We start from the raw sequence: 55569 nt of genomic DNA on the forward strand, positions 1-55569 counted from the left end.
GCAACCGCTCCCGAAGCTGGTCTTCGATCGTCATCGGCGTCGCTCCTCAAAAGCACGACGCCATCCCTCCGATCAGAGGTCAACTGCCCAGCCCCCGCCGTCCACAGCCGATCGGTGTGGCACGGCCGCACCGCTTACGAAAGAACCTGCGCTTGGCTGGGACGCTGTCGTCGCCTCGCCAAAGACTTCGAAGCCACAATCGCCAGCGCCGTTGCCTGGGTGCTCGTCGCCAACATCCGCACCCTCACCCGACGCATCGCAAGGGGTTGAGCCAAAACGTAAACATTTCGAGTCCGACTCTAAGGAGAAAAGATTACAACGTGAATTCAATTATATATGTGTTCAAAGTTTTATCCTGGCCGGCGCGCCAGATCGAAAATAAAAAATCCGCTGCCGTGTCCAGTCGCGCGAATTCGGTCTCAGAAATGCCAGAGCCGATCGCCGATTCTCATCAGCGCCGACAGGCTGAGCAAGCGTCCGAAGGTCAGGCAAAGCTCGGCCGCGGGTCTCACCCACGCTCTCGGAGCGCGTCTTTTCGGACCGATTTGGCGTTTGCGGGCGCGTCGCACACTTCTCGACAACATCTCGAACCCATCCGCGCCGAGGCAGGCTCGAATAGCGTCCGCCTGCGCCGCTATGCGCGTTTCGATATAGCGCGTGAGGCTCTCGGGCTGCCGAAAGTCGGGGTGCGCGACATAGGATTTCTGCAGGCAGACGAGCGCGCTGACATAGCGATCCACGCCGAGGCGCTCGGCCAGCGTATCGACATCGTCGACAATCTGATCCACGACGGCGCGCCAAGCGATATATTCCGCATTGAACGCCTTCTGCGGATCAGAGCTATGGACCCCGCAGAGCTCGGCGTGGCTCGCGAATCCATTTCCGCCGTGAATTCGATAGATGGTGAGGGGGGCGTCGATGAGCGCGACGCCGCTCAGCAGACGCACGCCTTTGTTGAGATAGGTGTCGCCGTGAAATCGCAGATCCATGCGAGGACGGTCGCCGAGGAACAGTGTCAGCGCATCTTTCCTGAAGCAATTTCCAGAGGTCGGCGCATAAATCCAATCCTCCCAAGCATGCGCGTCGACGAAATGAACACGGGATTCGACATTGCTCAGCGGCGCTCGTTCGAATGGCCAGAGGTCGGAGGAAAGGTCGATGGAGCGCAGGCGCTCCTTGCGCACTCCACGTCCCGACGCGATGTAGTCGCTGAAGGCGCTCCACGACGTTCTGACGACGCCGCCATTCGTGGATTGCAACATATCCGAAGAGGTGAAGCCGACCGCCGTCCGCAGCGAAAAATGAACGAAGATGTGCGTTTCGACGAATGTCGAAAGCAGCATGTCGTCGGCGTCGAGAAAGACGATGTATTCACCGGAGCTCGCGGCGAAGCCGGTCCCGAAGGCGGCGGTCTGCCCCAAATTTTCTTCATGGCGGACTATTTTGACTTGCGGTGTCCTGCGTCGAATCGATTCGAGCACGACGTCGCTGTCATCGTTCGACGCATCATCGACGATGATGCATTCGATACGCGGATAAGTCTGAGCGAATACTGAATTGAGCGCGTCGAGCAGGAAGCGGCCATAGTTGTAATTGGTGATGACGATGCTCACCAATGGCAGGTCGCAGGCGGGCCTCTTGCCGGTCGCGCGACCGATGTCCTCGCCCGCCGAAAAATTACCATCCTGAAATTGCGTGAAATTCTCTAGCATATTCAACTCTGTTTTTTACATTTCATGCGTCGCCCGGCGCGAATACAGGCGCAGTTTTGACCGCGCGCGCGGCAATCGAATGTCGAACGTTATATAGGTAATTTTCCGTATTGCAATGCGCGCAGCCTCGCCATGATGCGGTCGAGAGTCGGCGTCGCCGGGCCGCCGTTCGGCCCTGGGCCAATGCTAGAAAGCCCGCTCGAACAGCCAATAGGCGCCGAAACAGGCGATGACGGCAGAGCCGGCGCGCACCAGGCGCGGATCGCGCAGCCCATGGGTGAATAACCTGTCGAAGGCCAGAAGCAGCGGAAGGACGACCAGCACCACGCCGATCTGCCCGGCCTCGACGCCGAGATTGAAGCTCGCCAGCGCCGGAACCAGCGCGCGCTGTGGCACGCCGATCTCGATGAGGCCGCTCGCAAAGCCGAAACCATGAATGAAGCCGAAGACGAATGTGTCGCGCCAACGTCCTTCGATCTTGCAGGTGTAGAAATTCTCGATCGCGACATAGATGATCGACAGCGCGATCGCGATCTCCACCCAGCGGCTCGGCAGATCGACGAGCCCGAGCGCGGCCAATGACAGAGTGACCGAATGCGACACGGTGAAGGCCGTCACCAGCTTCACCACCGGCAAGACGCGCGTCGCCCACAGCATCACCGCTATGAGAAAGCACAAATGATCGTAGCCGGTCATGATGTGCTCGATCCCAGCCGCGAAAAACTTCGGCGCGAGCTCCCAGGGCGTCAGCAGGGGCTTGGAGAGATCGACCATCGCGTCGCCGGGAAAGATCATCACCTCGCCCGGCGCCGGCTCCAGCCCCTGGAGCTGCGCCTCGGTCAGGCGCTCCCCGGCGTCGCGCTCGCCGATGCTGACGAGATGCTTGGCGCGCTTTCCCTGCGCCTCGAGCAGCTTGAAGGGATTGTAGACGATCTGGCCCGCGACGGCGCTGCAATCCATGCGCAGCACGACTTTCGAATCGCGCGGATTGGCAGGGTCCGCGCCCACCGAGACAACCTCGCTCGGGCAGGTCGCGCCGTCCTCGTTCTGCATCGCGACGCGGCCCTGAATGAATTTGCCGATCATCGCCTCGATCACGCCGGGCTCGGTGAGATCGACATCCGCCTGGCTCGGCTTGCTCTCGGTGAACATGCGCTCGATGTCGGCGCCCAGGAAGCCGACATCGACGCGATAATGGCCGTTCCCTTCGGGCACGATGCGGCTGCTGGAAATATCGGCGGTATGGGCGCTCGCCCCCGCGCCGCCGAAACACAGGAGAACGACGATGAGCAGAGCGATCGGCGAAGGCGCCATTCCTGTCGACTCCCATTCCTGTCGACTCCCTTGACGGCTGGCGACAAGGAGACGTATGCACGAAAAGGCGATAGTGCATATCGCATCGGCGTTGACAAGGTCGCGGGCGGCTTTGCCTGCCGGGCGGCCGTCGGGCGCTGCGCTGCACAATCGTAAGTGGGACGGGGCCCCTTGCTCGAGCTCGAGAGGCCGCTTAGCATCGATGGATGCAAGACAAACGGAAACCATGATCTCTCGCGCCGCGGCTCCCGATCGCAATCACTGTCGACCCGCAATCGCCCGGCCGAGCCTCGCGCGCGGCTGCGCGCTTTTTCTGCTCTGCTCGGCGATCGGAGGCGCGACGCCCACATCGGCGCGGGAAGGCGGCGCGGAGCCGCCTGCTGCGCGTATCCTGCCACACTTTGCGGGGCCGTCGGCGATCGGCCTGCTCGGGCCGTCGCAGCCGCCGCCGCGGGCCGAGCGACCCATTCTGCTCGCCCATGCGATCGTCGTGCGCACCTCTCCGGCGCAGGACGGCGTCGCCGTCGGAAATATCGGCAAGGTCGATGTCTGGTACGATGCGGGCATCAGGGACGCCTTCGCCGCATTGGCCGTGATCAGCGCCTCCGGCGAGCGTGTCGACAAGCGCGACGCGGCGATCGACCGTTCCGATCCCGCGCATGTCTCGGTGAGCGTCGATCCGCTGACCCCGGGCAAATATAAGGTTCGCTATCGCGCGCTGTCGGCCGACGGCCATCTCGTCAGCGGCGCCTGGGATTTCGACGTGCTGCCCTGAGAGGCGCGAAGGTGAGCGGCCGTCTTCACGCGACGAGAAAAGCCGCTCGACAATGGAAAAAGGAAACAGCGACGATGAGCCCGAACGGCCGGATGAATCTGATGTTGTTTCTCGCCGTCATTCTGATCGCCGGCGGCAATGTCGCCGCCTTCTCTTATTCTTTTTGGGGGCCGTCGTTCAAATTATATTGGAATGATTTTTTGGACGCGCATTTCTATCGGCCGGCCGTCAAGGCGGGTGATCGCACAATGGCGAATTGCCTCAAGGTGAGCGACTTCTACTCCGCGCGGCTGACGACCTATTTCCTCGCGGATTCGGAACAGAGCGCCGGAGGGCCGACGAACGACCTCAGCAAATATGCCGAATATTGTGATCGGCTCCCCGGAACGGGAAAGGTCATTTTCTCCGTCACGCTCATGGAGAAAGATGTGAGGAGCCAATCGGTCGCGCTCTCTTTTTTCAAGACCGACCCGAAGGGCGCCGCGGAGCTTTTGACCGCCGTGCCGTCCAAGCCGCGTCCGGCCGGCTTCGTGACGTTGGAATCCTCGGTCGACCACAGAGGGAACTATGTCCTCGAGCTCGCTTTCGGCGACGGCAAGGGCGAGGAGGATTTGATCAAAATGCCGATCTCCGTGGGCCAGTGACGCCGCTCGCGGCTCATATCGGCGTCGCCGGGCGGCGGCGCGCGCGGCGCTTGTGGCGCCAGCGCAGAAATCCGGTCACATAGAGCAGGAGGGGCGTGAGCCCCGTCAGCAGAACGAGCGAGCGGCCGAGCGCGCCGAAGGCCTCGCCGCAATGCAGCGGAAACAGCCATTCCAAGACTCGCTCGCCCGTGGTGAAATCGTCCCGGTCCTGCACCTGCAGCACGCGGCCGCTGTAGCGATCGACGCCGATATTGCGGAATGTCTTGGTCCGGTTGGGCTCGTCATCCGATTGCTTGCCGACGACATAGACGCTATCCTCGCCGCTCGGCAGGAGTATCCAATGCAGCCGCCCGGCGGGGAAGACTCGATCCGCGATCGCGACGGCGGCGTCCAGGCCGATCGGCGGCCGTCCGGCGATCGGAGTCGATTTTCCATAATCGGGCTCGGGACGCACAGGCGAGAGCAGCGTCGCCAGTGAATGCGTCGTCGGCTTGAAGATCATCGCGACCCCGGTGGCAAGCGTCGCGAGCAGGAGAAGCGCGAAATAGACGCCGACGCTTCTATGCGCGTCATAGGCGATCCTCTCCGGGCTCGCGCCCCATTTGATCGTCAAACCCAGCCGCCAATCGCCATAGCGCGGCCGCCAGAGACAAAGACCGATGAGAATCGAGAGGAAAAGCAGAAGGCCGATCGCGCCGACGAGATAGGCGTTGTTCACGCCGAGCAGCAGCGTCCAGTGAAACGCCATGACGATCTGCACCAAGGGCTGCGAAAGCACATCGTCGCCATGCGAATATAAGCGGCTCCCGGTGACCTTCGCCGTATAGGGATCGACGAACAGCTGGTGGAAGTAAGTGTCGAGATCGTCGGTCTCGACCATGTAGCTCACGATCGCGGCCGCATGCGCATGACGCGGGAGCGTGAGGCGCTCCGGCCGTCCGTCCGCCGGCATCGCCGCTGTGGCCGCGGCGAGAATCTCGTCGAGCGGGCGCAACGACGGCCGAGCCGGCGCTTCCACGCGCATGAGCGGCGCGTTCAGCCATTCGTCTATGTTTTCGCGAAAGGCGAGCACGCTGCCGCTGAGCCCGATGAGGACGAGGATCGCGCCCGCGAAAAGGCCGATAATGCGATGGGTCGCCAGAAATATTTTGCGGCCCCGCTCGTTTCGACCCATGATGGACGCCTCCGACTGTGATCTCGCCTCGCCCCATCGGAGCGCGGCGGGTATCGGTTCGGCTGCGTCGCGAGGCAAGCCGATGGGAGCGTCTTCCTGTCGGCCTGTCAACCGCGCCGATCGCCGGGAGCGATGCGAGATCGCTCGGGCTCGGACGGCGCCTGCGGAGAAGTCTCGATCTTGCGTGGCGGAGGTTTTTATCCTCGGACGTAAATGTGATATCGATTTATCGAGGGGCGGCCACGAGGTCGCGCGCCAAATCGGCGATCCATACTGCGCTGTTCCGTCGCATCGAGACTTATTGTATCTCTCTTGAACAGGCATAGGCTCGCCAAAATTGAAAAATAACGGCGGAGGACCGTATGGGGAGCGCCCAGGAAAGCAAGGAAACGGTGAGGCTCGTGGCGGTCGTCGCGATCGTCGCGGTGGTTTCGCTCGTCGTCGCGGTCGGCCTCAGAATGTGGAAATAGCGCCGCGCTTCGTGGCGCCGCTCACGCGATAATATCAGGCGTGAGCTCGTCTTCCAGAAAAGCGATGCGATCGCGCAGCAGCAGCTTTCGCTTTTTCAGCCGCTGAATTTGCAGCTGGTCCACGGCGCCGACCGATAGAAGGGCGTCGATCGCATCCTCGAGGTCCCGATGCTCGAGCCTCAGGCGCTCTACTTCGACCCGTATCGCGTTGCATTCGACTTCGTTGAGCTCATCGACCATTCGGCAACCTGCCCGAGCGCCGCGCTATGGCGAATCGTGACGCTGGATTATCGCCTCGCATCATGTTCATCTTCAAGTCCCAATGCGGATCGGCGCAATATTTCCGCCGACCTCAGTCGATCGCTATGGTTTGGTTCAGCTCCACACAGGCGGCGGGGTCGACGCGCTCGAGCCGGAACACCCGGCTTTGGCGCGCGAGCTCCAGTGTGGTCGGTTTTTTCTTCTGGTCCGGGCCGCGCCAGCCGCTCACGCCTTCATCCATGTAGAGCGTGACCGAGGCGCCATCATCGGCGAGGTCGATCGGAAAGTCCCCGCCGTCCTCGGCCGCGGCGCCGAGGCCGCCGCGCGCCATGCATCGAGCCGCGGCGTCCTTGCGGAAGGACTGAACGAGGCGGACGCCATGGACGTCGCGATTGGCCTCGTCGCTCCAGGCGCAGCCGCCGACGACATAGAAAGGCTTGGCGTGGCCCTTCTGACGAAATTCGATGCGCAGCTCGCGCGCGTCCTCGGGCGTGATGGAAAGCTCGCGACGAAGCGAGATCCGCGCAGAGACGACGGTCTGGCCGGGATGCTCGCGAAGATGCGCTTCGTCATAGCGGCGGAAGAAACAGGCGCCGCTCGGCGGAATTTTCTCGATCAGCAGATTTTTGGCGGCGGCGGCGCTCGTGAGAGCGAGAAACAGACAGGCGCAGATCGAGCGGCTCATCTTCCGGACGTCATCCTCCGGCGGGCGCCGGCGCATAGGCTTCGCGCATCGAGGCGATCTGCGTGATCTTGTCGTCGAGCGCGCTCCAGTCGTCGCGTTCGGCGATTTGCGCCCAGATCGATTCGACCTCTTCGATCAGCATAGTGCAGGGGATGGCGCGACGGAAATAGGCATGATCGAGATTGGCGGAGGGCGCCGTCTCATGCGCGGCGAGCGCGTCGCGCAGGCCGGCGAATTCCGGCGCGTCATAGGCCGCGGCCTGCGGGCTCGCGGCGGCGCGCTCGCGGCTCGCCAGCCCGCCGCGCCAGTCGAAGAAGGTCTGCTCGAAAGCCGCCTGCGTCTTGCCGAGAAATTCGAGCAGACTCTTGGCGAGCGCGGCGTCCTGCGCCGGATCGTCGGCCGGCAGCAGGCCGAGCCGGTCGAGCAGGGCGAGCTGGAACTCGCGCTGAATGACGGACTGATAGCCGCCGAGAACCTGGTCCGCCCGCTGCAGCCCGACATGCGTCAAAATGGTCTCGGCGAGCCGGGTGAGGTTCCAGCCCAGCGCGCCCACCTGACGGCCGAAGGCGTAGAGCCCGCTGTCGTCGAAATAGGCCGCCGTGAACTGCGGATCATAGCGCGGCGCGAATCGCCACGGGCCATAGTCAAAGCTCTCGCCGGTGATGTTGATATTGTCCGAGTTCAGCACGCCATGGACGAAGCCCGCCGCCATATAGCGCGCGCCGAGCCGCGCCACGCGCGCGGTGACGCGCTCCAGAAAGGCGCCAGCGCGGCTGTCCGCCGGCTCGTCGGCGAGCTCGGGGAAATAATGGGCGACGCAATGGTCGATGAGCCGACCGAGCGCGGCCTGATCGTCGAGATGGGCGAGGCGCTGGAACGTGCCGATGCGAATATGCGAATGCGAGAGCCGCGTCAGCACGCTTGAGCGCGTCGGCGAGGGCTCGTCGCCGCGATAGAGCGGCTCGCCGGTCTCGATCAGGCTGAAGCTCTTGGAGGTGTCGACGCCGAGCGCCTCCAGCATTTCCGTGGCGAGAATCTCGCGCACGCCGCCCTTGAGCGTGAGCTTTCCGTCGCCCTGGCGCGACCAGGGCGTGCGGCCCGAGCCCTTCGTGCCGAGATCGAGCAGCCGGCCGTCCCCTGCGTCGCGGAGCTGGGCGAGCAGAAAGCCGCGGCCGTCGCCGATGTCCGGATTGTAGGTGCGGAATTGATGCCCGTGGTAGCGCAGCGCCAGCGGCTTGGAAAAGCCGCCGGGCAGGGGCTCGAAACGCCCGAAATGGCCGATCCATTCCGGCTCGGTCAGCGTGTCGAGGCCGACGCGCTCGGCCCAGCGCTGGTTGCGATAGCGCAAAATATGCGCGGGAAAGCGCGCGGGCTCGACGAGGTCGAAAAAGCCGTCGCCGAGCGAGGCGTGGAGGGTTTCGGCGCGATAGCGCGGGGAAGGGGGCATGGGCGTCGTCGCTCTCGCGTTGAGAATTGATGCATCGGGCCTCGCGTCGAAGCAAGCCGGGCGCCCACGGGAGCGGAAAGGGCTCGGCGCATAAAAAAAGGCGGAGAATGCTCTCCGCCTCGACGCTAGACCTCTCGAAGGCTGTCAATGCAGGCTGACGCCTTGCCGCAGCTTGTTGATCTCGTCTTTGAGCTGAAGCTTTTTGCGCTTCAGCTCGTGGAGCTTCGAATCGTCGTTTCGGGGATGATGCTGCTTCTGCTCGATCTCTTTCTTGAGCGCCTGATGGCGGCGTTCGAGCTCGACGAGATGGGTCTGTAGCGACATACGGCGCCTCCTTTGGTTCATGACAGAAGGACGACGCCAGTGTGACACGAATTCATCGCCCTGCAAGAGGCGGCGCGGTCGCAGGGATGTGAAATATTTCGCCCAAAGGCCCTGTTCGCGGAAGGAAATCTTAAAATTTCCTCGGATTCGCCCGCCCGGCGGCGCCATGCGCGGAAAGGTTTCGAACGGCGCTTGCGCCTCGGCCCGACAGCCATTATACGAGCGTCACTCGCGCCGGACGAAGCATCCCGTCGGCGCCGGGGGCGCGTAGCTCAGCGGGAGAGCACTACGTTGACATCGTAGGGGTCACAGGTTCAATCCCTGTCGCGCCCACCATTCCGGGCCCCTGATTCCCCACGCTCGGTTCCCTCCATCGTCCCTCGAGCCGCCTCGAGCCATCCCACTGTCCATGACGAAGGGCGACCTCTGGCGGACGCCGTTCCGGCTCGCGCTGTCCGGGCGCGGCGCGGCCCGCGCGCATCGGGCCGACCCCGGCGCCGGTCGTTCTGCAATATTCAGACTCGACGCGCCGCCGACCTCTATCTCGAAAACGCGCGCGTTATTCGACGTGCGTCTCTTCGAGCTGGACGTCGCCTCGAGAGGGAAGTCGCCGATTGCAATCGACAACGATATCGGCTCCAATAGAAAAGATTCGAACGCCGAGGAAACCATCATGTCCGAAGCCGAAGACAAAGCGCTCGTCGCGCAGATACTCTCTTCTTATCTTTCGAATAATACTGTTGCTCCTATGGACCTTCCCTCTGTCATCGCGGCCGTGAAAAAGGCCTTCGGCGGCGACGATGTCGAGCCGGCGGAGGCCGGGGCCAAACAATGGCGGCCGTCGGTTCCGGTGAAGAAATCCGTCAGCCCCGACGCGATTACTTGCCTTTGTTGCGGAGAGCCGTTCAAATCCTTGAAGCGGCACCTGCAGGCCGAGCACAAGCTGACGCCTGAAGACTATCGCGCCGCCTTCGATCTGAAGAGCGACTATCCGATCGTCGCGCCCAATTACGCCGCGCAGCGCTCGGCCCTGGCGAAATCGCTCGGCCTCGGCCGCAAGCCCGCTGCTAAAATTCTGTCCGCGCCGAAAAAGCGCGGCGCGCCGGTCAGGAAGGCGGCCGCCCCGGCCTGACGCGTCTACTCGACGTGATAGGATTCGAAAGCGCCGCCGCCGTGATAGCGGGAATAGGCGTATTGACCGTATTTCCGGGCTTTCGCTTCGATCACGCGATTGAACACGACGCCTGGGATCTTGCCGCGATCCGGCAGACGTTCGATCGCATGCGCGACCCTCGCGCGCGGGGTCGCCGCCCAGCGAATGACGAGAACCGTCTTATCGACGAGCCCGGCGACGATGATCGGATCGACGACGAGGCCGATCGGCGGCGTGTCGACGACGACGAGATCGAACCGACGACGCAAAGCGGCGAGGAGACCGTTCATCTTCTCGGATGCGAGCAGATCGGCCGAGTTCTGTATTTCGCCGCCAGCCGGTAGAACCCATGTTCCGCGCTCTTCATCGAAGACGATCGTCTCGCTCGGCCCGGCGGAGCCGATGAGGAGATCGACGAGGCCGGGCTTTTCGTCGGCCGAGAAAAGGCGCGATGCGGTCCGATTGCGAAGATCGGCGTCGACCAGCAGCGTCCGCAGGCCCGATTGCGCGGCCGAGGCCGCGAGCGCTGCGGCGATCATCGTCGCGCCTTCTCCCGGGGCGGTCGCGGCGATCTGAATCAGTTTCGGCGGATCGTCGACATCGCTCATCGTGATCGCGCTGCGCAGCGTGCGGCAGGCTTCGCTCGCGCGCGAAAGTGGTTTCGCACGGATCTGGTCCGCGAGATTCGGCGCGGCGCGCGCACGCGTCTCGAGGATCGAGGCCAGAAGGGGAAGCGCGAGCGTCGCCTCGATCTGGGCGAGCGTCGTGAAGCCGGTGTCGGTCAAGTCACAGGCGTAGGCGCCGCCGAGGCCGACGAGCAAGCCGAGCGCGAGCGCGATCAGCATGGTCCGTCCATTGTCGGGCCAGGACGGAGCGCGCGGCGCGAGCGCCGGCGAAATGATCCTCGCTTCGCGCGGCTCATAGGTCGATTGCTCTCGAACCATTCGCGCGCGGCGCAGCGTGTCGTCGAGCAGCGTTCTGTCGGCGGCGGCGGCGCGCTCCAGCTCGTTTCGCGTGATCGCCTCCGACTTGCCGCGATCGTCGGCCGAGAAAATTTCGCGCAGCGTCGTCTCGGCGGCCTCGCGGCTTCCCTCGGCGAGCGCGAGCTCGTGGCGGACGCCGACGGAGAGCCGGCGAGCTTCCGCCGCGATGGCGCGATCGACCTCTGCGATCTGGGCGCGAAGCGCGACGACCGACGGGTGCGTTCTGTTGTAGCGCGAGCGAAGCTCCGCCTCCTGTCGGGAGAGACGCGCCGCGCGCAGGCGCAGCTCCGTGATCGCGCCGCCGACGCCGGGGAGATCGGCGGCGTTCCCGCCATTTGCCTCGATCCGTCGCAGCAGCGCGAGGCGCGCTTCTCGTTCGGCCGCCTCCACCCGCGCGCCCGCCGCTCGTCGCGCCAGACGCCCGCGCTGCTCGGGGTCGATATTGGCTCCATCGGCGGTCGCCGAGGCGTCCGTCGCAGCGCGAAACCGCGCCAGCGCCTCCTCGGATTCGCGCGACTGCCGCCGCAGCGCGACGAGCCGGTCGGAGAGCCAGGCGGAGGCGCGCCGCGCCGCCTCGAGCCGCGTGTCGAGCTTGTCGACGAGATAGGCGTCGGCCACGGCGTCGGCGAGCCGCGCCGCTTTCGCCGCATCGGCGGACGTGACGGCGATCTTGATCACCGGCGAGTTGCGCGGCACCGCGACGGCGAGGGCGTTCTTGAGGCGATCGATCGTCGCTGCGGTCGAGGCGGCGCCGAATTCGGCGTCGTCGTTCAACCGCTCTCGCTCGACGACGCGCCGCAGCAGCGCGGCGGATTTGATGACGGCGATCTCGCTCTTCATCGTCTGCCTGCCGATCTGCGCGTGGGTCAGTATCGCATCGGCGCCGATCGCGCGGTCGTGGCGCATTTCGATCAGCAATTGCGTCGAGGCGGTATAGAGCGGCGTCGCCGATGCGATGAAGAGCGCGCCGGCGAGGAGAGCGAGAAGCGTCGCGCCGACGAGCGGGGCCCAGCGCCGGCGGACGAATTGCGCCGCAGCGCGAAATTTGCGGCGGCGCGCGTCCAGCCAGGACGCCGTCTCGAGCCGCCCGAGCATGGGTCTCGGCGCGGTCAGGCGGGGCCCGCGAACAACATGCGGCGACTGTCTCCTTCGAGCACCAGAGCGGTGAGGATAGAGGTCGCGAAGGCGCCGGTATCGACATTGATGCGATTGGGCTGGATGTCGGGCTCGGAGACGGGCGTATGGCCGTGCACGATCATCTTTTCCCAGCTTCCACGGAAGCTCAGAAACTCCTCCCGGATCCAGAGCAGATCGTCGGCTTTCTGCTCGTCGAGCGGCACGCCCGGCTTCACCCCCGCATGGCAGAAGAAATAGTCGCCATAGCGCGCCGTCAGCGGCGTCTCCGCCATGAATCGCCGGTGGTGAGCCGGCAAGCGCGCGACCAGCGCGCGGCGCGCCTCCTCATAGCCTTTGCCGCGCATGACGGAGGAGACGTCCACGCCATAGGAATGGAGCGTCTCCATCCCCCCGAACTTGCGCCAGCTCTCGAGGACCGAATCATCCTCGAGGAAACGCAGCAAGACTTCTTCGTGATTGCCGCGCAGCGCCTGAAAGGGGGTCGGAAACTCGCCGCGGCTAAGCCATTCGACGACGGTCGCGGATTGGAGGCCGCGATCGATATAGTCGCCGAGAAAAATCGTCAGCGTCTCGCTCGGCGCCGAGGGCCGCTCGTCCTCGATCCGGCGCGCGAGCGTGTCGAGGAGGTCGGCGCGCCCATGAATATCGCCGACCGCATAGATGCGCAAATCGGGCGGAAGGACAGTCGGCAATCCAGTCTGCAACGTCTGAAATCGAGCCAATCGTGCAATCGTCATCTCGTCGACCCGGTGCAGCCGCGCCCGGGGCCCGGCCGCGACAGTCGGCCAGAAGTCTAGATCATATCGTCGACCGACGAAATCATCAGCCGCCGCGATCGTCCGGCTTTTATCCGCGATCGATCGACAACCGCCGCATTGTTGACATATTACCTCGGCTATGCTCAAGATGAGAAGCACTCAATTTGGCCCATAAAGCCCTGTTTGCAATGGGATATTTCCAATATGAGGGTGGCGTCGCCGGCATCGAGGGATAGGACGGCGCTCCGTCTCCAGCTGGCTGACCTCGGCTGGGCGACGGCGGCGCCCTTTATCGCGCTCGCGCTGCGCGATCCCGCGCTTCTCGATCCGAGCGATTTCTCACAGGACATGCCGGCTCCCTATCGCTACGCCTTCCTCTCGATTTCCTGCTCACTGCTGATTTTATGGGGCTTCCGGCTGAGCGACCGCATGGGGCAGTTTTTCTCGCTCCGCGACGCGGTCGATGTCTGCGCCGCCTCGGCTTGCGCTGTGGCGTCGAGCAGCGTGGTTCTCTTCACGCTCACGAGGCTCGAGGGCGTGCCGCGCTCGACTCCCGTTATCTATGGCCTCGTTCTGAGCGCCGGCCTGATCGTGATCCGGGCGGCGACGCGGCTGCACCACAAGGACATCTGGCGCAAGGAGCTGGAGACCGACGTCGCCGACCCTTCGGTCGCCTTGCGGCGCGTGATCCTGATCGGCGTGGACCGCTTCGCCTCGGTCGCCATCAAGCTGACCGATTATCAACGGCCGCGGACGACGCAGGTCGTCGCGGCCCTGGATGCGCGGCCGTCGTTCGTCGGGCGGAAGGTCGGCGGAGTCTCGATCGTCGGCCTCCCGCAGGATATAGGGGCCGTGCTCGACGAATATGCCGAGCATGGCGTCGAGATCGACGAGGTCTGGCTCGCCGACGACAAAGAGGCCTTGCCCGCCGGCTCGCTGGAGGACGTCGCCGCGCAATGCGACGCCCGCGGTCGGGACTGCCTCGGAATTTCGGAAGCACTCAATCTCGCGCCGCGGCAGGCGCGGCCGCAGGGGCCGTTCGAGACGCCGCCCGACCGGCGTTTCGACGCGCCCGATTATTTCGGCGCAAAGCGCATGATCGACCTGCTCGTCACGAGCCTGCTGCTCGTCGTCGCCTTGCCGACGGCGATGATCGTCGCTTGCGCCATTCTGATCGATGTCGGCGCGCCCATTGTTTTCTGGCAGCAGCGGGTCGGGCGCGATGGCGAGCGATTCTACGTCTATAAATTCCGCACGTTTCGGCCGCCCTTCGACCGCCTCGGCCGCCGCGTGCCGAAGGAGCGGCGCCTGTCGAGAATTGGCCGCGCGATCCGCTCCGTCCGGCTCGACGAGATTCCGCAGCTCTATAATGTGATCCTCGGCCATATGTCGCTGATCGGGCCGCGGCCGCTGCTGCCGGTCGATCAGCCGATCGATCCGCGGCGGCGGCTCAGCGTGCGGCCGGGCGTCACCGGATGGGCGCAGATCAAGGGCGGAACCCTGGTGTCGCCCGAGGAGAAAAATGCGCTCGACGTCTGGTATATTCGGCACGCCTGCATGCGGCTGGATCTGGCGATCGCGCTCGGCACGCTGGCGGTCGCTTTCACCGGCGAAAAATTGAATCGGGCGGCGGTCGATCATGCGACCGGCTGGTATCGGCGCGAATTCGAAGGCGCGCGCGGCAGGGTGGAGCGTCAGGAGTCCTCCTGCCTTCGCTCGCCGGCGCGGCAGAAAGCGCCGACGCTCGCCCGCGGACGACCGATTTGACGTCGGCGGGAGGACGATCGCTCGCAGGACTTTTGCTTGGAGGACTTTCGCTTGGAGGATTCGTAGCGTCGCGATGAAATTCATCTTCTTCAATCGCTTCTTTGCGCCCGATCTTTCGGCGACCAGCCAGCTGTTGTCCGATCTCGCCTTCCATCTCGCCGCGAAAGGGGAGGAGGTCGTCGTCGTGACCAGCCGCGGGCTCTATGACGACGCCGCCGCGGAGCTGCCGGCGCGGGAGACGTCGGACGGCGTCACGATCCATCGGGTCTATCGATCGCGCTTCGGGCGGCATTTCCTGTGGGGCCGGGCTCTCGACGCGCTCGCGCTCTATCTTCATTTCGCGGTCGCGGCGATGCGCCTCGCCACGCGCGGCGATTGTCTCGTCGTCATGACCGATCCGCCGCTGCTCTCTGTCGTGCTCGCGTCGGCGGCGTGGCTGAAATCCTGCCATCTCGTCAATTGGCTTCAGGATATCTATCCAGAGGTGGCGCTGGGGCTCGGCCTGCGCTTTCCGGCCCCCTTCGGCGCGCTGCTCGTCGGAGCGCGCGATCTCAGCCTGAAATTCGCCGCGTGCAATGTCGCCATCGCGGAGCGCATGGCGGCGCGTCTCCTGACGCTGGGCGCGCCGCCGGAGAGCATCGCCGTCATCCCCAATTGGTGCGACGACGAGGGCGTGCGTCCGCGCCCGATCGAAGACAATGCCTTGCGCGCCGAATGGGGATTGAGCGGCCGTTTCGTCGTCGCCTATTCCGGCAATCTCGGCCGCGCGCATGAATATCGCACGCTGCTCGACGCCGCCGAAAGGCTGCGCGGGGAGGCCGATCTGCTGTTTCTCTTCATCGGCGGCGGCTATCTCGCGAGCGGCCTTCGCGCCGAGGTCGAGAGGCGCGGTCTCGCGCCCATGTTCCAGTTTCATCCCTATCAGGACGCAAAGCTGCTGCCGCTCTCGCTCACCGCCGCGAATGTCCATTGGATTTCGCTCCAGCCGACCATGGAGGGGCTGATCTCGCCCAGCAAATTCTATGGGGTCGCCGCCGCCGGCCGCGGCGCGATCGTCATCGGCGACCCGAAAGGCGAGATCGCGTCGCTGGTCACGCGCCACGACTGCGGCGCCGCCATCGCCTGCGGCGACGCAGTCGGCCTCGCCGCGCTGCTGCGCCGATCGATGCGAGATCCCGAGACGATCGACCGTTGGGGTCGCAATGCGCGCGCTCTGCTGGACGGCGAATTCGGTCGCCGCCGGTCGCTGCTGCAATGGGAGACGCTGCTCGCGAGCCTCCAGCTGAGCAGCGTCGACGCGCATGAGCTCGATGCGACATGCGCCTCGGCCCGCCGCGCGGCCGAATGATCGCCGCGCGTCAATCGGCTCTATCGCGCTCGGCTTCTCGCGTCGAAGGCGCCGCCTCCAACGGAGGCGTCAGCCGTTTCTCCAGCGCCAGCAATGCGAGGATCGATTCTGCGACCAGCCGCTGCAGCGCGTAATAGAGACCGGCGCGGCCGTCGAGAAACAGGCCCTTGACGAAATAGGCGTAGACGAAGGCCGCGATCGGCGCCAACGGCGGATGGCTGCGCAGACGGCGCGCGAGCGAATGCGGCTCGGCGTCGAGCCGCTCGACCTCGCGCGACATATAGCCGATCTGCGACGCGACGAAGCGCGTCGACGATTTTCGGTCGTCGTGGACAATTCTGCCCGCGAGCCTCTCGACGCGGCCCTCGACGCGCCAGCCCTCCGTGTGTCCGCGATCGAGGATTGCGAAGCGCCCTCGGCGCAAAAGCACGGTTTTCGGCGGATAGAGGGAGCCGCGCAGCGGACGCCCGAAGATCGCGTAATCGAAGGCGATCTCATAGGCCGAGACGTCCGACGCCGGCGGCAGCGCGCGCAGCTCTTCGATGAGCGACTCGCTCACGTGATAATCGGCGTCGAGCCGCAATATCCAATCGGTGCCGACGCCGGTCTCCATGACGGCGAAACGCCATTGGTTCGCATGGGTGTCGAAAGGCCGCGTGAAGACGCGTATGCGCGCGTCGGCGCGCAGGACGGCGAGCGTTCCATCCGCGCTGCCGCTGTCGACGACGACGATCGTCTTCGCCCAGCGAAGGCGCGACAGCGTGCGGCGAATATTCGGCGCCTCGTCGCGTGTGAGCAGAACAGGGGTGATCCGATCGAGCAGGGAAGGGGCGGTCATCTATGCGGAGCCTCGCTCATCGGGTCGCAGCAGGACGCCTTCGTGCAGCAGGACGCCTTCGTAATGCGCGATCATCTCGGTTGCGGCGGCGCGCCAGCTCCATCGCTGCTCGACGACCCGGCGTCCGCGCGCGCCCATTTCATCCGCGGCGCGAGGATCCGATAGAAGCGTCGCGAGGCCGTGCGCGATCGACGCGACCTCGGGCGCGACGAGAACGCCCGCCGAAGCCGCGGCGACCACCTCCGCCGCGCCGGCGACGCTGGAGACGAGAACCGGCCGACCGTGCGACATGGCCTCGAGCACGACATTGCCGAAATTCTCGTTGAGCGAGACGAGAGCGAGGCATAGACAAGCGCGATAGAGCGCCGATCGATCGGGTTCGTCGATCTGCCGCGCGATGATGGTCATGCGGTCGGCGACGCCGAGCCGGTCGGCGAGACGCGCCAGTCCTGCGCCGCCGCCCTCGTCGTCATTGCCGGCGATGACGCATCGCAGATCGGGCGTGCGCGCGACCGCCTCGATGAGCGCTTCGATATTTTTCTTCCAGCTGATCCGTCCGAAGGCGAGGACGAAGGGCGATCCCGCGATCGCCGCGGCCACATCGGCGCCCACGTCCCGCGGCGTCTCCCCCTGCGGCGCAGCGTCGACGCCGAGGCTGATGATCGCGACGGGCGGCAGATCGAAGCGGAAGCTTTTCAGATCATTGGCCTCGCGCCATGAGGTGACGTGGACCGCCGCCGCTTCGCGGAGCGTGCGTCGCTCGAACAGCGCGATCCAGGCGGATTTGAGCATCGTGCTCTTGGCGCGCACGAGCGACGCGACCAGCATTCCGTGCGGCGACAGAACATAGGGCGCGCCGCGGCGCGTGGCGATGCGCGCCGCGGCCAATGTCGGCCAGAGGAAGACGGAATGGAGATGGAGAATGTCGAACTCCGCCGCGTGTCGCCGCAGCGCGTCGCCCATGGAAGGCGATCGATAGAGGCGTCGCCCGAGGCCGGTTTCGAAATAGGTTACGCCGACGCCGTCGAGATCGACGCGCGCGCCGATCGGCGTCGGCGTCACGCCGGGACCATCGACATTCGTCGTATAGGCCTCGACGTCATGGCCGAGCGCGGCCTGCGCTGCGGCGAGCCCATGCACGGCATGGATCGTGCCGCCATAGCGGACAGCCGGAAGATAGGTCGGGGTCACATGAAGAATGCGCATAGCGGCGTGTCTCCGTCAGGACCTTTCGGCGAGGCAGCGTTCGATCGCCTCGATCATCCGATCGCGTCCAGCCTCGACACGATCGTCGCGGCTGCGCGCGCGAGCAGCCGCGCCCATGGCGCGCAGCCGCGCGATCGGCGTGCGCGCGATCTCGCGCAATACCCTCTCCAGCGCGGCGGCGTCGCCGGCCGGGAGCAGCCATCCCGTCTCGGCGGTGACGCGCTCGACCGCGGCGCCGGTCCGATCGCTCGCCAGCACGGGCATGGCGGCGGCCATCCCCTCGATGACGACGAGCCCCCAGCCGTCGTGACGGGAGGGCGCGACGAGGACGTCGGCGCGGGCGTAGACGTCGGGCAGCGCGTCCATCTGCGTGAAGCCGACGTGAGCGACGCGGTCCGGATGACGGCGCGCCAGCCGCTCCACCAGCGGACGCAGCGGCCCGTCGCCGACGAAGGTCGCCGCGATGGCGACCCCGTCGGCGAGCGCCCGCTCGAGCGCGGCGACGAGGAGATCGACGCCTTTGCGCGCGATCAGCGAGCCGGAGAACAAGAGCCGGGGGAGGCGCGCTTCGGCGTCGTCCCGCGCGATCGACAGAAAGCCAGAGAGATCGGAGCTGTAGGGAATGTTTCGATAGCGGCGGCGCGGGCCGAACTCGCGTCGATAAGAGGCGACGGCCATTTCGCCTATGCCCCACATTTCCGATCGGGTCGCATGAAAGGCGCGCATGGCCCATCGCCGATAGATCGCCCCGACGACGAGCGGCGTCTGGTAGCCGAAGCGCTCGCCCCAGAACACGAAAGGGCGGCGAGCGGCGAAGCGCTGCGTCAGCAGCCGTCGCAAGCATGGATCGCGATAGCCGCCGAACACGCAGAAATCGCTGTCGCGCACCCATTGCTCGAGCTGCGCGAAGGGCGCGTCGCGGCAGCAGGCGTGCTCGTGAGCGAGCGTGGGCGCGCGCCAGTCGCGGTCGGCGTCCGTCATCCGCTCATAGATCACCCGCAGCGCGATCCGCCCATCCGCCGCGAGGAGATCGAACAGCCGCGCCTGATAGGGCGACGGCATGCGGGTCAGGATCACGACGGTTCGCACGGCTCCTCGCTATCGTTTCTGGCGGCGGGCGTCGCGGCGGCGGTCTTTTTGGAGGTGACGAGGCTGACGGCCGTCCAGGCGAGCACGGCATAGGTCATCAAGACGATTTCCTGCATCGAGCGCATGCCGACGAAAAAGACCATCAGGCCGAGGCAATAGAGAACGCGGGCGTTTTCATTGCGCTCGCGGAGCAGCGTCGTCCAGGAGGCCGCGGCCCAGCCGAGCAGCAGCGCGCCGATGGCGACCGCCGCGAGCCCATAGGAGGCGTGCAGCTCGCCGATGATCGAGCTCGACAGAGAGACATCGGATTTGCCGACCAGTCCGGGCAGGCTGAAGCCGGCGTCGATCGGCTTGTCCGGCCATAGCGCGCGCGGAATGGGGCGGACCAGCACGTAATAGATCTGCTTCCAGCCGACATATTCGACGACGTCGGGGAAATAATGGACGATCTGCGCGAGACGCAGAAAATTGTCGTCCACATGGAATTGGCCGGCGAATTCGTAATCGTCGAAATCCACGTCGCCGCTCAAAAATCCTTCGAGCCCGACATTGCGGATGAGCAGGATGAATTGCAGCAGGCTCAGCACGCCGATCGCGCCGCCCGCCACCACGGCGGCCCGCACGATGGAGAAGCGCTCTTTCAGGATCATCCACAACAGCAGGCCGGAGCCCAGCATCATGCCGATGATCCGACGGCCTCCGCTCTGTGCGAGAAAGGCGCAGACGATCGCCGTGAACAGGATGGATATCCAGACGCGCGGATCGGCCCAGCGCGCCTTGGCGCGCGTCGCCACCAGCACGGTGGCCGCCGGCAGCACATAGCCGAAATAGGCCAAATGATCGATGAAGGCCTCCCAGCCGCCGAGATCGCCGCGCGACCAGGGCGCGCCGAAGCGGGGCTGAAGCAGGCCCTCGATCATCCGCGCCGGATCGAAGCTCGTCGGTATGCCGAAGGATGAAATGCAGAGAACGAAGCAGATGCAGACCGCGATAAAGGCGTTCTGCGTCGGCAGATCGGCTCTCGCCGCGCGCGCGATCGGCTTCGGCGCGCCGAGCGTCGGCGCGAGCCGGCCGAGCGGGATGAACATGGCGAAGATCGCGACGGTCTCGAGCGCGGCGATCACATCGTCGCGACCGAGCTCGTCGAGCGGATAGGCGCCCTGCAGCAGATCGAGCAGCACCCAATAGATGATCGCGACGAGGAGAAGATTTTCGGCATGGAGCAATCCATGCAGCCCCTCGAGGACGCCGCGCATCAGTGGGATCGCCAGCAGGCTCGCCGACAAGACCGCCGCGGGCCAGAACATGGCGCCGGGCGGCGCATATTCGACCGGCGTCAGCGCGACCGCGAGGACGGCGCCGGCGCCGATGATCGCCGATCCGGCGAGCGCGACGCCGGCCTCGCCGGGAAGGGCGCGCATGCGCCGCTAGGCTCCTGCGCCGAGGTCGCGGCGGCGCCGACGCAGCGCCTCGCGCCCCATTTCGCGCAGCTGCTCGACCACTCTGGCGGGATCGAAATCTTCGGCGCGGGCGCGGGCGCGCTCCGACATGGCGCAAAGGCGCTCCGGATGGCGCAGCGCCCATAGGATCGCGTCGCGAAGCGCCGCGGCGCTCGGCTCCGGCAGCACGAGGCCGCTCGCGCCGTCGAGGACGACGTCTCCGCAGCGGCGAGAGACGATCGCCGGCAGACCGTGCGCCTGCGCTTCGAGCTGCGTGAGAGCGAATCCGTCGGAATGCGTCGGCAGGACGAACACATGCGCCTTTCGATAGAAGCTCGGCGTTTCGCCGCGCGGCGCCTCGCCGAAGAACCGCAGATTGGCATAGTCCTTTTGGACGGCGGCGCCCAGCTCGTCGCGGCCGACGATGTGGAATTCGACCGGCTGGTCGCGCAGCGCGGCGGCTGCCTCCAGCAGCGTGAGCGCGCCTTTGCGCAGCGAGACGGCGCCGAGAAACAGGACGACGAGCGGATGGTCCGCGTCGAAGCGCGTGGGATAGCGCCGCGTCACGCTCGGCCCCTCGGCGCGATACATCAGCGGAACGACGCCGAGCTTCTCGCGCGCAATGCCCTCGGCGACGAGACAATCGCGGCTCCAGGCGGAGTTGACGAGGATCATATCCGCGGTCTCGCATTCGTCGCGCCAGCGGCGCCAATAGTCCTCGGGGGGCGCATCCGCCGCTCTGCTTCCTTCGCCTTGGCCGGCGCCTTCGCCTGGGTTTTGGGCCAGCGCCGCGATCAGCCGCGCTTCCTGCGGGCCGCCGTCGATCTGGTTCAGAATGGTGGCGAAACCGCGGCTGCTCGCGGCGCGCAGCGTCTGCGACGCCGCATAGCCGTAGCAGAGCGCGACGCCGCCGTCGGGCGCCACGGGCATTCGCCGCAGCTGCGCGGCGGCGAAGCGGTCGAAGCGGAGATTGTCGGCGACGATCCTGGACCAATTCGCGCCTTTCGGCGCGAGCCGGGCGGCGCTGCGCGACAAAATGGACGGGAGCGTGTCGGCGAGAACGCGCGCCCCCGCGAGCTCCGCCGCATAACGGGAGGCGAGACGCGGGCTCGCGGCGCGCAGCGCGCGGCTCCACGGCCGATCCGGCGGCAGCCAGATATCGGTGACGAGCGCGCGCAGCAGGCCGCGCTGGCGCAGCGCGGCGGGCGACGCATAATGCTCGCGCGCGCCGATCTGGCAGACGATCCAGTCCGTGGCGTCTCGGTCAGAAATCAATCCAGGCTCCCTCGCGCAAGGCGCGCTTCTCGGCGACGGCGGCGGCGGATACGAGACGTCGATGCGCGCGCATCCGCCAGAGATGGCGCGGGATCATCCCCAGCCCGGAGGCGACGCCGCGCCACCGCCCCATCCGCAGGCAGAAGCGGACCCGATTGGCGAGCTGCAGCGCCGCGCGCGGATAGAAGCGCGGCGGATAGCGCAAGAAGGCGAGCAGCGCGATATTGGCGATGGTCGCCGCATTCACGCGCGGCTCGGCGTGATGCGCGCGATCGGTATCGTGAAACACGCGCAGAAAGGGCGTGAACGCCAGCCGCCGTCCGCGATCGATCAGGCGCAGAGCCATGTCTTCCTCCTCGACGCCATAGGCGATCGGCAGCGGCAGATAGCCGCCCGCCTCGAGCAGATGGCTGCGCCGAAACACGACGCCGCCGCCGTTGAAGCCGCCGGTCGCGCGGAAGACGCGCCGATCCGGCGCGAGCGCTTCGCCCGGATGGACGATCTGCGCCGTCGCCAGCGAAAGCTCCGGGAGAGAGTCGAAGAGCGCGGCGGCGCGCGCGAAGAAATCGGCGTCGATCGGATAGGAATCGTCGTCGAAAGCGGCGACCAGCGCATGGCTCGCGGCCTCCATCAGGCGATTGCGTCCGCCGCCCGGTCCGACGCCGGTCTCGCTGACGATGACGCGCGCCGCGGGAAAGGCCGCGCGCACGGCGGCGGCGCAATCATGGCGCGCGGCGTCCACATGCACGATGATCTCGGCCGGCGGCGGACGACAGGATTCGAGCCGGCGCACAGTGTCCAGCGTCTGCGCGATGCGCGCGAAGGCGGTCACTGTCGCGGTGATCTTCGGTCCGTCCGGCGCGGCGCGGCTCATCGATCGGCTCGGCCGGCGATGATGCGCCCGAGCCCTCTCGACCGCCCGCGCAAAATCTCGCGCGTCCCGACCCCGGCGGTGCCCGACAGGCGGCGCATCGAGCCGAGAGATTCCAGAACGGCGTAGACGACGATCAGAAAAAGCGCATGAGCGCGCGAGCGTCCGAGCGTGCGGCGCAGGATCATATAGCGGTTGAACAGATCGTCCTCGGCGGCGATCTCCGCCGTCACTCGGCCGGCCGGCGCATGGAAATGCGCGAGGCGCGCGCGCGGCGCGAAATAGAGCGCGCCGAAGCGACGCAGCTTCAAGGAGAGATCGATGTCCTCGTTCATCGTGCAGCGATGCAGGAAGAAATCCGAAAATCCCCCCGCCGCCACATAGGCCGATCGGCGGATCAAGGAATTGCAGGCGCTGATCCAGTCGATCGGCGTGATCTCCGCGGGCGCGGGCGAGAAGCCGAAGCGCAGCAGCGGGCCGATCACGCGCCCCTGCCATTCGCCCTCGCGCATGCCGAGCCCGCAGCGCAGCGCGAAACGCCAGACGCGGGTCGGCGGCGGCGATCCTTCATTGCTCAGATCCGCCATCACGCCGACGCTGTCGGCGCGCGCCGCTAGCGCCCGCGCGAGCTCGGCGACACAGTCCGCCTCGAGCGCGACGTCGTCGTCCAGCAGCAGCAGCAGATCGCCGCGCGAGGCCGCGATGGCGGCGCGCCGCTGCCGCACCGCATTGGGCGGCGAGATGGCGAGCAGGCGGATCGCGAGACCGCGCGCGCCCCAGGCGGGATCCTCGGCGACCGCGCGGGTCTCCGGGTCGTCGCCGCCGTCGGCGATGACGATCTCGGCGACCGGCCGCGTCTGCGCCGCCAGCGAATCCAGCAGACGCCGCAAGGATTGCGGGCGATCGAAGGTCGCGACGATCGCGCTGATCCGCGGCTCGCCCATCATGGCGCGGCGCCGCGGCCGAGCGCGGCCTCGAATGTCGCCAGCGCCGACCGATGCGCGAAATCGCGATCGCCGGCGACGCCGGCCGTCTCGCCGAGGCGCCGCCGCAGCTGCGGATCGCGCGCGAGCGCGCCCAACGCCGCGCCGAGCGCCGCCACATCCGGCGTCTCCACATGCAGCAGCGCGTCGCCATTGGCGCGCGACCAGGCCGCCGCCGAGCAATCGGGCGGTCCATAGAGCAGGATCGGCAGGCGCGTCAGCGTATAGTCGGCGAGCTTGCTCGGAAAGGAGAGGCGCATCGCGCGCTGCTCGTCCGGCCAGAGCGACATGGGAAGAAACAGCGCATCGGCGCGCGCCGCGATCTCGGCGAGGAAATCCGCCGCCGCGATCATGCCGCCGACGGTCACCGATGGGCCGCCGAGCCCCATCGACTCCGCCTGCGCCGCGGCGAGCGAGCCGAAGATCAGCAGCCGCCCGCCGATCGTCGCCACGGCCTCGGCGGCGTCGCGCAGCGCCGCGACATAGCCCGGCGAATAGACGCTTCCCGCGAAGGCGAGCGTGAAGGGGCGATCCGGTCGCACGGTGGGCGCCGGGACCGATGCGTCGCGACTGCGGAAGGGCGGCAGCACGCTGCCCTCGACGCCATAGCGCGCCGCATAATCCTCCGCCATTCTGGCGGAAATGCAGAGCCGCGACGCGGCGCGCCGATAGACGGCGCCGAATTGCCGATCGATCGCGCGTCGATGCGCCTCGCCGCGCAGCGACATGCGCGGCCAATCGTCATGGACGATCAAATGCAGCGGCAGTCCTCGCCGCGCGGCGAAGGCCGCCGCCGTGCGCCAGGAATTATATTGCCCCACGGTGACGACGGCGTCGACGCGCCAGTCGGCGACGCGGCGCGCCAGGCGATGCGCGTCGAAGGCGGCGACGCGCTCGAGAGCCGCCTCGAAGCAGGGCGCGAAGCGCGTGGTCTGGAGGCGCGGCGGCTTGCGCGTCAGCGCCGCATAGCGCACGCCCGGCAGACGATGAGCGGCGTCGGACGGCCCGAGATAGCCCTCGACGATCCGCAGACGTTCGGCCGGCCAGCTCTCCAGCAGACGATAGAGAAACAGCGAGCCGTGACGCGAGCGCTCGACCGGAAGGCAACCGCAATAGAGAAGATTCACGCCGCTCGTCTCCAGTCAGTCGGCGCGCTCGCCGAGCTTCGTCAGCCTCGGCGGGGCGATCGAGGGTAGGGCCACGAAGCCATAGCCGAAGGATTGCTTGAAGTCCCAGCTTCCTCCTCCGACATTGGAGAAGGGCGTTTCGAACTCGATCGCCTCATGGACCTGATGATCCCAATTGACCATCGTCACCGCCGTGGCGACGTCGACGCAATAATGCCCCGAGGCCAGGAAGATCGGCGCCGCCTCGATCGTGAGCTCATAGGAGCCGGGCTCGGTCGGCAGCGACATGGCGTCGAAATGATGCATGGACCAGAGCGCGATGCGCGCGCGCAGCGCATTGGTCAGGAACACGTCGACAGAGAGGCCGGGCGTTCCATCCGTGTCGAGCAGGATGCGCAGACGCAGCGGCGTTCCCGGCAGATAGATGCGCGTCGGGCCATCCGGTCCGATCATCTCGACCGAGCGGATGCGCGTATGCGCGCCCGCGCCCCAGTCGCGTTCCTCTGCGCCCGTCGCGCCATCCTGCTGGAGCCGGCCATAGGCCGCGATCGCCTCGTCGACGCCGCCCTGCAGCACGAGCCGCCCACGGTCCAAGACGAGGCCGCTGGTCGCCAGGCTCTTCACCGCAGCGAGATTATGGCTGACGAGCAGCACGGTGCGGCCGCCGCGGCGCGAGACCTCGTCGATCTTGCCGAGGCATTTTTGCTGGAAGCGCGCGTCGCCGACCGCCAGCACCTCGTCGACGACGAGAATGTCCGGCTCGAGATGGGCCGCCACCGCGAAGGCGAGGCGCATATGCATGCCGCTCGAATAATGTTTGACCGGCGTGTCGATGAAGCGCTCGATCTCGGCGAAATCGACGATGGCGTCGAAGCGCTTCGCTATATCGGCGCGGCGCATTCCGAGAATTGAGCCGTTGAGAAAGACATTCTCGCGGCCGGTGAGCTCCGAATGGAATCCGGTGCCCACCTCGAGCAGGCTGGCGACGCGGCCCTCTATGGTGACGCGGCCTTCCGTCGGATCGGTGATGCGCGAGAGAATTTTGAGCAGCGTCGACTTGCCGGCGCCATTGCGGCCGACGACGCCGACGATCTCGCCCTCTGCGATCTCGAAGGAGACGTCGCGCAGCGCCCAGAAGGCCGTGTCCCCCTGTGGCGCAGGGGGGCGGCCGCGCAGCCGCGCGAAGGGAGCGGCGGCGGCCGCGGCCAGCGCGTCGCGCAGCGTGTGATAGGCGGGCGCGGTCTTGCCGATGCGATAGCGCTTCGACACGCCTTCGGCGCGGATCGCCGTTCCGCCTCGTCGCGTCATTCTCATGCTATGTCCGCGAAGCGGCGTTCGACCCGCGCGAAATAGGCGAGGCCGACGCAGAAGATGACGAGAGCGGAGGTGCTGGAGAGCGCGACGCCCCATAAATCCAGCGGCGTTCCGATGAGCGCGTGACGGAAGCCGTCGATCATTCCCGCCATCGGATTGAGAAAATAGAGCCAGCGCCACTCCGCCGGCACGAGGGCGACCGGATAGGCGACCGGCGAGGCGAACATCCAGAATTGGATGAGAAACGGCACGATATGGCGAAAATCGCGATAGGCGACAGTGAGCGCCGACAGCAGCACGCCGACGCCGAGCGCTGTGATCATTGCGCCGAGCACGAAGAACGGCGCCGCGAGCTGGCTCCAATGAAAGCCGATATGGCTCCACGCCAGCATTGCGACGAGCAGCAGAGCGGAGATCGCGAAATCGACGAGCGGCGCGCCCGCGGTCGATAGGGGAATCAATAGGCGCGGGAAATACACTTTGGTGAGGATATGCGCCGAGACGACGAGCGAATTGCCCGCCGTCGGCGCGACATTGGCGAAGAAGGTCCATGGCAGAAGACCGGCGATGGCGAAGACCGGATAGGGCGCGCCGTCCGAGGGAACGCCGGCGAGACGTCCGAAGACGATGGAGAGCACGATCATCATCGTCAGCGGTTGCAGCAACGCCCATGCGGCGCCGAGCGCCGTCTGCTTGTAACGCACCTTGAGGTCGCGCGCCGCGAGGACATAGAGCAGCTCGCGATAGGCGAAAGCTTCGCGGAAATCGAGGGCGCGCCAGCCGGGACGCGCCTCGATGACAGTGATCGGCTTGCGCGCGCGGGGCGGCTGCATTTCCTCGCCGATAGGCGTCGCGGTCCGCTCGTCCATCTCGGCGCGTCCTCGTGGAAGGCGTCTCGATCTCATCGCGGCGGTCCGTTCGGCGCGGGTGGGAGGCCGATCTCGGCGACGACGCGCTCGCCCGCGGCGCCCGAGCGCAGAAGCGCCTCTCGCATTTCCGCCTTCGTCTCGTCCGGCGACAGATAGACGATCGCGACGAGCGCCTCGCGCTCGGCGCCGGGCGCTCGCTCCCATCCGCCGAGGAGATCGGCGACGAGATTGCGGCGCGCCGCGACGGAGAGCCGCGGCCATAGTGGAACGGCGAAAGCCGTGCGCCGGCTCATCAGCCAGCCTTCGTTGGGCGCGACGAGGCTCGACATGGCGAGGGCGCTCTCGACTTGCGCCATGGGCTCGTCGGTGTCGAAGCGCGCCTGCGCAAATGCGAGCCAGGCGCCGCCGGAGAGCGGATTGCGCGACAGGAGTCGGCTCAGCCGCTCGCGCCGCTCCGGATCGCCGGCGCTCGCGTCGAGCTCGAGCCGCCGCGCCTGCGCCATTGCGCCGACGAGCGCATCCTCGACGAAGGGCGCGAGCGTCCTCGCCGCATTCGTCGGCGCGGCGGCGAGATCGGCGAGGCCGAAGGCGAGGAGCCGGCCGGCCGCGAGCATGGCGACGCCGCCGATCGCGACGACGCCGACCGCGGTCCAGAGGCGCAATTCCAGCAGACGGCTCATTCCGTGTAGTATTTCTTGTAATAGCGGCCGCCGTAATAATAGGAGTAGGCGTATTTGCCGTATTTCTGCGCCTGGGAGTCGATCGTGTGATTGAACACGACGCCCGCCACTTTCTTGTGGCCGGACAGCCGCTCGATCGAATGCGCCACCATTTCGCGCGCCGTGGACGCCCAGCGCACGATGAACACCACCTTGTCGACGAGATTGGAGATGATGAGCGGATCGACGACCGGCCCCATCGGCGGCGTGTCGATGACGACGAGATCGAATTGCTCGCGCAGGCTCGCGACGAGCGTCTTCAGCCGCTCGGACAAGAGCAGGTCCGGCGGATTTTGCGTCTTGCCGCCGGCCGGGAGAAACCACAGCTTCAAGGTCTCGCTATAGATGATCACCGATTGCAGCTCCACGGCGCCGACCAGGCAGTCGACGAGGCCGAGGCTCTTGTCCGCGCCGAAATATCGCGAGGCGGAAGGACGCCGAAGATCGCCGTCGATGACGAGGACCTTTTGTCCCGCTTGCGCCGCCGAGCCGGCGAGCGCTATGGCGAGCGTGGATTTTCCTTCGCCGGGAATCGTCGAGGTGAATTGCAGCACCTTGGGCGGATTGTCGACGTCGCTCATCTGTATCGCGCTGCGCAGCGAGCGCAGCGCTTCGCTGAGGCGCGACAGCGGCTTGGCCAGCGGATATTCCGGAATGGACAGCACGACGCCGTTCACCGAGAGCTCGCGCTGGTCCATTCTCGAGATCGAGGCGAGCAGCGGCAGAGCGAGGAAATCCTCGATCTCGCGCGGCGTGGTGAAGCCGGCGTTGAACGTCTCCAGCGCATAGGCGCCGAGCGTTCCGGCCATCGCGCCGAGAATGAGGGCGGCGAGCATGGTCTGCATCGTCTTGGGCGAGGTCGGCGTGATCGGCGCCAGCGCCGGCGTGATGATGCGCGCGTCGCGCGCCTCGAAGGTCGACTGCTCCTGCGTGACGCGCTCGCGCTGCAGAAAGTCCTCGAAGAGGCTCTTGTTGACGGCCGCTGTGCGCTCCAATTCGCGCAGCGTGATGGCCTTCGTATTGTCGAGGTCATTGGCGCCGGTGACTTCGCGCAGTGTCCTCTCGACCGCCTCCTGTCGCGCTCTGGCGAGCTCGTATTCGTTGCGCATGTTGGCGGCGAGCCGCTGCGCCTCGGCGCCGATGGCGCGATTGACGTCGGTTATCTGGGCGCGAAGATTGACCACGGAAGGATGATTGGCGTTGTAGCGCGCCAGCAGCTCGGCCTCCTGGCGCGAGAGATCATTGGCCTGTCGGCGCAATTCCGCGATCGCGCCATTCGAGACGTCCGGCAGCTGCGTGATGTTGCCGCCGCGCGCCTCGATCTTCTGCAGCGTCTCGAGCCGGGCCTTCTTGTCCGCGGCCTCGGCGCGCGCCTGGACGAGACGGCCGTTGAGCTGGGAGAGCTGGTCCTGATTGAGCGTCGCGCCGGGCGTGGAGCCGGAGAGATTATTCTCGGCGCGAAAGCGCGCCACCGCCTCCTCCGACTCGCGCAGCTGCTGGCGCAGCTCGACGAGGCGGTCCGACAGCCAGGCGGAGGCGCGCCGCGCCGCCTCGAAGCGCGCGTCGAGCTTGTCGACGACATAGGCGTCGGCGACCGCATTGGCGAGGCGCGCGGCCTTCTCCCGATCCGAGGAGGTGAAGGAGACATTGATCACATAGGCTTGGCCGGCGCGCGCGACGGCGACCGCCAGCTTGACGTTCTCCACCGCGGCGGTGGTCTCCGCCGACGCTTCGGACGATGATTTCGGCGCGGAGCGATCGGGCGCGGATGGCGGCGGCGCATTGCGCGCGAGCAGGCCGCGCAGGCGATCGAGCAGCCCGTCGCTCGCGCCGACGCGCGCCCGCGCGCCGCCGAGCTCGGGATCGTCGACGAGCCGCTCCTTTTCCACGACGCGCCGCAGCAGGGCGCTCGATCGGATGATCGCGATCTGGCTCTCGATCGTCGGCAGATCGAGCGCCGCGTCTGTCATGATGGCGTCCTGCCCGCCGGCTTTCTCCTTGCGCGGATCGAGGAGCAGCTGCGCCGAGGCGGTGTAGAGCGGCGTCGTCCGGGCGATCTCGACCGCGGCGACGAGGAGGAACAGCGCCGTCACGCCGGCGATCAGCTTCCATTGCCGCCAGACGAAATTGACATAGCCCTGTAGGTCGAAGCCTCCGTCCGCTTCCGCCGGCGCAGCGTCCCTCTGTGTGTCGAGACGTTTCAGCATCGAATGTTTCTTTCTCGACCCCGGGGCCGATCGGAGAGGCAGCGGCGCGAGCTCTCGGCCTGGGCGACCCCGGCGCCGAGTATGGCCATGAAGGTGAGGGCCACGGCCTCGATCTGAACGCCGAAATCGACGAGAGCATGGACGCCGACGAGCAGCGAGCAGGCGGCCGCCGCCGCGGCCGGCGCGGGCGCCCTCCGGCGACTGGCGGCGCCGATGAAGCATTTCGCGGCGAGCCAGACCAGCGCGCCGACGAGCGCCGTCCCGAAGACGAGGCCGAGCCCCAGAAAGACCTCGAGATAGGCGTTATGCGCCTTGTCCCAAATATCCTCCGTCGGAATCGAGCGATCGCGATAGAGCGGAAAGACATCGGCGAAGACGCCGTAGCCATAGCCGAGCAGGGGCGTGTCGAGGATCGCCCGAAGCGTGATCGAAAACACCGCGAGCCGGCTGCCGTCGTCGAGGCCCGAGGCGAGCAGGCGTCCGACGATCAGATCGCCGAAGAAGAGGATCGTCGCGCCGAGCCCGGCGAGAACAAGAGCGATCGCTCCGGCGCTTTCGCCGCGGCGGCGTCGACCGCGCGCATGAGCGACGGCGAGAAGAGCACAGGCGCCGAGCATCGCCGCCAGTATGCCACCGCGTGACACCGTCCCGAGCAGCGCGACGAAAATCACGAAACCCGCCGCGAGCAGCAGCCAGCCGCGCAGCCCGGCTGCTTCGATGCGCTTCGCGAGGCGATAGGCGCGCGAGCCGGGTCGCGTCGGAGCATCGCGGTCGGCGAGCGGGACGATGAGCGCGAGCGTCGTCATCAGGCCGAGCCCCGCATAAGTGGCGAAATTATTGCGATTGACGAAGGTCGAGCGGACGAACAGCCCTTGGGCGGGCGCGTCGAAGAAGGGGATGGCGGCCGAGAAGAAGGCCGAGAGCACGAGCCCATAGGCGGCATAGGCGGCGACGATGACGGCGACGGCCTCCAGCAGCAGATGCGCGCGGAGCGCACGGCGCGACAATTGGAGCGCGAGCCAGAAGACGCTGGCCGCCGTCGTGAGGCGCAGCAGCGCGACCAGCGTCTGGCCGCGGTCGACGGACACGCCGCCCTCTAGCGTTTGCTCGAGCATCTCGCTCGCCATGCCCCAGATCGGATGGGCGAGCGCTCCCGAGGCGATGGGCGACGCCTGGAAGACGATCCACAGCAGGGTCGCGCCGAACAGCGCCGCCGGACCGGCGATGGTCGCGATCGACACCGGATGGCCGCGTCCCGCAAAGAGGACGCCGAGCTCGAAGAGAAGGACCAGCCCCGGGAAATAGAGTCCGTTGAGGCCCCAGGCCGGCAGCCGATTGCCGCCGAGCCAGAAGGGCGCCCAGGCCAGTCCGGCGATCAGGCCGAGAAGGAGCAGGGCGTCGAGCCCGCCTTCCGCCCAGAGCGCGGCGAAACGGCCGAGCGCCGGCTCCGCGCGGGATGCGGCGGGCTGGCGAGGGGCCTCCGGCGACCAGGGTGCGAATTCGGGCAAAAGGCGTTTTTCCATGCTGCCGCCATTCGGGTGAGATGCGGCGCTTTCACCCGTCGGCGCGATTGCGGAGCGACGCGCCGGAGCGCGCGGCCGATCATATCGCCGCGAGGGACGCCGGGTCGAGACCGCGGCCGATGTGGGCGAGGCTCCGATCGCCGGCGAGAGGAAGCCGAGCATGTCGGCGCGCGCGTCGTCTCCGCCGGACCGGACTTCCGCTCCCGCAACGCTCAATAGCGATAGGTCACGCCGGCCGACACGACATTTTGCGCAAAGCCCCAACGCGTGGAGACGGTCGGGGCGTTGAACAGGCCGCCGGCGTTGGAGCTGGTCTTCTGGAACTGATAGTCCAGCGTGATCGCCATATTGCGCCAGAATGTGTAGCTGAGGCCGACGCCGGCCGCCCAGGCGGCGTCGGTGCGCGGCGAGTGCGTCCAGCGCGTCTCGCCATAGGCTCCGCGCATATAGGCGGTCCAGAACGGCGAGAAGGCGTAATCGATCTGGAGCTTGGACTGCGTGTTCAGATTCGCCGGCGACCATTGGCCGAGCCGGGCGGCGACGGCGGTCGGCGCGGCGGCGGCGACGAGCGTCTGGTCGACGGTCGCGGTGAATGTCAGATAGGGCGTCGGAAAATAGCGCAGCCGCGCGCCATAGGCCGGCTTGGAGACCTCGCCGCCGGGGAAGTTCTGCTCGCTCGACTGGCTCTGAAAGCCGCCATAGACCTCGCCGCGGAACAGGCTGACGAGATCAGACCCGAAGCCGCCGATGATTCGATAGCCATTGGTGTCCGAGATCGCGCTCTCGTAGCGGCGCAGATCGAGCGCCGGCTCGACGAAGCCGTAGACCATCGGCGAGAGCCACAGGCCGCCGCGCAGCGCGGCCGTGTAGCTCAATCCGTTCTGCGCGTCGCCGCTGGCGGTCAGAAACGGGAAATTGCCGCTCGGCCGGCTGTCATAGGCGACATATTGCACGCCGGTCGAGGCGCGTACGAACCAGTCGGAAATCTTCTTCTCCACGGCGACCGAGCCGGAGAGCTGATTGGAAAACTGCTGCGAGGCCGACACTGTGTAGCCGACCGGAAAATAGACGGCTGGCGCGCTCGCCCCGAAATTGGAGCCGAACAAGCCGCTCTGCCGCGTGTAGTCGACCGTCAGATACACGTCGAGGTCGTTGAACGGCGACCAGATATGGTTCAGTCCGGCGCGGCCGGTCAGGTTTGTGGGGTCGACATCGGTCGTCGGCGTGGGCGACAGCCGAGATTGCGCGCCCAATCCCGGATAGAGCTGGGCGTCGGCGCTCAGATAGGCCGTGGTCTTGTGCAGGCCGTTGTCGACGCCCGCCTGGATCGACGGCCGCACGCGAACGCCGACGGCCGCGCGCCGATTATCGGCGGTCGAATAGATATTGTCGTTGAAGACGGAGCCGATGAAGAGGGACGGATAGACGATCCACCCTTCGAGCGCGAGGCCTTCGTCTGGATTGGGGCCCATGGCGGTGACGCCGGCCGGGACGTCCTCACCTCTGGCGACGGAGCCGAATATGAGGAGCGCGATCCCCGCCGCGACGCCATTCGGCAGCAAATTGCTCTTCATAACGCCCTCTCGAACCCGTTCAGCTTGTAAGTGAACCGTGCTCGCAGTCAAGTCTCGGCCCGGGCTCCGCGCAGCGTCGGCGCGCGCTCACCACGTGGAGGCCGTCGTCAAAAATAGCGTTCCGGCACGCGGATGAGATCGCCGGGCAGCACCGGAATCGTCGGAGCCAGCGGATATTCCTTGAACCCCTGCTCGCCCACATGCTGGATGAGAATGGTCGATCGGCTGGCCCGATAGGTCGAGCCGCCGGCCAGCGCGGTGGCGCTCATCACATTGAGTCCGCTCTTATAGGCATATTCGCCGGGCTTGCCGACCTCGCCGAGTATATAGAATGGGCGAAAGCTCGCGACATCGACGGTCACTTTGGGGTTGCGCAAATATTCGCCGCGGAATTTTTTGGCCAACTCCTGCTCGAGCTGCACCTTGCTGGAGCCCGCCGCCTTCACCGTGCCGGCCAGCGGCAGCGAAATATAGCCCGCCGGATCGATCTCATATTCCCCGGAAAGCCTGTCCTCGCCGAAGACGGTGACGCGAATTTTCTCGCCCGGCTGTAGATTCGGCGCGGTCGTCGCCGCGGTGCGAATCAGCGTCTCGCGCTCCTCCGCGGAGACCGGACCGAGATTGGAGCCGCCGTCGCATCCCGTCAGCAGGAGACAGAGCGAGAGGCAGAGGCCGGCGGAACGGAAAAACGACATCGGTCTCGAATGTCCTGGTCCTGGAATGGCGAGCAGCGGGGGTAGATAAGGTCCCCTTGCGCAGCGCGTCAATATCACGCTCGATCGCCTCGCGGCGAGCGGCGTCGGTGACTTTTCGGCTCCGCGACGCTACACGATCGGACGGCTTTGCGCCAAAGCCGCGCAAATCGACATCGCGCGCCGGCCGGGCGCGCAGGACGCGAAAGGGCGCCGCGCATGACGATCGCGAGACGAGCTTTCGCCGGGGCTCTGCTGCTGCTTTCGCTCGCGGCCCCGACATGCGGCGTCGCGGCGGAAACGGCGAGAGGGAGCTTCGTCTTCTCTTCCGCCCGCAACTGCGCCACGAGCGGGCGCTTTCCGGCGGAGCTCTGCGCTTTCGCCGAGATCAACGCCGTCGCCGAATTCGAGGAGAAAGCGCCTCGTTTTCCGCAGCGCGGCCTCTGCGAGCGCGCCTATGGGGCAGGGGGTTGCTCGCTCGGCTTTCTCGGCGCGGACGGATGGGCCGGGAAAAAGACCGCCATCTATTTCTCGCCGCGCCAGCGCGGGTTTCGCATCACGGCGCGGTCGGAGCGCGATGTGACCGTGACGCCATTGGCCGGCGATCTGCGATTTGCGACGCGGTCGGCGCTGCGACGCGACGCATCGATCAATCCGAGGGCCGCGCGGGCGCCGATGAGCGGCGCGCAGGGCGGGGCGGCGTCTGGCGGGGGTGGCGAATTCGGCGTGTCGAGCCCGGACGGGCCCGCGGGCCCGCCGCCGCCGCGCGCGCCGGTCGATCCCGATTTCGATTGCGCCGCTTTTCTGGAGCCGACCGACAAGGGCGATTCGGCGAGCGGCTGCGCGCCGATGCGGTCACGGCGATAGGCGCCGAATAGTTCCGCTCTGGTAACCGTTTCTTTGCCGGCTCCGGCGATCCTGCGGCGTCGAGCGAGGACGCGCATGCAGATGAACGAATCCGGCCGTCGTGCGACGCGCGAGGCGCCGCCGAAAAAAGCCTCCTCTCGCGGGCCGGCCCGCCCGAGCGGCGCGGGATTTCTCGCCTGTCGTCGCGGCGCGGCGATCGTCGAATTCGCCTTCATCGCGGCTCCGCTATTTGCGATTTTGATCGCGATCTGCCAGATCGGCGTCGTGTTTCTCGCGCAGCAGGAGCTCGAATCCGCCGTCGAGAAATCGGCGCGCAAGCTTCTGACCGGCGAGGTCCAGAAGGGCCGCCTCACTCAGGCGCAATTCAAGACCGAGGTCTGCGGCGGCCTGACGGCGCTCTTCAGCTGCACGCAGGTGATGATCGATCTGCAGAGCGCGAGCGCCTTCTCCACCGTCGACACATCGGCGCCGACGCTCACATATGATTCCAGCGGCAATGTCACCAATAGCTGGAAATTCGAGACCGGCGGCGTCGGCAGCGTTCTCGTGCTGCGCGTGATCTATCAGATCGGCGTCATCGGCGGGCCGCTCGGCTTCAATCTGGCCAATCTCGCCAATGGTAAACGTTTGTTGATGGCCACCGCCGTATTCCAGGTGGAGCCCTACTCGTAAAAATCGGAAGCGGACCTTTTGCGAATGCGTTGTCTCAGTCGCCTCTTCTCGATCTGCGGCCGGCACATGCGGCGCGGCGCGCGCATGCTTCGGCGCGACGAGCGCGGCATGATCGCGGTCGAATTCGCGCTGATGATCCCGATCGCGGTGCTGATCCTCGTCGGCGAGTTCACGCTCGGCGAGGCGATCAGCATCAGCCGCAAGGTCGCGATCACGGGGCGCACGCTGACCGATCTCGTCGCGCGGAGAGCGATCGTGTCGACGTCGGATCTCACGACCATATTGAACGCCTCGACGCAGATCATCGCGCCCTTTTCGACATCGAATTTGACGATCCTCCTCGCCGAGGTCTCGACCGATGCGAGCGGCACGAAGGTCGATTGGAGCGAGCCGTTCAATACGACGCCTCTCCTCAAAGGATCGCCGTTCGTCTTGCCGACAGGCATGGCGCAGGTGGGCACGTCGCTGATCTACGCCTATGTGCGTTACGATTACACGCCGCCTTTCGCCACGAGGATGATCCCCGCCGTGCCGATCCGCTACACCTTCTACATCAACCCACGAGTCACCTCATCCGTTCCGCGGGTTAACTGAGCGAACAGGCGACGCGACGCGCATGACGATTTTTTCCGATCTCGCGAAATTCTTCGCCCATCGCGGCGGCAATGTCGCGATCATATTCGCGCTTGCGGCGATTCCGCTGATGATCGCCGCCGGCGGCGCTGTCGATTATGCGAACGCCGGGCGCATCAAGACGCAGCTCTATGCGGCGGCCGACGCCGCCGCGCTCGCCGCGACGACGCCGGCGATGATGCTGAAAACATCGACTGTCGCCAAAGCGGCCGCGACGACGATGTTCGCCGCCCAGGTCGCGCAGATCACGCGGCAGACCTACAACGCCGCCAATCTCGTCATCGACGTCAGCGACGATCCCGGGGCGGGCTCGATGACGCGCAGCGTTTCCGTGACCTATGCGACGCAGGTCCAGAACTCTTTCGGCGCCTTTTATGGCCTGCCGAAATCCAACATAAGCATCAGCGCCGCCGCGAGCGCGACGACGGCGCGCAATATCGATTTTTATCTGCTGCTCGACAATTCGCCGTCGATGGAGCTGCCGGCGACGCAGGCCGGCGTCGATGCGATGAATCTGACCGGATGCGCCTTCGCCTGTCACGAGAAAAACGTGTCCGACGGCGAATATACGAGCAAATACACCGGCTGGGGAACCATAGACAGCTACGCCTATGCGAAGAACAGCGGCATCACGCTGCGCATCGACAATGTTCGCGACGCGGCCAGGAGTCTCGCCACGACGGCGCAGTCGCTCATGTCCTCCAATGGCGCGACCTATCGACTGGCGGCCTATAATTTCAATTATGCGGTGACGATGATGCAGAGCCTCGTCCCGACGACGAGCGCCAATGTGAGCGTCATTCAGTCCAACATCGGCGCGATGACGCCGCCTTTGATGGATTCGAACAATAATCTCGCGGCCAATTCGTCCTATACCTATCCGACCAGCGCCACGACCTACAATACGGTGACGACGGGCGGCGCGCTCAATACGAGCGACGCGATGACCGATCTCAATCAGGCGTTCACAAAATTGAACACGACCATGCCCGCCCCGGGCAATGGCACCACGGCCGCTGGCGACACGCCGCAGGAGGTGCTGATGCTGGTGACCGATGGCGTCATCGACGCGAGCTATTATTCCAGCACGACTTGCACGACATCGATCAATTCGAGCTATTCGAATTCCTACGGCGCTTTCTATCGCTGCCTTCAGCCGGTGGACACGTCCTTCTGCACGACGATCAAAAATCGCGGCATTCGCATCGCCGTGCTCTACACGACCTATTATCCGGTCCCGAGCAATGGCTTCTACAATGGCACGGTCGCGACCTTCTCCTCGCAGATCGCCGACAATCTGAAGAGCTGCGCCTCTTCGTCTGATCTCTTCTTCGAGGTCAATACAGGCGGCGACATCACCTCCGCCCTGGCGGTTCTGTTTCAGAAGGCGGTTTCCTCGGCCTCGCATCTCACGCAGTGATCGAAGCCCGCGTTGCATTCGCGCCTGTCGGCCCTTAACCTGCGCCGGCGCCGCGCTTTCGCGTCGGCGAGAAGAGTTTCGTCTCGACGCGGGCGTGCGAAAAAAGAGAATGGGAACGTTTCGTTTTATCCTCGGCCCCGGCGCAGCGCTCGCTGCGCTGCTCGCGGCCGGCGCGGCGCTCGGGCGCGGCGGCGATCACCATGATCCTGCGCCTGCGAGCGACAATCCGCCGACGATCGCGTCGAGCCTTCCCGAATCCCTGGCGCAGCCCGCCGAGGCGCGCGACGCGCTCGCCGAGCGCGGTTTCGAATTCGGCCTCAAATATATCGGCGAGACTTTCGCGGACGTCTCCGGCGGGTTGCGGCGCGGAACGATCTATGACGGCAAGCTGCGCGCCGCTCTGGACGCCGATCTCGACAAGGCTTTCGGGCTGACCGGCCTCGCCTTCCACGCCAACGCCTCGCAGCTGCATGGGCGCGGCATAGACCAATTCTACACGGGCGCGCTGATGCCCGTGAGCAATATAGAGGCGACGCCGACGACGCGCCTGTTCGAGGCCTGGCTCGAGCAGAACGTCGCCGAGGGCGCGTCCATCCGCCTCGGCCAGATGGGCGCGGATCAGGAGTTCATGACACGCGCCTCGGCGGAGATTTTCGTCAACAACAGCTTCGGATGGCCGGCGCTGGCGATCGCCGATCTGCCCGCCGGCGGCGCGGCCTTTCCGCTCTCCGATCTCGGCGCGCGCGTGAAGCTGGAGACCGAGCGCTTCGCTCTGCTCGCCGCGATCTTCGACGGCGATCCGGCCGGCCCGCAAGGGGCTTTCGAGTCGCCGGATCCGCAGCGCCGCAATGCGGACGGATTGCGCTTCCGATTGAAGGATGCGCCTTTCCTCATCGGCGAGGGGCAGTGGAAATATTCCATCGACGGGCTCGACGGCGTCGCCAAGATAGGCGGCTGGCGGCATTTCGGCGTTTTCGCCGACCAGCGCATGGGCGCGGACGGCCTCTCGCTCGCCGATCCGGCGAGCAGCGGCGTTCCGTTGCGTCGGCGTGGAAACTTCGGCCTCTATGCGCTCGTCGATCAGCAGATGTTTCGCTCCGGCGCGCGCAGCGCCGGCGCTTTCATCCGCGGCGAAGTCGCGCCCAACGACCGCAATCTGGTGAACTTCTACGCCGATGCCGGCGTCTCTTTCCGCGGCGCGCCGGCGCGGCCGGACGATCTCTTCGGCGTCGCCGTCGGCTACGCCAGAGTGTCGAGCGGCGCGCGCGGTCTCGATCGCGACGCAGCCGCTTTCGGCAATGGTTTCGCGCCGATCCGCTCCGGCGAAGCGCTCGTCGAGGCGACCTATATCGCGAGCGTCATTCCCGGCTGGACGTTGCAGCCGGATCTGCAATATATCCGCCGGCCCGGCGGCAATATCGCAGATCCGCGCGATCCGTCCGGCGTCCGCAGCCTGCGCAACGCGCTGGTCGTCGGCCTGCGCACGCTCATTCGCTATTGAACGTCAGACCGAGACTTTCAGACAGAGACCTTGCGGCACTCTTCCGCGCAAGCCTTGCAGGAGTCGCCGCAGGCCTTGCATTCGGAAATTTGCGGGAAGCGGTCGCATTCCTTCTTGCAGGCCATGCAGACGTCGCCGACCGCCTTGGCGAGAGTCGGCGTGAGCGGCGAATTGACCGCCGCCATGGACTCGAGCGCGGCGCAGGCGGACACGAGATCATAGGCGGCCTTGGTGCAGGCGACCATGCTCGTGTCGTTCATCGACAACATGCCGAAGCAATGACGCAGGCATTCATTGCCCGTCGAGACGCATTCGGCGCTGGTCTTCATCAGCGCGTGGAATTTCGGCCCATGCATCATGTGCTGGGCGTGCTGATCCTCGGCCAGAGCGCGGGTGGCGGAGAGAGCGGCGGCCGCGCCGACGGCGGCGGCGACGAATTCGCGGCGTTCCATGGAGAGCCTTCCTTTCGCCCGAGATAAGAGGCGCCTTGCCTCGCTCGAGAAAGCTTGCCTCGCTCGAGAAAGTTTTGCTCTAACTGGCGCGAGTGGTGGAGGCTTCAATCCTTTCTTCTCGGTCCCGCGCAGCCGCTTTGTTGCGCGCGCGTGTGGCGGACGCCATTTACGGTGAAACAGGAGGATGAGATGCAGCCGAACATCGTGCTCACGCTCGCGCGCAGCGACGCCGAAGCGCTCGTCGGCAGCCTGCGTCGTCGGTTCGAGCGGCTCTGCGACATTCGCAAGGAGCTCTGCGAGCCGGACCAATTCGACGAATTGGAGCGCGAGGAGCGCGCCTATTTCGACGCGGAGCACACGCTCGTCGAGCGCGTCATCGGCGAGCTGACGCGCGCTCTGGACGACGATCGACGCCACTGAGGCGAAAGCGCGGCCCGCGGCTCATGCGTCGCGAGGCGGGGAGGACGTCGCGTCCCAGGCCAGCAGCCGCGGCGCGCGGCGGCGCGTCTCCGGCCACCGGGCCAGCAGCATCCGCAACACGATCATGAGATCGGCTGCGGCGCGCGACTGGCCCAGATCGACGAAGGCGCGAATATCGGCGACCAGAATGTCGCGCACGGCGGCGGCCCCGCGGTGGCGGTTGAGGAGATAGCTGGCGAGGGTTCGCTCATGCGCCTCGGAGGGCGCGCCTTGGTCGAACGGCATGGGAACGAGGCCGCTCGGCGCCAGCATGTCGGCGATCTGCTTCATCGGTCGGCTCCACGACTCGCGTCTGACGCAGAGCGCTAAGCCGATGAAGATGACCTTTTGTGACAGACTCTATCAGTAAAACTACCTATTCAGCGCGGTCTCGGCGGCGTGGCCTTTGTCGCCGAGCAGACGCTCGGCGCTCTCGGCGACGCGCAACCAGACGCCATGGCCTTCGCTGTCGCCCACTCTCTGGAAATCGCCAGCCCGCGCGCGCGCATTGGACGGCGCCTCGCGTTGCAATCGGCGGGTCAGCGCGCGCGCGTGAATCTCGACGGCCTGGTCCAGAGAAACTTCCATGGTCGACTCCTCTGTCGGGCGGGCCGAGCCCATTAGGCCCCATGGGCGATTTGTGTCGCACATAAGGCGTTATTATGGCCCTGCGGCGCATCGTCGCGGCTCATGTCGAGCTCGAGACGAGCCCCGCCGCGGCGATCCGGCCGCCGAAGGAAGAACGCCGTCGCTCGACGGCGGTTGCGAGACGACGTAGCGCGTCGAGCGAGGTTGGCCAGTCGAGGCAGGCGTCGGTGACGCTCTGACCATGGACCAGCGGCTTGCCCGGGACGATATCCTGCCGCCCGGCGACGAGATGGCTCTCGATCATCAGCCCGATGATCCGCCGCTCGCCGGCCTCGATCTGGCGCGACACATCCTCGACGACGGCGGGCTGATTCTCCGGCTTCTTGCTGCTGTTGGCATGCGAGGCGTCGATCATCAGATAGGGGGAAACCTTCGATTTTTCCGCCTCCTTGGCCGCCGCGTCGACGCTGGCGGCGTCAAAGTTCGGCGTCTTGCCGCCGCGCAGGATGATGTGGCAATCCTCATTGCCGCTGGTCGAGGCGATCGCCGAGCGTCCGTCTTTGGTGACGGCGAGGAAATGATGCGGCTGCGAGGCCGAGAGCACGGCGTCGAGGGCGATGCGCACATTGCCGTCGGTGCCGTTCTTGAAGCCGACCGGGCAGGAGAGGCCAGAGGCGAGCTCGCGATGCACCTGGCTCTCGGTCGTGCGCGCGCCGATCGCGCCCCAGCCGACGAGATCGGCGATATATTGCGGCGTCGTCATATCGAGGAATTCGCAGCCGGCCGGCAGGCCCATCTCATTGACATCGAGCAGCAGGCGCCGGGCGAGGCGAAGGCCGGCCTCTATATCGAAGCTGCCGTCGAGGCGCGGATCATTGATGAGGCCCTTCCACCCGACAGTGGTGCGCGGCTTCTCGAAATAGACGCGCATGATGATCTCGAGCCGATCGCCGAGCTCGCGCTTGGCGGCGGCGAGCAGGCGCGCATATTCCAGCGCGGCCTCCGGGTCATGGACGGAGCAGGGGCCGATCACGACAGCCAGGCGGTCGTCGCGTCCGCGCAGGATCTCGCGCAGAGCGGCGCGGGAGCCGCGCACGACGGCGCTGGCCGTCTCGCTGCGCGGCAATTCGCGCATGATCTCGGCGGGCGGGCTCAATTCGGTGATTTTGACGATGCGAAGATCATCGGTTTCGATCGGCACGGCGAGTTCCTTTTTTAAGGCGTCGCGTCGGCGGATCAAAAAAACCGCCAGCGGGACTGGCGGCTTTCGGGGATTTTCAGGCTTCGCGTTGGTTCGTCACACGCGCTTCCCTCCCTTCGCCGCCGGCGCAGGATAGGTAAAATACCAGTAATAGCGCGTGGAGCGGGCGAGGGTCATGACGACAGAGTTAAAGCGGTGCGGGCGCGGAAGTCAAGGCGCGGGCACGCAGAGGCCCGAATATCCGGTCATGCGCGTGTTCAGCGGCGTGCCGTTCTCCTTGCCTTCCGCGGCTATGCCGAAGGAAGCGCGCGGCTGCAGCTTGCGCGCCGCCTCGACGCATTTCTCCTCGCTGGAGTAGCCGGGAACGGTGTTGGTCGCCACCGAGCCAGCGGCTTGGGAGGTGGTGACGACGAAGGTCGCTATGATGAGCGTATAGGACATTGGAAATCCCCGCGAAAAATCGAATTCGAATGAAATGCGGCGCAGCGCGGCGCCAGACGTCTTCAATAGCGCGAAACGATTGCGAAACTGTCGCCGGTCAGCGGTAGATTTCGGCGATCGCCAGAAAATCCTTCGCCGTCAAGGATGCGCCGCCGACGAGCGCGCCCTCGACATTTTTCACGCGCAGCAGCTCGGCGGCGTTGGCCGGCTTCACCGAGCCGCCATAGAGAATGCGCGTCGACTCTGCGCTCGCGCCGAAAAGCGCGATGAGCCGGGCGCGGATGGCGGCGTGCATTTGCGCGACGTCGAGAGGCGTCGGCGTGAGGCCGGTGCCGATCGCCCATACGGGCTCATAAGCGACGACCAGCCGTTCCGGCGCGACGTCCTGCGGCAATGAGCCATCGAGCTGGCGTGCGACGATCTCGCTGGCGCGGCCGGCGTCGCGCTCGGCGCGGGTCTCGCCGACGCAGACGATGGGCGCGAGCCCGGCGCGCAGGCCCGCCTCCGCCTTGGCGCGCGTGAGCGCATCGCTTTCGCCATGATCCGCGCGCCGCTCGCTATGGCCGACGATCACGTAAGACGCGCCGGCGTCCGCCAGCATTTCCGCCGAAAGATCGCCCGTATGCGCGCCGCTCGGCTTTGCGTGGCAATCCTGCCCGCCGAGCGCGATCTCGGCGCGGGCGACGATCCGCGCCGCGCGCTCCAGCAGAGTGGCGGGCGGGCAGATCGCCAGCTCGACCGCCTCGCGCAGAGCCGCGTCATAGCGCGCGGCGATCGCCTCGATCTCGCAAAGCGACGCCGAGAGCCCGTTCATTTTCCAATTTCCGGCGACGAGCGGGCGCGGCGTGGAAGACATGTCCGAGCGTTCCTCTCAAAAAAAAAGCGTGAAGCGAGCAATTTGGCAATATCAGCGCTCGCCGCCCTGGGCAATTCGCCGCGACGTCGCGCGGTTGCGGACGCAAGGGAAAATTGTCGCCGCTCGGGAGCGGGTTGCCGGGCGTCCGGCCGACGGCTATAAGCGCCGCGACCCTAAATCCCCTCCTCGAACTTGAACGAGACGACGCGCCCATGGCGATCGAACGCACATTCTCCATCCTCAAGCCGGACGCCACCAAGCGTAATCTGACCGGCAAGATCAACGCCCTCATCGAGGACGCGGGTCTGCGCATCGTGGCGCAGAAGCGTATCCAAATGTCCCGCGAGCAGGCCGAGACCTTCTACGGCGTCCACAAGGCGCGCCCCTTCTTCGGCGAGCTGATCGAATCGATCACCTCCGGCCCGGTGGTCGTGCAGGTGCTGGAAGGCGAGGGCGCCATCGCCAAATATCGCACCGTCATGGGTGCGACCAATCCGGCGAGCGCCGATCCGGGCACGATCCGCAAGGAATTCGCCGTCTCCATCGGCGAGAATTCCGTGCATGGCTCCGACGCGCCGGAGACGGCGGCGATCGAGATCCCGCAGTTCTTCTCCGGCAATGAGATCGTCGGCTGATTTTTCAGGCGGCCGCGAAGCTCGGAAAATAAGCTGCGAGCAGCCGATCGCGATAGGCCACGAGATTGGCCTTGTCCGCGACGGCGTCCCGCAGCGGCGACACGAGCTGCGGGACGAGCGACTCCGCCACCATGGCGAAAGCCGTCGCGTCCGCCGCGCTCGGGGCCGCGCCGAAGAGATAGGGTTTGTCGCCGAGCAGGATGGAGAGCGCTTCCATATCGCGCCGTCCGAGCTCGGCGAGCTCGTCTTGCGAATGTCGCCCGAGCCCTTGCGCCGCGAGGCTGCGGGCCACTTTCTTGCGGATCAGCGCTTTCGCCAGCGGACGGACGATAGCCGGCGCGCCGGCGAAGAATTGCGCCGGCCCGCGCGCGAAATTGCCGTCGTCGATCCAGCGGGCCTGCACCAGCAGCCAATAATAATGCTCCTCCAGCATTTTCTCGATCGACCATCCAGCGGCGCGCTGCTCCGGCGTGAGGCCGGCGTCGAAATCGATGCCATGGGTCTTCTCGAGATAGAAGCGGATGAAGGTGGAATCTGCGACGATGGTCCCATCGTCGTCGATAAAGGGGAGCTTGCCCTTGGGCGCGCGGCCGTAGCCGGAATGATCCTCGACATAGCGCAGGCCGGCGAATTTCAGCAGCGTCATCGTCTTGAGCACGAAGGGGCTGGCGTCCGGGAGGCCGAAATAGGGACCGAACGAATATAATTTGATCATTGGAAAAACCTCTTTGCGCCTGCAAGGCATATGATCGACCGACCTCGCCCGCGCCACTTCGCGCCCCGCCGAGATTGCCGAATTCTCACCGTTTTACGTTAACAGGGAACACACGCGCAGCAGGCCGCTGCGCGCAGACGAGCGAGGGCTGAAACACGCCATGACGAAACGGAGAGCCTATTGGACATGGCTCATGTGGAGCTGGCGCGCGGCGGCCTTGCTCGCGCTGGCCGTCGTGCTCGCGGCGACGCCTTCCGACGGCGCGCTCGGCCTCGCAAAGCTCATGGCTGTGGCGGTCGGGCTCTGCGTCTTCGCGCTGCCGAGCCCCTGCAAGGGCGGGGCGTCCTATCCTTTCGGACATGGCTTTCGTCCGGGCGCCGGATGTCCGCGACCGGATCAGCCGGAGGAGGGGACGACGAGCGCGGGTTCCGGCGCGGACGCCGCGCCGAGCACGCGATTGCCGACGACCGACACGGCGCCGGAGGCGACGAGGCGCAGCGCCCGCGGATAGAGCAGATGCTCCTGCTCGAGAACGCGCGCCGCCAGCGTCTGTGGCGTATCGGAATCGCGCACATCGACCGCGGCCTGGGCCACGATCGGGCCCTCGTCCATTTCCGGAACCACGAAATGGACGGTGCAGCCGTGAATTTTCACGCCCTCGGCGAGCGCCCGCTCATGGGTGTGGAGGCCGCGAAACGCCGGCAGCAGGGCCGGGTGAATATTGAGCATGCGCTCGCGCCATTGGCCGATGAACCAAGGCGTCAGCAGCCGCATGAAGCCGGCGAGGCAGAGCAGATCGATCGCGTGCGTCTCCAGCACGATCTGCAGCGAGCGCTCGAATTCCTCGCGGCCGGCGTAGATTTTGTGATCCACGGCGGCGACGGCGATCCCAGCCGCCTTGGCCTTGGCAAGGCCGGCGGCCTCCGGACGATTGGAGACGACGAGCGCGATCTCGGCCGGAAAATCCGGTGCCCGCGCCGCCTCGATCAGCGCGTCCATATTCGAGCCGCGCCCGGAAATCAGGATCGCAACGCGCAGCCGACGGCTCACAGCGGCAACGTCCCGCGCATGGCGACGCGCGGTCCGTCGCCCGTCGCCGCAATCTCGCCGATCGCGATCGGCGTCTCGCCGGCCGCGCGCATCGCCGCGACCGCTTCCTCAACGCCATCCCGCGCGACGACGACGACCATGCCGATTCCGCAATTGAAGGTGCGCAGCATCTCCGCCTCCGCGACCCCGCCCTGAAGCGCCAGCCAGGAGAAGACCGGCGACGGCCGGAAGGCGCCGAGATCGAGCGCGGCGCCGAGTCCCTTGGGCAGCACGCGCGGCAGATTGTCGGGAAAGCCGCCGCCGGTGATATGGGCGAGGGCCAAAATGGCGTCGCTCTGCTTCAGAGCGGCGAGCAGGGGCTTCACATAGATGCGTGTCGGCTCCAGCAAGGCGTGGGCGAGACTCTGGCCGGAGGCGAAAGGCGCCGGCGCGTCCCAGGCGAGGCCGGTCTCGGCGACGATGCGGCGAATGAGCGAGAAGCCGTTGGAATGGGCGCCGGAGGAGGGCAGGCCGAACAGACGATCGCCTTCCTTCACCTCGGCGCGGGGCAGCAACCGCGAGCGCTCGGCTGCGCCCACGGCGAAGCCCGCGAGATCATAGTCGCCTTTCGAATAGAGACCCGGCATTTCCGCCGTCTCGCCGCCGAGCAGCGCGCAGCCGGCCTCGACGCAGCCGGCCGCTATGCCGGCGACGACGGCGGCGGCGGCGTCCGGCTCCAGCTTTCCAGTCGCGTAATAATCCAGGAAGAACAGCGGCTCGGCGCCCTGCACGATGAGGTCGTTGACGCACATTGCGACGAGATCGACGCCGATCGTGTCATGGACGCCGGATTCGATCGCGATCTTGATCTTGGTGCCGACGCCGTCATTGGCGGCGACCAGCACCGGATCGGAGAATCCCGCCGCCTTGAGGTCGAACAGGCCGCCGAAGCCGCCGATCTCGCCATCCGCGCCGGGCCGGCGCGTCGACCGCACGGCAGGGCGGATCATGTCCACCAGCCGATTGCCGGCGTCGATGTCGACGCCCGCCTGCGCATAAGTGAGGCCTTTGCCTTCCGCCATTCGGATGTCCCGCGCTCGGTTTCGAGCCTGCGGCCTAGCGCCTTATGCGCGCCGGCGCAATCCGTTTCGGGGGATGCCGTTTCGGGGAACGCCGTTTCCGGGACGCCCATTGCGGAGCGAGCCCGAAGGCTCGCGGTCCAGGCTGCGTTCCGGACCGCGAGCCTTCGGGCTCGCAATTTCTTTCTTAAGGCTTTTCAGCCGTTCACATGCTTCTCGACCGCGCTCGGATCGACCGGATTGAGCTCGACGCTTTCGCCGCAGCCGCAGGCCGAGGTCTGGTTCGGGTTCTGGAACACGAAGCTCGACGAGAATTGCTGCACATCGAGATCCATGCGCGTGCCGAGCAGATAGATGACCGCCGCGCTATCGACGATGACGCGCGCGCCCTTCTCCTCGATCACCTCGTCGCCGGGGACGGGCTCTGCCAGCGCCATTTTATAGGCCATGCCGGCGCAGCCGCTCTTTTCCACCGAAATGCGCAGCCCGACGTTGGGATTCTCGGCGCCGACGAGCAGGCCTCGCACACGTTCGGCGGCGGAGTCGCTGAGGCTCATGACGTTCATTCTTCGCTCCTATTGCCGTCTCTTCGTCGTCCGCTTATCGCGGCCCGACGTCGCGATCAATAATTCTTCCATATGCCCGGCGTCGCAAGCTCGACGAGATTGCCGTCGGGGTCGCGGAAATAGAGGCTGCGCCCCCCGCGCGGCCAGTCCATCCGGGCCTCGACCGGCGCGCCCGCCTCGGCGAGCCGACGCTCCCAGAGGCTCAAATCGTCGCCCTGGATCGCGAGCGCGAAATGCAGGCGCCCGCGACCCTCGTGCGGCGGTATCTCGCCCCCCGGCAGAACCACCGTCTCTCCCGTCGTCCCGCGCGCGAATAGCAAAAGCACGCTGCGTGGCCCGCAATCATAGGCTATCAGCCGCTGATCGGCGAACATGGGCGAAAGGCCGAGAACCTCCTCGTAGAAACGCGAGGCGCGCGCCAGATCGTCCACGTAGAGAGCCGTCTCGAGACACCCGTCGATTTTCGGCGCGGGCGTTTCCATTCGGCTCTCCCTCGGGCTCACCACATATCGAGCGTCATGCGCGCTTCGTCCGACATGCGGCTCTTGTCCCATGGCGGCTCGAAGACGAGCTTGACGATGACCGCCATCACACCCGGCACGAGGCTCACCGAGCTCTGCACCTGCTCGACGATCTGGCCGGCGACGGGACAGCCCGGCGCGGTCAAGGTCATGTCGATATAGACGACGTCCTCGGGCGAGATGTCGATGTTGTAGATGAGGCCCAGCTCGAAAATATCGGCTGGAATCTCCGGGTCCTGAACGGTCTTCAGCGCAGCGACGATGCCTTGCGTCAGCCGTTCGACCTCGTCCTGCGACCGGCCTGCGGGCAGGGATTGCTGCTCGTCCCGAGTCAGCTCCCGACCGGTCACGACTTCCTGCGGCTCGGCCGCGTCATCGGTCTTGGTCACGTTCTGTCTCCTTCAAGAAAACAGCGCCTTCGCCTTCAGCAGCGCTTCCGCCAGGCGGTCGACCTCGCCGCGCGTATTATACATGGCGAATGAGGCGCGGCAGGTGGAGGTGACGTTGAAGCGTTGCAGCAGCGGCATGGCGCAATGGGTTCCGGCGCGCACTGCGACGCCGGAGCGGTCGATGACGGTCGCTATGTCGTGAGCGTGGGCCTCCGGCATGTCGAAAGCGACGATCGGTCCCTTATCCTTGGCGTGACCGAAGATTCGAAGCCCCGGTATATCGGAGAGGCGCTCATGCGCATAGGCGGTGAGATCGGCCTCATGGGCGCGAATCGCCGGACGGCCGATTTTCTGCATATAGTCGAGAGCCGCGCCGAGCCCCGCCGCCTGCGCGATGGGCGGCGTGCCGGCCTCGAAACGATGCGGCGGCGTGTTGTAGGTGACAGTGTCGCGCGTCACCATCTCGATCATCTCGCCGCCGCCCGCGAAGGGCGGCAGCTTCTCGAGCCATTCGCGCTTGCCATAGAGAGCGCCAATGCCTGTCGGCCCATAGAGCTTGTGGCCGGTGATAATGTAGAAATCGACGTCCAGCGCACGCACGTCGACATCGAGATGCACGGCGCCCTGCGAGCCGTCGACGAGCACGGGCACGCCATGGGCGTGGGCGATGCGCACGACATCGGCGATCGGCGTCGGCGCCGCCAGCACATTGGACATATGCGTCAGCGCGACGATCTTGGTCTTCGGCGTGATCAGCTTCTCGAAAGCCTCGAGCGAGAAGACGCCGTCATCGTCCGGCTCGATCCATTTCAGCACCGCGCCCTTGCGCTCGCGCAGAAAGTGCCAGGGCACGATATTGGAGTGATGCTCCATCACCGAGAGGATGATCTCGTCGCCCTCGCCGATATGAGCGAGGCCAAAGGAGGAGGCCACCAGATTGATCGCCTCGGTCGCGCCGCGCGTGAAAATGATCTCCTCGCGATCGCCGGCGTTGAGGAAGCGGCGCAAAGTCTCGCGCGCGCCCTCATAGGCGTCGGTCGCCGCATTGGCGAGATAATGCAGGCCACGATGCACATTGGCGTATTCGTGCTCGTAGACATGGGAGATGCGCTCGATCACCTGCCGCGGCTTCTGCGCCGAGGCGGCGTTGTCGAGATAGACGAGATCCTTGCCATAGGGCTTTTCGGCGAGGATCGGAAAGTCGCGGCGGATCGCCTCGATATCATAGGCGGCGGTCGCCTCGGCCAAGAGCGGCTGGTTCACCAGGAGCGGCTGGTTCATTTGCCGTCCCCCCGATTGCCGAGCCAGCTGCGGATGCGCTCGAAATAGACGTCGCGCGCCGCTTCCTCGCCGATCGCCTCGACGATCTCGCCGGCGAAGCCTTCGATCAGCAGCGCCTCGGCCTCGTGCTTGGGCAGGCCGCGCGCCACCAGATAGAAGAGCTGGTCGGCGTCGAGACGGCCGCAAGTGGCGCCATGGCCGCAGACGACGTCGTCGGCGAAGATTTCCAGCTCCGGCTTGTTGTTCATCGTCGCGTTCTCGCTGAGCAGCAGCGCCCGCGATTGCATGGAGCCGTCGGTCTTCTGCGCGCCGGGGCGCACCACAACCTTGCCCTGGAACACACCCGTCGACTGGCCATCGAGCACATTGCGGAAACGCTCGCGGCTTTTGCAATTGGCGGCCGCATGCTCGACGACGAGCGTCGTGTCGGCGTGGTCCTTGCGCCCGAGCAGCGAGATTCCGTCGAGCGAGACGCTCGCATCCTCGCCGGCCAGCCGCGCGAAGATCTGCCGCCGCACGAGACCGCCGCCTCCGATGAAGCCGAAGGATTTGAAAGAGGCCTTCGCTTGCGCGGTGACGAGCAGGCTGAACAGCCGGATCGCCGCCTCGGACTGCGGGCCGATGTCGGCGATATGCTCGACCTCTGCGCCGGCGCCGATCGCGAAGGCCAGCACATGATTTTCCTGCGCGCCGGAGGGCGCGAGGGCGAGCGAGGTCTCGACGATCTTCGCCTTGGCGCCGTCGCCGACGACGACGAGCGAGCGCGTGAAGGAGGACAGCGCCTCGCCGCCGGTGGAGAGCAGCAGGATCTCGATCGTCTTCGCCACTTCCGTCGCGGGAGCGACGCGCAGCACGACGCCGTCTTGCATCAGCGCCGCGTTCAGCGCGACCACCGCATCGGCTCCGGCGTTCTCGGGCAGGCCCAGCGCGGTGAGCGCCGCGGCGTCCTCCTTGGCGAGAACATCGGCCAGAGAGGCGAGCCCGACGCCGGCCGGCAAGGCCGCGACGTCGGAGAGCTCGGGACGAAAGGCGCCGTCGGCGATGACGAGCCGAACGCGTCCCTCCATCGCCGGCGGCAGCGTGATCGCGCCCGGCGCGCCGAGCGGCGCGACGATGCGCAGCGACGCCCGCAGATCGGTGTAGTGCCACGCCTCGACGCGACGCGTCGGCAGCCCTTTACGCGTGAAGAACTCCCACGAGGCTTGGCGCAACGCCGGCGCGCCCTTGCCCTTCATCGCCTCGAAGGCGCCGGCGAAAGCCGTTTCGGCTTCGCTTTTCTTGTCGATCGCCTGCACGGTCATGTTCGTATCCTCACGCCGCTTCGCCGACATAATCGCGATAGCCGCTCTTCTCGAGCTCGAGCGCGAGCTCCGGCCCGCCGGTCTTCTGAATCTTGCCCTGGGCCATCACATGCACAGTGTCCGGCTTGATGTAGTCGAGCAGGCGCTGATAGTGGGTGATGACGAGGAAGCTGCGGTTCGGCGAGCGCAGCGCGTTGACGCCCTCGGAGACGATCCGCAGCGCGTCGATGTCGAGGCCGGAGTCGGTCTCGTCGAGAATGCCGAACTTGGGCTGCAGCAGGCTCATCTGCAGAATGTCCATGCGCTTCTTCTCGCCGCCGGAGAAGCCGACGTTCAGCGCGCGCTTCAGCATGTCCATGTTGATGCCGAGCTTGGTGGAGGCCTCGCGCACCATCTTCATGAAATCGGGCGTCTGCAATTCCTCCTCGCCGCGCGAGCGGCGCTGCGCGTTCACGGCGGCCTTGAGGAAGGTCATCGTCGCGACGCCGGGAATCTCGACCGGATATTGGAAGGCGAGGAACACGCCCTTGGCGGCGCGCTCATGAGGCTCGAGGCCCAGAATATTCTCGCCGTCGAGCAGCACCTCGCCCTCGGTGACGTCATAGCCGTCGCGGCCGGAGATGACATAGGAGAGCGTGGATTTGCCGGTGCCGTTCGGCCCCATGATGGCCGCCACTTCGCCGTCCTTCACCGTGAGGTTCAGCCCGTCGAGGATTTTGCGCTCTCCGATGGAGACGTGGAGATTCTTGATTTCGATCATGGTTTCGTCCTGTTGGCTGTTCGCTGTCGTGCGAGGGACGTTTGCAAATCGGGGGCCGCTTTATCAGAGCCGTTTCGTCGCCCGCCTGCCTCGTAAGGAGGCGCTCTTAAAAACGCAGAGCGCCTCTTTGCTCATCGATACGTCAACCCACGCTGCCTTCGAGGCTCACCGCGATCAGTTTCTGTGCTTCCACTGCGAATTCCATAGGCAGCTTCTGCAACACGTCGCGCACGAAACCATTGACGATGAGCGCCGTCGCTTCTTCCTCGGAGAGTCCGCGCTGCACGCAGTAGAACAGCTGATCCTCGGAGATTTTCGAAGTCGTCGCCTCGTGCTCGAACACGGCGGAGGCGTTCTTCGACTCGAGATACGGCACCGTATGCGCGCCGCATTTGTCGCCGATCAGCAGGCTGTCGCAATTTGTGAAATTGCGCGCGCCTTCCGCCTTGCGATGCGCCGACACCTGTCCGCGATAGGTGTTCTGCGAATGGCCGGCGGAGATGCCCTTGGAGATGATGCGGCTCTTGGTGTTCTTGCCGAGATGGATCATCTTCGTGCCGCTGTCGACCTGCTGATAGCCGTTCGACACAGCGATCGAATAGAACTCGCCTTGCGAATTGTCGCCGCGCAGAATGCAGGACGGATATTTCCACGTCACCGCGGACCCCGTCTCCACCTGCGTCCAGGAGATATGCGAGCTCTTGCCGCGGCAGTCGCCACGCTTGGTGACGAAGTTGTAGATGCCGCCCTTGCCCTCGCTGTCGCCGGGATACCAGTTCTGCACCGTCGAATATTTGATCTCGGCGTCGTCGAGCGCAACGAGCTCGACGACCGCGGCGTGCAGCTGGTTCTCGTCGCGCTTGGGGGCCGTGCAGCCCTCGAGATAGCTCACATAGGAGCCGGCGTCGGCGATGATCAGCGTGCGCTCGAACTGTCCCGTATTCTTCTCGTTGATGCGGAAATAGGTCGAGAGCTCCATCGGGCAGCGCACGCCCGGCGGGATGTAGACGAAGGACCCGTCCGAGAACACGGCCGAGTTCAGCGTGGCGTAGAAATTGTCGGTCACCGGCACGACCGAGCCGAGATATTTGCGCACCAGCTCGGGATGCTCGCGGACGGCTTCCGAGATCGGGCAGAAGATCACGCCCGCCTTGGACAGCTCCTCCTTGAAGGTCGTCGCCACCGAGACCGAGTCGAACACTGCGTCGACGGCGATCTTGCGCTGCTCGACGCCGGCGAGCACTTCCTGCTCGCGCAGCGGAATGCCGAGCTTCTCATAGGTGCGCAGAAGCTCCGGATCGACGTCGTCGATCGAGGTCGGCCCGGGCGTCGATTTCGGCGCGGAGTAGTAATAGAGGTCTTGATAGTCGATCGCGGGATAGTCGACGCGGGCCCACTTGGGCTCCTCCATCGTCAGCCATCGCCGATAGGCCTCGAGCCGCCATTCCGTCAACCATTCGGGCTCGTTCTTCTTCGCCGAAATGAAGCGGACGATATCCTCGCTGAGGCCCTTTGGGGCCTTTTCCGATTCGATATCGGTGGTGAAGCCGTATTTATACGCGTCGACGTCGATTTCCTCGACGCGCGCCACCGTCTCCTGGCGAGCCGCCATGTGTCCTCTCCTCGTCTCGACGGGTTCAAGGCCCGCCGGCCGAAATTTGAGCCGCCGAAGCCGCCCGTCAGGCGACCGTCCGCCGCGCCTTGATCCTCTTGGCTACTCCTGCAAAAGCGATACCAAACAAATCTACATGCTCCTCGGTCGAACTCCAGCCCAAACTCGCCCTGAGCGCGGCCTTTTCCTCGAGGCCCATGGCGGCGAGCACATGGGAGGATTTCACCTTGCCCGAGGAGCAGGCCGAACCCGACGACAGCGCGACGCCTTCGACGTCCAGCGCCATCAGCAGCGTCTGCGTCTTCTGGCCGGGGGTCAGAAACGCCGACGTATTGGCGAGCCGGGGCCCTTTTGCGCCGAGAAACACTGTTTCTGGCCAGATTTCCGCGACTTTCGCCTCCAGCCTGTCACGCAGCGCGGAGAGCCTTTCGGTCTCCGATGCGACGCTTTCTTTCGCGACTGCGAAGGCCGCCGCGAAGCCGGCGATCGCGGCCACATTCTCGGTGCCGGCGCGGCGGCCGCCCTCCTGGCCGCCGCCGCGCACGAGCGCCTCTCTGATATGGAGTCCGTCGCTCGCGAGCGCCAGGGCGCCGGCGCCCATCGGTCCCCCGATCTTATGTGAGGAAAAGAACAATGCATCTGCGCCCAGGGCGGCGAAGGTGGCGTCCATCCGTCCCACCGCCTGGGTCGCGTCGCAGACGACGAGCCCGCCCGCCGCATGGACGAGCGCGGCGGCCGCGGCCACCGGCTGAATGCTCCCGATCTCATTGTTGGCGGCCTGCAGGGCGAGCAGGATTCGTCTGCCCGTGTTGCACTGCAGCGTATTCGCCAACGCGGCGAGCGACAGAGCGCCCTCCGGGTCGAGCCCGACGGTCTCCACACGCGCGGCGGGAAAGCGATGGCCCGCGAGCACGGCCGGATGCTCGCCCGCGCCGAGCAGCAGCAACTCTATCTCCGCCGTAGTTTGGTCCCGTTGTAAGAAAGGCGTCAAAATCAGATTGGCGGCCTCGGTCGAGCCGGACGTGAAGACGACATTGCGCGCTTTCGTTCCCAATCCCGCGGCGATCTGGCCGCGCGCGGTCTCGACCAGCGCCCGCGCGGCGCGGCCTTCGGCGTGGATCGACGAGGGATTGCCGAGCGTCTCCAGCGCCGCCAGCATGGCCTCGCGCGCTTGCGGGCGCAGCGGCGTGGTCGCGTTGTGGTCGAGATAGGCGCGGGGAGCGGACATATCGCGAAGCTAATCGTTTCGCGCGCGGAATGGGAGAGCCGGCAAGCGGAGAGCCGGCAAGCGGCCCCAGAGCAGCCCGCCTCCGGGCAGGCGGCGGGAGAGGGCGACGACGCCCGCAAGTCCCGCGACGATGATCGCCGTCGCCGCGGCGGCGTCGAGATAGCCGGCTGCGAAGTCCGGCGGCGGCGACGCCGCGCGAAAGACCACGGTCTGCGCCAGATAGATCTCGAGCGTCATGCCGCCGATCGCGATCAAAATCCGCGCTGTGGCCGATCGCGCGATCCGGTCGTGCAGGGCGATGGCGGCTCTCGAGAATGCGAGCGTCGCCGCGACGGCGACCGGCAGCATCAGCGCCACTTGGCCGGCGACGCCGGCGCGCCAATAGGCGAGGCCGTTGTTGTAGATATAGGTGTCCCGCGTCCAGAACAGCCATCCGAGGGCGGCGACGGCCGCCATGGCTCCGGCGATGGAGGGCCGGATCGAGCGGATCGTCATGCCGGCGCGTCCGGCGAGATAGGCGACGAGATAGAAGGACGCCGTGTAGCGAATGGCCGCGAGCGGATAATCGGGGAAGGGCGCCAGCAGCAGCGCGGCCACGATCAGCAGAGCGGCCCGCTCATAGGCGGCGAAGCGCGTCGCGGCGAAGGCTCCGGCCGAGCCGACGACGACCGCCCATAAAAACCAATAGGAGCCTCGAAAATCCTTCCACACGTCGGAAAGGACATGGGTCTCGAGACCGACGACGGCGCGCGAGAGGTTCGGCCACGCCAGAACGCCCGCCCAGATCGCCATTGCGAGGAGCAGGGGCAGCGTGCGGCGAAAGAGAAATTCGCCGAAGCGCGTCGTGGCGTCGATCTTCCGCGCCGCCAGATAGCCGGAAATCGCGATGAAAGCCGGCATATGGAAGAGATAGATGGCCTTGAACAGACCATCCGACCAATAGGCGTCCGTTCGGGCATGGACGATCCATTGAATGGAATGGCCGAAGACGACCAGGACGATCAGTATTCCCTTGATGAAGTCGAGGCCGAGATCGCGGCCGGCGGAAGGCGGCGTCTCCGAAATCTCGAGCGGAGCAATCTCGAGTGGCGCAATCTCGAGCGAAGGTTGGCGCTGCACGATTTCGACCAAGAAATCTCGACCCTTCGAGAATCGCTTCTCGCCGTCGAGCTCGCGATCGGCGGGCCGAGAAAGCGCGACGACCTTCAAAACTCTTGCATCTAGCGCCGTCACACATGCTAGAAGGCCCGCTCGGCCGTCAACGAGCCGCGGGTTCGGAGCGCGCCGGACGCGCGGAGGCCCGGGCGAGGGCGCTCCGGCCGGAGCATAACGCATTTTCGGCGCCGGCGGAAACCGCCCGGCTGAAAATGGCGTTTTTCGCGCGGGGGAGACGAGGAACTCTATGCCCGAGGTCATTTTCACCGGCCCCGCCGGCCGGCTCGAAGGCCGCTTTCATCAATCGGCGCAACGCGGCGCGCCCATCGCCATCATTCTTCATCCGCATCCGCAATTCGGCGGCACGATGAACAATCAGATCGTCTATCACCTCTACTACGCCTTCGCCGAGCGCGGCTTTTCCGTTCTTCGCTTCAATTTCCGCGGCGTCGGCCGCAGCCAGGGCTCCTTCGACCATGGCGCCGGCGAGCTCTCGGACGCCGCCGCGGCGCTGGACTGGGCGCAGGCCG

General features: G+C 66.1%; 55 protein-coding genes, 1 tRNA gene and 1 pseudogene (1 of these 57 only partly in view). 15 read left to right on the forward strand and 42 right to left on the reverse strand.

Features of this window, described 5'->3' with window-relative positions; all coding sequences use genetic code 11:
- Positions 1-126 precede the first annotated feature (126 nt).
- Positions 127-270 (forward strand): annotated as a pseudogene (locus VIF40_RS20805) (IS5/IS1182 family transposase); the annotation flags it as partial.
- Between the two features lie 149 nt (positions 271-419).
- On the opposite strand, the gene VIF40_RS21590 reads toward VIF40_RS20805, so the two are convergent.
- Together VIF40_RS21590 and VIF40_RS20815 are read right to left on the reverse strand one after the other, a co-directional pair.
- Positions 420-1712 carry a glycosyltransferase family 2 protein gene (locus VIF40_RS21590; protein WP_414684839.1) on the reverse strand — a complete coding sequence of 431 codons (1293 nt, stop codon included), beginning with the start codon at positions 1710-1712 and terminating at the stop codon, positions 420-422.
- A gap of 186 nt (positions 1713-1898) precedes the next feature.
- Entirely contained in the window at positions 1899-3026 is a 1128-nt protein-coding gene (locus VIF40_RS20815) for a HupE/UreJ family protein (RefSeq protein ID WP_331939434.1), read from the reverse strand.
- Between the two features lie 226 nt (positions 3027-3252).
- Here VIF40_RS20815 and VIF40_RS20820 point away from each other — a divergent pair, with 226 nt between their 5' ends.
- Positions 3253-3801, forward strand: a complete 549-nt coding sequence (locus VIF40_RS20820) for a copper resistance CopC family protein (protein ID WP_331939435.1) — start codon at positions 3253-3255, stop codon at positions 3799-3801.
- Positions 3802-3875: 74 nt separating this feature from the next.
- Positions 3876-4445 (forward strand): hypothetical protein, encoded by a 570-nt coding sequence (locus tag VIF40_RS20825; RefSeq protein ID WP_331939436.1) that lies wholly within the window; start codon positions 3876-3878, stop codon positions 4443-4445.
- 13 nt (positions 4446-4458) lie between these two features.
- Here the strand turns inward: VIF40_RS20825 and VIF40_RS20830 are convergent, their stop codons facing one another.
- The 5 genes from VIF40_RS20830 to VIF40_RS20850 all read right to left on the reverse strand — a co-directional run bounded on the left by VIF40_RS20830 (position 4459) and on the right by VIF40_RS20850 (position 8806).
- The gene (locus VIF40_RS20830) at positions 4459-5619 is read right to left on the reverse strand and encodes a PepSY-associated TM helix domain-containing protein (RefSeq protein ID WP_331939437.1); all 1161 of its coding nucleotides are present in this window, start codon (positions 5617-5619) and stop codon (positions 4459-4461) included.
- A gap of 491 nt (positions 5620-6110) precedes the next feature.
- Positions 6111-6329, reverse strand: coding sequence for a YdcH family protein (locus VIF40_RS20835; protein ID WP_331939438.1), 219 nt, complete (start codon positions 6327-6329; stop codon positions 6111-6113).
- Positions 6330-6441: 112 nt separating this feature from the next.
- Positions 6442-7035: a hypothetical protein gene (locus VIF40_RS20840; protein ID WP_331939439.1), complete on the reverse strand. Its 594-nt coding sequence runs from the start codon at positions 7033-7035 to the stop codon at positions 6442-6444.
- Positions 7036-7045: 10 nt separating this feature from the next.
- Positions 7046-8482, reverse strand: coding sequence for a protein adenylyltransferase SelO (locus tag VIF40_RS20845; protein WP_331939440.1), 1437 nt, complete (start codon positions 8480-8482; stop codon positions 7046-7048).
- Positions 8483-8626: 144 nt separating this feature from the next.
- A complete protein-coding gene (locus VIF40_RS20850; protein ID WP_331939441.1) occupies positions 8627-8806 on the reverse strand; it encodes a YdcH family protein in 180 nt (59 codons plus the stop codon).
- Between the two features lie 261 nt (positions 8807-9067).
- Between VIF40_RS20850 and VIF40_RS20855 the strand changes: the two genes are divergently transcribed.
- Both VIF40_RS20855 and VIF40_RS20860 read left to right on the forward strand, forming a co-directional pair.
- Positions 9068-9142: transfer RNA gene (locus VIF40_RS20855), tRNA-Val, on the forward strand.
- Between the two features lie 337 nt (positions 9143-9479).
- Entirely contained in the window at positions 9480-9938 is a 459-nt protein-coding gene (locus VIF40_RS20860; protein WP_331939442.1) for a MucR family transcriptional regulator, read from the forward strand.
- A 5-nt stretch (positions 9939-9943) separates the two neighbouring features.
- Here VIF40_RS20860 and VIF40_RS20865 read toward each other — a convergent pair whose 3' ends face one another.
- Entirely contained in the window at positions 9944-12037 is a 2094-nt protein-coding gene (locus VIF40_RS20865) for a GumC family protein (protein ID WP_331939443.1), read from the reverse strand.
- A gap of 14 nt (positions 12038-12051) precedes the next feature.
- Complete coding sequence (locus VIF40_RS20870; RefSeq protein WP_331939444.1) at positions 12052-12801, reverse strand: metallophosphoesterase family protein; 750 nt, start codon at positions 12799-12801, stop codon at positions 12052-12054.
- 240 nt (positions 12802-13041) lie between these two features.
- Here VIF40_RS20870 and VIF40_RS20875 point away from each other — a divergent pair, with 240 nt between their 5' ends.
- Positions 13042-14604: a sugar transferase gene (locus tag VIF40_RS20875; protein ID WP_331939445.1), complete on the forward strand. Its 1563-nt coding sequence runs from the start codon at positions 13042-13044 to the stop codon at positions 14602-14604.
- Between the two features lie 73 nt (positions 14605-14677).
- Positions 14678-15952 (forward strand): glycosyltransferase family 4 protein, encoded by a 1275-nt coding sequence (locus VIF40_RS20880; RefSeq protein WP_331939446.1) that lies wholly within the window; start codon positions 14678-14680, stop codon positions 15950-15952.
- A gap of 10 nt (positions 15953-15962) precedes the next feature.
- Here the strand turns inward: VIF40_RS20880 and VIF40_RS20885 are convergent, their stop codons facing one another.
- The 15 genes from VIF40_RS20885 to VIF40_RS20955 all read right to left on the reverse strand — a co-directional run bounded on the left by VIF40_RS20885 (position 15963) and on the right by VIF40_RS20955 (position 33681).
- Complete coding sequence (locus VIF40_RS20885) at positions 15963-16790, reverse strand: glycosyltransferase family 2 protein (RefSeq protein WP_331939447.1); 828 nt, start codon at positions 16788-16790, stop codon at positions 15963-15965.
- Positions 16791-17996 carry a glycosyltransferase gene (locus VIF40_RS20890; RefSeq protein WP_331939448.1) on the reverse strand — a complete coding sequence of 402 codons (1206 nt, stop codon included), beginning with the start codon at positions 17994-17996 and terminating at the stop codon, positions 16791-16793.
- Positions 17997-18011: 15 nt separating this feature from the next.
- Complete coding sequence (locus tag VIF40_RS20895; protein WP_331939449.1) at positions 18012-19085, reverse strand: glycosyltransferase family 4 protein; 1074 nt, start codon at positions 19083-19085, stop codon at positions 18012-18014.
- A complete protein-coding gene (locus VIF40_RS20900; RefSeq protein WP_331939450.1) occupies positions 19070-20506 on the reverse strand; it encodes an O-antigen polymerase in 1437 nt (478 codons plus the stop codon). The genes VIF40_RS20895 and VIF40_RS20900 overlap by 16 nt, the downstream gene beginning before the upstream one ends.
- Positions 20507-20512: 6 nt before the next feature.
- Positions 20513-21799, reverse strand: coding sequence for a glycosyltransferase family 4 protein (locus VIF40_RS20905; protein WP_331939451.1), 1287 nt, complete (start codon positions 21797-21799; stop codon positions 20513-20515).
- Complete coding sequence (locus VIF40_RS20910) at positions 21789-22673, reverse strand: glycosyltransferase family 2 protein (protein WP_331939452.1); 885 nt, start codon at positions 22671-22673, stop codon at positions 21789-21791. The genes VIF40_RS20905 and VIF40_RS20910 overlap by 11 nt, the downstream gene beginning before the upstream one ends.
- Positions 22670-23617, reverse strand: coding sequence for a glycosyltransferase family 2 protein (locus VIF40_RS20915; protein ID WP_331939453.1), 948 nt, complete (start codon positions 23615-23617; stop codon positions 22670-22672). Before VIF40_RS20915 ends, VIF40_RS20910 begins: the two co-directional genes overlap by 4 nt.
- A complete protein-coding gene (locus VIF40_RS20920) occupies positions 23614-24780 on the reverse strand; it encodes a glycosyltransferase (RefSeq protein WP_331939454.1) in 1167 nt (388 codons plus the stop codon). The genes VIF40_RS20915 and VIF40_RS20920 overlap by 4 nt, the downstream gene beginning before the upstream one ends.
- Positions 24781-24795: 15 nt before the next feature.
- Positions 24796-26088: an ABC transporter ATP-binding protein gene (locus VIF40_RS20925; protein ID WP_331939455.1), complete on the reverse strand. Its 1293-nt coding sequence runs from the start codon at positions 26086-26088 to the stop codon at positions 24796-24798.
- A 2-nt stretch (positions 26089-26090) separates the two neighbouring features.
- The gene (locus VIF40_RS20930; protein WP_331939456.1) at positions 26091-26963 is read right to left on the reverse strand and encodes an ABC transporter permease; all 873 of its coding nucleotides are present in this window, start codon (positions 26961-26963) and stop codon (positions 26091-26093) included.
- 32 nt (positions 26964-26995) lie between these two features.
- The gene (locus VIF40_RS20935) at positions 26996-27643 is read right to left on the reverse strand and encodes a hypothetical protein (RefSeq protein WP_331939457.1); all 648 of its coding nucleotides are present in this window, start codon (positions 27641-27643) and stop codon (positions 26996-26998) included.
- The gene (locus tag VIF40_RS20940) at positions 27640-29889 is read right to left on the reverse strand and encodes a GumC family protein (protein ID WP_331939458.1); all 2250 of its coding nucleotides are present in this window, start codon (positions 29887-29889) and stop codon (positions 27640-27642) included. Before VIF40_RS20940 ends, VIF40_RS20935 begins: the two co-directional genes overlap by 4 nt.
- A complete protein-coding gene (locus tag VIF40_RS20945) occupies positions 29883-31397 on the reverse strand; it encodes an O-antigen ligase family protein (RefSeq protein WP_331939459.1) in 1515 nt (504 codons plus the stop codon). The genes VIF40_RS20940 and VIF40_RS20945 overlap by 7 nt, the downstream gene beginning before the upstream one ends.
- Before the next feature lie 227 nt (positions 31398-31624).
- Positions 31625-32986: an outer membrane beta-barrel protein gene (locus VIF40_RS20950; RefSeq protein ID WP_331939460.1), complete on the reverse strand. Its 1362-nt coding sequence runs from the start codon at positions 32984-32986 to the stop codon at positions 31625-31627.
- 107 nt (positions 32987-33093) lie between these two features.
- Positions 33094-33681 (reverse strand): polysaccharide biosynthesis/export family protein, encoded by a 588-nt coding sequence (locus VIF40_RS20955; RefSeq protein WP_331939461.1) that lies wholly within the window; start codon positions 33679-33681, stop codon positions 33094-33096.
- A 216-nt stretch (positions 33682-33897) separates the two neighbouring features.
- Here VIF40_RS20955 and VIF40_RS20960 point away from each other — a divergent pair, with 216 nt between their 5' ends.
- The 5 genes from VIF40_RS20960 to VIF40_RS20980 all read left to right on the forward strand — a co-directional run bounded on the left by VIF40_RS20960 (position 33898) and on the right by VIF40_RS20980 (position 38771).
- Positions 33898-34545: a DUF1190 domain-containing protein gene (locus tag VIF40_RS20960; RefSeq protein ID WP_331939462.1), complete on the forward strand. Its 648-nt coding sequence runs from the start codon at positions 33898-33900 to the stop codon at positions 34543-34545.
- 75 nt (positions 34546-34620) lie between these two features.
- Positions 34621-35217, forward strand: a complete 597-nt coding sequence (locus tag VIF40_RS20965; protein ID WP_331939463.1) for a TadE/TadG family type IV pilus assembly protein — start codon at positions 34621-34623, stop codon at positions 35215-35217.
- 24 nt (positions 35218-35241) lie between these two features.
- Positions 35242-35811 (forward strand): TadE/TadG family type IV pilus assembly protein, encoded by a 570-nt coding sequence (locus VIF40_RS20970; RefSeq protein ID WP_331939464.1) that lies wholly within the window; start codon positions 35242-35244, stop codon positions 35809-35811.
- A 22-nt stretch (positions 35812-35833) separates the two neighbouring features.
- Entirely contained in the window at positions 35834-37270 is a 1437-nt protein-coding gene (locus VIF40_RS20975) for a TadE/TadG family type IV pilus assembly protein (protein WP_331939465.1), read from the forward strand.
- Between the two features lie 109 nt (positions 37271-37379).
- Entirely contained in the window at positions 37380-38771 is a 1392-nt protein-coding gene (locus tag VIF40_RS20980; RefSeq protein WP_331939466.1) for a carbohydrate porin, read from the forward strand.
- Positions 38772-38788: 17 nt separating this feature from the next.
- On the opposite strand, the gene VIF40_RS20985 is transcribed toward VIF40_RS20980, so the two are convergent.
- A complete protein-coding gene (locus tag VIF40_RS20985) occupies positions 38789-39223 on the reverse strand; it encodes a four-helix bundle copper-binding protein (RefSeq protein ID WP_331939467.1) in 435 nt (144 codons plus the stop codon).
- Between the two features lie 189 nt (positions 39224-39412).
- Between VIF40_RS20985 and VIF40_RS20990 the strand changes: the two genes are divergently transcribed.
- Complete coding sequence (locus VIF40_RS20990; protein ID WP_331939468.1) at positions 39413-39643, forward strand: hypothetical protein; 231 nt, start codon at positions 39413-39415, stop codon at positions 39641-39643.
- A 21-nt stretch (positions 39644-39664) separates the two neighbouring features.
- Here the strand turns inward: VIF40_RS20990 and VIF40_RS20995 are convergent, their stop codons facing one another.
- The 5 genes from VIF40_RS20995 to tpiA form a co-directional block, all read right to left on the reverse strand.
- Positions 39665-39973 carry a hypothetical protein gene (locus VIF40_RS20995; protein ID WP_331939469.1) on the reverse strand — a complete coding sequence of 103 codons (309 nt, stop codon included), beginning with the start codon at positions 39971-39973 and terminating at the stop codon, positions 39665-39667.
- A gap of 81 nt (positions 39974-40054) precedes the next feature.
- Positions 40055-40270 (reverse strand): hypothetical protein, encoded by a 216-nt coding sequence (locus tag VIF40_RS21000; protein WP_331939470.1) that lies wholly within the window; start codon positions 40268-40270, stop codon positions 40055-40057.
- Between the two features lie 100 nt (positions 40271-40370).
- Positions 40371-41405: a 3-deoxy-7-phosphoheptulonate synthase gene (locus tag VIF40_RS21005; RefSeq protein ID WP_414684840.1), complete on the reverse strand. Its 1035-nt coding sequence runs from the start codon at positions 41403-41405 to the stop codon at positions 40371-40373.
- Positions 41406-41681: 276 nt separating this feature from the next.
- Positions 41682-41912 (reverse strand): hypothetical protein, encoded by a 231-nt coding sequence (locus VIF40_RS21010; RefSeq protein ID WP_331939472.1) that lies wholly within the window; start codon positions 41910-41912, stop codon positions 41682-41684.
- A 97-nt stretch (positions 41913-42009) separates the two neighbouring features.
- On the reverse strand, positions 42010-42768 hold the full coding sequence (gene tpiA / locus VIF40_RS21015; RefSeq protein WP_331939473.1) for a triose-phosphate isomerase: 759 nt from the start codon (positions 42766-42768) through the stop codon (positions 42010-42012).
- A gap of 212 nt (positions 42769-42980) precedes the next feature.
- Between tpiA and ndk the strand changes: the two genes are divergently transcribed.
- Positions 42981-43403: a nucleoside-diphosphate kinase gene (gene ndk / locus VIF40_RS21020; RefSeq protein WP_331939474.1), complete on the forward strand. Its 423-nt coding sequence runs from the start codon at positions 42981-42983 to the stop codon at positions 43401-43403.
- Between the two features lie 4 nt (positions 43404-43407).
- Here the strand turns inward: ndk and VIF40_RS21025 are convergent, their stop codons facing one another.
- The 12 genes from VIF40_RS21025 to VIF40_RS21080 all read right to left on the reverse strand — a co-directional run bounded on the left by VIF40_RS21025 (position 43408) and on the right by VIF40_RS21080 (position 55015).
- Positions 43408-44118, reverse strand: a complete 711-nt coding sequence (locus tag VIF40_RS21025; protein WP_331939475.1) for a glutathione S-transferase family protein — start codon at positions 44116-44118, stop codon at positions 43408-43410.
- A 396-nt stretch (positions 44119-44514) separates the two neighbouring features.
- Positions 44515-45168 carry a phosphoribosylglycinamide formyltransferase gene (gene purN / locus VIF40_RS21030; protein ID WP_331939476.1) on the reverse strand — a complete coding sequence of 218 codons (654 nt, stop codon included), beginning with the start codon at positions 45166-45168 and terminating at the stop codon, positions 44515-44517.
- Positions 45165-46235 carry a phosphoribosylformylglycinamidine cyclo-ligase gene (gene purM / locus VIF40_RS21035; RefSeq protein WP_414684841.1) on the reverse strand — a complete coding sequence of 357 codons (1071 nt, stop codon included), beginning with the start codon at positions 46233-46235 and terminating at the stop codon, positions 45165-45167. The genes purN and purM overlap by 4 nt, the downstream gene beginning before the upstream one ends.
- A gap of 188 nt (positions 46236-46423) precedes the next feature.
- A complete protein-coding gene (locus VIF40_RS21040) occupies positions 46424-46792 on the reverse strand; it encodes an iron-sulfur cluster assembly accessory protein (protein WP_331939478.1) in 369 nt (122 codons plus the stop codon).
- Between the two features lie 56 nt (positions 46793-46848).
- Positions 46849-47274, reverse strand: coding sequence for a VOC family protein (locus VIF40_RS21045; RefSeq protein WP_331939479.1), 426 nt, complete (start codon positions 47272-47274; stop codon positions 46849-46851).
- A 17-nt stretch (positions 47275-47291) separates the two neighbouring features.
- Positions 47292-47648, reverse strand: a complete 357-nt coding sequence (locus tag VIF40_RS21050; protein WP_331939514.1) for an iron-sulfur cluster assembly protein — start codon at positions 47646-47648, stop codon at positions 47292-47294.
- Between the two features lie 66 nt (positions 47649-47714).
- Positions 47715-48965, reverse strand: a complete 1251-nt coding sequence (locus VIF40_RS21055) for a cysteine desulfurase (protein WP_331939515.1) — start codon at positions 48963-48965, stop codon at positions 47715-47717.
- Between the two features lie 14 nt (positions 48966-48979).
- Positions 48980-50284: a Fe-S cluster assembly protein SufD gene (gene sufD / locus VIF40_RS21060; RefSeq protein WP_331939480.1), complete on the reverse strand. Its 1305-nt coding sequence runs from the start codon at positions 50282-50284 to the stop codon at positions 48980-48982.
- Between the two features lie 10 nt (positions 50285-50294).
- Entirely contained in the window at positions 50295-51044 is a 750-nt protein-coding gene (gene sufC / locus VIF40_RS21065; protein WP_331939481.1) for a Fe-S cluster assembly ATPase SufC, read from the reverse strand.
- A gap of 142 nt (positions 51045-51186) precedes the next feature.
- Positions 51187-52656 carry a Fe-S cluster assembly protein SufB gene (gene sufB, locus VIF40_RS21070; RefSeq protein WP_331939482.1) on the reverse strand — a complete coding sequence of 490 codons (1470 nt, stop codon included), beginning with the start codon at positions 52654-52656 and terminating at the stop codon, positions 51187-51189.
- Between the two features lie 67 nt (positions 52657-52723).
- A complete protein-coding gene (locus VIF40_RS21075; protein WP_331939483.1) occupies positions 52724-53884 on the reverse strand; it encodes a cysteine desulfurase family protein in 1161 nt (386 codons plus the stop codon).
- Positions 53885-53893: 9 nt separating this feature from the next.
- Positions 53894-55015 (reverse strand): acyltransferase family protein, encoded by a 1122-nt coding sequence (locus tag VIF40_RS21080; protein WP_331939484.1) that lies wholly within the window; start codon positions 55013-55015, stop codon positions 53894-53896.
- 271 nt (positions 55016-55286) lie between these two features.
- Here VIF40_RS21080 and VIF40_RS21085 point away from each other — a divergent pair, with 271 nt between their 5' ends.
- A protein-coding gene (locus VIF40_RS21085; protein ID WP_331939485.1) for an alpha/beta hydrolase crosses the window boundary here: on the forward strand, positions 55287-55569 show its 5' end (the start). Its footprint extends 392 nt past the window's final position; the window shows 283 of its 675 coding nt (coding positions 1-283); its start codon is at positions 55287-55289; the stop codon falls past the right edge of the window.

The sequence above is a fragment of the Methylosinus sp. genome (genome assembly GCF_036560965.1).
GTDB lineage: Bacteria > Pseudomonadota > Alphaproteobacteria > Rhizobiales > Beijerinckiaceae > Methylosinus.

Excerpts from the sequence above, each read along its gene's own strand:
- VIF40_RS21590 (WP_414684839.1), bottom strand. The coding sequence starts at position 1,712 with ATGCTAGAGAATTTCACGCAATTTCAGGATGGTAATTTTTCGGCGGGC.
- VIF40_RS20815 (WP_331939434.1), bottom strand. The coding sequence starts at position 3,026 with ATGGCGCCTTCGCCGATCGCTCTGCTCATCGTCGTTCTCCTGTGTTTC.
- VIF40_RS20820 (WP_331939435.1), top strand. The coding sequence starts at position 3,253 with ATGATCTCTCGCGCCGCGGCTCCCGATCGCAATCACTGTCGACCCGCA.
- VIF40_RS20825 (WP_331939436.1), top strand. The coding sequence starts at position 3,876 with ATGAGCCCGAACGGCCGGATGAATCTGATGTTGTTTCTCGCCGTCATT.
- VIF40_RS20830 (WP_331939437.1), bottom strand. The coding sequence starts at position 5,619 with ATGGGTCGAAACGAGCGGGGCCGCAAAATATTTCTGGCGACCCATCGC.
- VIF40_RS20835 (WP_331939438.1), bottom strand. The coding sequence starts at position 6,329 with ATGGTCGATGAGCTCAACGAAGTCGAATGCAACGCGATACGGGTCGAA.
- VIF40_RS20840 (WP_331939439.1), bottom strand. The coding sequence starts at position 7,035 with ATGAGCCGCTCGATCTGCGCCTGTCTGTTTCTCGCTCTCACGAGCGCC.
- VIF40_RS20845 (WP_331939440.1), bottom strand. The coding sequence starts at position 8,482 with ATGCCCCCTTCCCCGCGCTATCGCGCCGAAACCCTCCACGCCTCGCTC.
- VIF40_RS20850 (WP_331939441.1), bottom strand. The coding sequence starts at position 8,806 with ATGTCGCTACAGACCCATCTCGTCGAGCTCGAACGCCGCCATCAGGCG.
- VIF40_RS20860 (WP_331939442.1), top strand. The coding sequence starts at position 9,480 with ATGTCCGAAGCCGAAGACAAAGCGCTCGTCGCGCAGATACTCTCTTCT.
- VIF40_RS20865 (WP_331939443.1), bottom strand. The coding sequence starts at position 12,037 with ATGCTCGGGCGGCTCGAGACGGCGTCCTGGCTGGACGCGCGCCGCCGC.
- VIF40_RS20875 (WP_331939445.1), top strand. The coding sequence starts at position 13,042 with ATGAGGGTGGCGTCGCCGGCATCGAGGGATAGGACGGCGCTCCGTCTC.
- VIF40_RS20880 (WP_331939446.1), top strand. The coding sequence starts at position 14,678 with ATGAAATTCATCTTCTTCAATCGCTTCTTTGCGCCCGATCTTTCGGCG.
- VIF40_RS20885 (WP_331939447.1), bottom strand. The coding sequence starts at position 16,790 with ATGACCGCCCCTTCCCTGCTCGATCGGATCACCCCTGTTCTGCTCACA.
- VIF40_RS20890 (WP_331939448.1), bottom strand. The coding sequence starts at position 17,996 with ATGCGCATTCTTCATGTGACCCCGACCTATCTTCCGGCTGTCCGCTAT.
- VIF40_RS20900 (WP_331939450.1), bottom strand. The coding sequence starts at position 20,506 with ATGCGCGCCCTTCCCGGCGAGGCCGGCGTCGCGCTCGCCGGATCGGCG.
- VIF40_RS20910 (WP_331939452.1), bottom strand. The coding sequence starts at position 22,673 with ATGAGCCGCGCCGCGCCGGACGGACCGAAGATCACCGCGACAGTGACC.
- VIF40_RS20915 (WP_331939453.1), bottom strand. The coding sequence starts at position 23,617 with ATGATGGGCGAGCCGCGGATCAGCGCGATCGTCGCGACCTTCGATCGC.
- VIF40_RS20925 (WP_331939455.1), bottom strand. The coding sequence starts at position 26,088 with ATGACGCGACGAGGCGGAACGGCGATCCGCGCCGAAGGCGTGTCGAAG.
- VIF40_RS20930 (WP_331939456.1), bottom strand. The coding sequence starts at position 26,963 with ATGGACGAGCGGACCGCGACGCCTATCGGCGAGGAAATGCAGCCGCCC.
- VIF40_RS20935 (WP_331939457.1), bottom strand. The coding sequence starts at position 27,643 with ATGAGCCGTCTGCTGGAATTGCGCCTCTGGACCGCGGTCGGCGTCGTC.
- VIF40_RS20940 (WP_331939458.1), bottom strand. The coding sequence starts at position 29,889 with ATGCTGAAACGTCTCGACACACAGAGGGACGCTGCGCCGGCGGAAGCG.
- VIF40_RS20950 (WP_331939460.1), bottom strand. The coding sequence starts at position 32,986 with ATGAAGAGCAATTTGCTGCCGAATGGCGTCGCGGCGGGGATCGCGCTC.
- VIF40_RS20955 (WP_331939461.1), bottom strand. The coding sequence starts at position 33,681 with ATGTCGTTTTTCCGTTCCGCCGGCCTCTGCCTCTCGCTCTGTCTCCTG.
- VIF40_RS20960 (WP_331939462.1), top strand. The coding sequence starts at position 33,898 with ATGACGATCGCGAGACGAGCTTTCGCCGGGGCTCTGCTGCTGCTTTCG.
- VIF40_RS20965 (WP_331939463.1), top strand. The coding sequence starts at position 34,621 with ATGCAGATGAACGAATCCGGCCGTCGTGCGACGCGCGAGGCGCCGCCG.
- VIF40_RS20970 (WP_331939464.1), top strand. The coding sequence starts at position 35,242 with ATGCGTTGTCTCAGTCGCCTCTTCTCGATCTGCGGCCGGCACATGCGG.
- VIF40_RS20975 (WP_331939465.1), top strand. The coding sequence starts at position 35,834 with ATGACGATTTTTTCCGATCTCGCGAAATTCTTCGCCCATCGCGGCGGC.
- VIF40_RS20980 (WP_331939466.1), top strand. The coding sequence starts at position 37,380 with ATGGGAACGTTTCGTTTTATCCTCGGCCCCGGCGCAGCGCTCGCTGCG.
- VIF40_RS20985 (WP_331939467.1), bottom strand. The coding sequence starts at position 39,223 with ATGGAACGCCGCGAATTCGTCGCCGCCGCCGTCGGCGCGGCCGCCGCT.
- VIF40_RS20990 (WP_331939468.1), top strand. The coding sequence starts at position 39,413 with ATGCAGCCGAACATCGTGCTCACGCTCGCGCGCAGCGACGCCGAAGCG.
- VIF40_RS20995 (WP_331939469.1), bottom strand. The coding sequence starts at position 39,973 with ATGAAGCAGATCGCCGACATGCTGGCGCCGAGCGGCCTCGTTCCCATG.
- VIF40_RS21000 (WP_331939470.1), bottom strand. The coding sequence starts at position 40,270 with ATGGAAGTTTCTCTGGACCAGGCCGTCGAGATTCACGCGCGCGCGCTG.
- VIF40_RS21005 (WP_414684840.1), bottom strand. The coding sequence starts at position 41,405 with ATGCGCGAATTGCCGCGCAGCGAGACGGCCAGCGCCGTCGTGCGCGGC.
- VIF40_RS21010 (WP_331939472.1), bottom strand. The coding sequence starts at position 41,912 with ATGTCCTATACGCTCATCATAGCGACCTTCGTCGTCACCACCTCCCAA.
- tpiA (WP_331939473.1), bottom strand. The coding sequence starts at position 42,768 with ATGTCTTCCACGCCGCGCCCGCTCGTCGCCGGAAATTGGAAAATGAAC.
- ndk (WP_331939474.1), top strand. The coding sequence starts at position 42,981 with ATGGCGATCGAACGCACATTCTCCATCCTCAAGCCGGACGCCACCAAG.
- VIF40_RS21025 (WP_331939475.1), bottom strand. The coding sequence starts at position 44,118 with ATGATCAAATTATATTCGTTCGGTCCCTATTTCGGCCTCCCGGACGCC.
- VIF40_RS21040 (WP_331939478.1), bottom strand. The coding sequence starts at position 46,792 with ATGAACGTCATGAGCCTCAGCGACTCCGCCGCCGAACGTGTGCGAGGC.
- VIF40_RS21045 (WP_331939479.1), bottom strand. The coding sequence starts at position 47,274 with ATGGAAACGCCCGCGCCGAAAATCGACGGGTGTCTCGAGACGGCTCTC.
- sufD (WP_331939480.1), bottom strand. The coding sequence starts at position 50,284 with ATGACCGTGCAGGCGATCGACAAGAAAAGCGAAGCCGAAACGGCTTTC.
- sufC (WP_331939481.1), bottom strand. The coding sequence starts at position 51,044 with ATGATCGAAATCAAGAATCTCCACGTCTCCATCGGAGAGCGCAAAATC.
- sufB (WP_331939482.1), bottom strand. The coding sequence starts at position 52,656 with ATGGCGGCTCGCCAGGAGACGGTGGCGCGCGTCGAGGAAATCGACGTC.
- VIF40_RS21075 (WP_331939483.1), bottom strand. The coding sequence starts at position 53,884 with ATGTCCGCTCCCCGCGCCTATCTCGACCACAACGCGACCACGCCGCTG.